This window comes from Paramagnetospirillum caucaseum (assembly GCF_000342045.1).
GTDB classification, from domain to species: Bacteria; Pseudomonadota; Alphaproteobacteria; order Rhodospirillales; family Magnetospirillaceae; genus Phaeospirillum; species Phaeospirillum caucaseum.
In genome coordinates this window covers 1-49443 of sequence record NZ_AONQ01000033.1, presented here as the reverse complement: position 1 = coordinate 49443, position 49443 = coordinate 1, and the positions used below count along the sequence as shown (strand labels likewise).

Sequence of the window (49443 nt, the reverse complement as noted above, 5' to 3'; positions counted from 1 at the left end):
GAGCGCGGGCGTCCCGCCCGTAACTCACGCCACCACGCCGATCTCGGCCAGCAGCAGACCGAGCAGTTCGATCTCGGCATTGCGGGTCGACACCCACCGCTCGCCGCTCCAGCCGAAATGATGGGCGCCGCTTTTCGGCGACGACAGCCAGATTTCGCGGTTGGGGGAATGCTTGTTGATCACGTACTGGCCGATGCCCGGCAGGGTGAGCGTCAGGATGCCCGCGTGCAGGTCGGCCTCGGAATCGTCGATGGCATCCTCGACCGCATCGGCGATGCGCTCCAGCAACGGGTCGGCAAGGCTGGCGAAACGGCTTTCATCGAGACTCATCGGGCATCTCCAGGGGTTGGGGCGGCGATGCTAACCCGAATTCCTCTCCGGGGTGAAGGACCGCTTGCGCACCGCCCCGGTATTGGCTATATACGCGCCTTCGATTTGCGGAGCTTCAGGCTATGAAGGACAACATTCATCCCGACTACCACGAGATCAACGTGGTGATGACGGACGGCACCGAGTACAAGACCCGGTCCACCATGGGTAAGGCTGGCGACACTCTGCGCCTGGATATCGACCCCAAGTCGCACCCGGCCTGGACCGGCGTGCACCGTATGGTCGATACGGCCGGCCAGTTGGCCAAGTTCAAGAAGCGCTTCGACGGCTTCGGCATCAAGTCGACCAATTCCTAAGAGGGATTGGCGATGCCGGATTGGCCTCGGCCGTCCGGCATCCGCCTGCGCCAAATTATCGGACTGCACGATCGGCCGGCTTTAACGCCGGCCGAAAGTGTTTGCTGTGGACTTCTTGACGTCCAGCGGGTAGAGCAAATTTTTAACAAGGGAGCTGTCATACTCCCTGGCCGATTTGTAATTGAAGCCAGACGGTGATTGGGCGGACATGATCATCGTTCATTTTGAAGTTTACGTCATGGAAGGCCGGGGGTGGATGCTGCACGCACGCTTCCCGCGGCTGGAGCGTGACGAGGCTGTCCGCGAGGCCAAGGAGCTGGAAAGCACCCTTGGCGTGCGCACCAAGGTGCTGCGCGAGACCTACAACACCGACACCAACGTGTTCGACGAGGCCGAGGTCTACCTGTCCGGCCGCAACGTCCAGACCAAGAAGAGCCCCGCCGGAGCCGGCGGCGGCGGGGGTGGCGGCGGCAAAGGCGGCGGCAAGGACGGGGACGCCGGCAAGGGCGGCTCCGCCAGGGTGGCCGCCGCCAAGAAGGCGGCCAAGGCCGCCCGGGCACGCTCCGGCGGCCCCAGCATCGGCGCCGGCGCCACCATCCTGCGCCTGACCGTCATTCTGCTGGTGGCGTCGGGAATGGGGCTGGGAGCCCTTCGTCTGGTGCCCTCGGGTATCGTCTTCCTCTACGATTACGGCTACCGCATCACCCCCGACGCCTATGGCCAGATGCTGGTCGCCGTGTTCGGCCTGGTGTTCCTGGGCACCGCCGTGCCGCTGGGCCTGCGCTTCATGCCACGCAACGCCAATTTCCAGTTCAACCGCGGGGCCGCCGCCGCCCCGCCGCCGCCGCCCCGCCCCCAGCCGTCCGAGGCGGTGAAGAAGTCGCTGAACAAGCTGGCCAAGAAGGCCGAGGCCGAGATGATCCCCGAGACCTGGGGCGACGACCCCGAACCGGAACCCGCCGAGGCCACCCCGCCGCCCGAGGCCGAGCCGCCGCCCCTGGCCGGCCCGGCCGGGGAGCCTTCGGCCACCGCTGCCGCCGTGGACGCCATCCCCTCCACCCCGGTACTGGAAGCCACCAGGAAGGTCACCGACCGCTTCGTAGACAAGTCCATGGAGATCGTCCGCCAGACGGCGCCCAGCACCGACAAATACACCACCTTCGGCCTCAACCTGTTCATGGCCGGCGCCGTCCAGTCCATCGCCCGTGCCCAGAAGCTGGATTCGGCCGGCCAGCGCAAGCTGCTGAAATCCATCATCGAGAAGCTGGGCACTCCCGGCGACCTGGCCGCCGTCTTCTACGACAAGGTGCCGGAATACATGGGCGAGCAGCGCTATGCCCGCATGTTCGAAGCCGGCAAGTCCTCCATGGAATCCTGGGCGGAGGGTGATGAAGGCACGCCGATGATCAAGCTCCAGACCTCGCTCAAGGACTGGAACAAGCCGGCCACCGAAAAGAAGCAATCGGCCCTCATGACGGTGATGTTCACCGACATGGTGGGCTCCACCGACCTGACCCAGGCGCGCGGCGACCAGGCGGCCCAGGAGATCGTGCGCAAGCACAACGCCATCGTCCGCACCGCGCTGACCCAGTTCGCCGGGCGCGAGGTCAAGCACACCGGCGACGGCATCATGGCCTCGTTCGCCTCGGCCGCCAACGCGGTGGAGGCCACCGTCCAGATCCAGCGCCAGGTCACCACCCACAACGAGAAACAGCCCAACCTGCCGCTGCATCTGCGCATCGGGCTGAATGCCGGCGAGCCCATCCAGGAAGAGGACGACCTGTTCGGCTCCACCGTCCAGCTGGCGGCCCGTGTCTGCGCCGCCACGGATTCGGATCAGACCCTGTGCACCCAGGTGGTCAAGGACCTCGCCGCCGGCAAGGGCGCGTTCCAGGACGGCGGCATGCACGCCCTGAAGGGGTTCCGCGACAAGTTCCAGCTGTGGGAAGTGGTCTGGCGCTGAAGCTGCCTAATGCAGCACCCGCTGTATCAGCATCTCCTCCAGCCGCGCCACCCGGACGTACAGGCGGTACGAACGGTCCATCAGGCTGCGCAGGTGATTGGGCAGGGTCTCGTCGCCGCTGAAGCTCTCGTCCAGGCAGACGTCGGCCCCCGACAGGCGGCATTCGTCGCGCAGCGCCTCCTCGGCCTCCACCTCGCCCTCCTGGACGGCGCGCTGGAGCATCAGCCAGGCCATCACCTGGGTCAGGCGGGAGGTGACCCGCATGGCCTCGCAGCTCATGCGCAGGCCGACCATGCCGCCGACCCGCTCGCGCTCGCGGCGCTCGGCGAATGTCAGGTAGTTGCGGGCCTCGACCATCAAGGTCATGGTCTCGTCATAGGTCCTGCGAAAAAAAGCGGGCTGGGGCATGCGCTTTTCTCCATACCGTCGCCCGTTCGTCGCCGCGGAAACAGCGACCCGCGAACTCGGCCCATACCCCCTAAGGTGACACTTCCGCCGCCCGACTTCAACCGTTGCCGTGCCGAAATCACTTTCCGTTACAGAGGATTCCCGGCAAACGGATAGGGTTATTGTCACCGAAAATTGATTCGACACAGTGTAAATTTACATAAAATTTTATATGTGAAGCCCATCACTGAAATATGAATAATATTATAATAGGATAAAGCCAGTTGTTCACTTTACATACGGCTGGTCATCATGCGCTACGTCATCAACGAATCATTCGACAAGAGTGAAATCAACCGTTGCTTCGAGGCGGACATCTGCCCGACCATCGGCAAGGCTCTCAGGACCCGAAGCGGCAAATGGTATCGAATCCAAGATGTCGCCTGGTACCGCGACCCGTTCGACCACCACCCCAACATCCGCGTCCTGCTGCAGCGGATCCAGTAAGACACGGGAATCCAAAGGGCGGCATCCCCGGCCAGCCGCGGGGATGCCGCCCTTTTCGTTCGAGGGGGCTCACAATCCCGGCGGCCGCACCTTGGCTCCGGCGTTGGCGAAGAACAGCGGCGCCCCGTATTCCGCCCGTCCGAACCGGGCGATCAGGGCCTGCGCCTCGTCGCCCACCAGCCAGTCGGCGAAGCGCTGGGCCCCGGCGGCGTTGGCCTTGGGGAAACGTTCGGGATTGGTGCGGATCACGGCGATGAAGTTGAACAGATCGGGATGGCCCTCCACCAGCAGGGCCAGGGACAGCCTGGCCTTGAGCACCAGCCAGGTGGCGCGGTCCATCAGCACGTAGGCGCCGCGCTCGTCGGCGTGCTTCAGGGTCGGGCCGTTACCGCCGGCCCCCTTCTCGAACACCTCGTACCAGGCCCCCTGGGGCTGGAGGCCGGCCTTGTCCCACAGGGCCTTTTCCGCCACGTGGGTGCCGGAATTGTCGCCCCGCGTCACGAAGCGGGCCCCGGCCTCGGCAATGCGCCGCAGCGCCGCCTTGGGGTCGGCCATGCCCTTGATGCCGGCGGGATCGGAGGCCGGCCCCAGCAGGACGAAGTCATTGTACATGACGTCGCGGCGGTCGACGCCGAAGCCGTCGGCCATGAACTTCTTTTCCAGGGACAAGGCGTGGACCATCACCAGATCAAATTCGCCCCGCTTGGACATTTCCAGGGTGGCGCCGGTCCCCGCGCCGACGAAGCGCACCACCATGCCGGTGCGGGCGTGGAAGGCCTGGGCCAAAGCGGGCACGATGCCGGCGTCGATGGGACCGATGGTGCTGGCCAGCAGCACCACCTCGGACGGCTCCGCCGCCGCCGCCATCGCCGCGACACCCGCGCTGCCGAGCGCGCCGCCGAGAAAAGCTCTGCGATTCATGGTCCGGCCCTCCCTATCTGGCATCGCCGAAAAACAACTGCTCGCCGCCGATCTTGAAGGCGGCGATGGCCGCCTGGCCCTTGGGGCCGCTCAGCCATAGGTGCCAGGCCTTGGAATCGGCGGCCTTCACCGCCTTGTGCTTCTCGGGATTGACCAGGATCGAGCCGTAGGGATTGAACAGGGCGCGGTCGCCCTCCACCACGATGGCCAGGGACTGGCGGTTCTTGAAGCTGGCCCAGGTGCCGCGATCGGCCAGGGCGTAGGCGTTCATGCCGGCCGCCGTATTGAGCGTCGGCCCCATGCCCGAGCCCAGTTCGCGATACCACTCGCCGCCGGCCTTGACGTCCACCCCGGCCTTCTTCCACAGGCGCAGTTCACTGCGGTGGGTGCCGGAATCGTCGCCGCGGGACGCGAAGGGCGCCTTGGCGGCGGCGATCTTCTTGAACGCCTCGGCGGCGTCCTTGCCGCCCTTGACGCCGGCCGGATCGGCCGACGGCCCCACCACCACGAAGTCGTTGTACATCACGTCGCGGCGGTCCAGTCCAAAGCCCTCGGCCACGAACTTGTCCTCGCCGGCCCGGTCGTGGACCAGCAGGGCGTCGGCGTCGCCGCGCTCGCCCAGCTTCAGCGCTTGGCCGGTGCCCACCGCCACCACGCGGACCTCGATGCCGGTCTCCGCCTTGAACAGCGGCAGCAGATGGCCGAACAGCCCCGACTGCTCGGTCGAGGTGGTCGACGCCAGGGTGATGAAGCGGTCCTCGGCCCCGGCGGGGGCGGCGGCCAGCGAAAATACCGCCAGGACGGCAAGCAGCAGACGTTTCATGGGATGGTTCCTCCTCAGCAAACCAGTTCGCCGGCCAGAAAGGCGCGGGCTTGGGGCGATGCCGGCCCCTTGAAGAATTCCACCGCCGGGGCAAGCTCCACCAGGCGGCCGCGGGACAGGAACACCACCTCGTCGGCCAGACGGCGGGCCTGCCCCAGATCATGGGTGGTCATGACGATCTTGGTGCCCGAGGCGTGGAACTCCTGCACCGCCATCTCCACCGACAGGGCGGCGGCGGGGTCGAGCGCCGAGGTCGGCTCGTCCAGGAACAGCACGTCCGGCCCGGCGGCCCAGGCCCGGGCCAGGGCGAGGCGTTGCTGCTCGCCGCCCGACAGCACGCGGGCCGGGCGCTGGGCCAGGGCGGCGAGGCCGAAACGCTCCAGCGCCTCCATGGCCAGTGCGCCGCGGCGGCGCCACGGCACGCCGCCCAGGGCCAGGACATAGCGGACATTGGCGACGGCCGAGCGGCGCAGCAGTACCGGACGCTGGAACACCATGGCCTGACGGCGGCGCACCGGCTCGCCCGCCATGGCGCCATGCCAGCGGACGCTGCCGTCGCTGGGCGCCAGCAGGCCGTGGCACAGGCGCAGCAGCAGGCTTTTGCCCGCCCCGTTGGGGCCGAGAATGATGGTCCGCACCCCCGCCTCGAGGCGCAAGGTGATGTCGTCCAGCAGGGGGCGCCCGCCGACGGCGAAGCCGACCCGCTCCAGTTCCAGCGGCAGGATGGTGTCGGGCGCCCTCATCCCATCCTCCGCCGCGCCCATTGCCCGACCAGGAAGACCGCCGCGTTCACCCCCGTCACCAGGGCGATGAGGATCAGCCCCAGCCCCAGGGCCAGGGCCAGATCGCCCTTGCTGGTTTCCAGGGCGATGGTGGTGGTCATGGTCCGCGTCACCCCCTTGATGTTGCCGCCGACGATCATCACCGCCCCCACCTCGGCGGCGGCACGGCCGAACCCGGCCAGCACGGCGGTCAGCAGGCTGAAACGCCCGTCCCACAGCAAGGTGGCCATCCGCCCCAATCCCGACACGCCCAGCGAGCGCAGCTGTTCACCGTATTCCTCCCACAGATCGGCCACCACCTGGCGGGACAGGGCGGCGACGATGGGCAGGACCAGCAGGGTCTGAGCCACAACCATGGCGGCGGGAGTGAACAGCAGCCCGGCCTCGCCCAGCGGCCCGGCGCGGGACAGCAGCAGATAGACGCCAAGGCCCACCACCACCGGCGGCAGGCCCATGAAGGCGTTGAGCATCACCACCAGCGCGCCGCGCCCGGGAAAGGCCGACAGCGCCAGCACCGCCCCCAGCGGCAGGCCGATCAGTGCGGCCAGCAGCACCGCCGATCCCGACACCAGCACCGACAGCCGCACGATGCCCAGCATCTGCGGATCAAGGGTGACGACAAGCTCGAGGGCCAGAGACAGGGCCTGGGACAGATCGGACATTTCGCGCCTTTCCTGTCCCATTGTGCATTCTTTCCGCAATCTTGTTAAGAAACGAATGTCATTGCAGGAATTAGGGAAATCGCGGCGCAAGGCTTGCTTTTCGGTGCCGATTCCCGCTAAGTCACGGCGAATTTCACAGACAAGCGCGGCTCCTTCCATGTCTCAGGCGAATCCCAAGGTCGGCATCGTCAGCCTCGGCTGCTCCAAGGCCCTGGTGGATTCCGAGCGCATCCTGACCAAGCTCAGGGCCGAGGGCTACGACATCTCGGGCAGCTATGACGGCGCCGACGTGGTGATCGTCAACACCTGCGGCTTCCTGGATTCCGCCCGCGCCGAATCCCTGGAGGCCATCGGCGAGGCCCTGGCCGAGAACGGCAAGGTCATCGTCACCGGCTGCATGGGCGGCGACGAGAAGGCCATCCGGGCCGCCCATCCGTCGGTGCTGGCGGTCAGCGGACCGCACCAGTACCAGGCGGTGGTCGAGGCGGTGCACGCCGCCGTGCCGCCGCTGCACGATCCCAAGCTGTCGCTGGTGCCGCCCGAAGGCCTGCACCTGACGCCGCACCACTACGCCTACCTGAAGATTTCCGAGGGCTGCAACAACAGCTGCTCGTTCTGCATCATCCCCGACATCCGCGGCCCGCTGATGAGCCGCCCGGCCGCCGACGTGCTGGGCGAAGCCGAGCGTCTGGCCGAGGCCGGGGTGCGGGAATTGCTGGTCATCTCCCAGGACACCAGCGCCTACGGCCTGGACCTGCGCCACGCCGAAAGCTCCTGGCGCGGCCGGCCGGTGCGCGCCCACCTCACCGACCTGGCCGGTGCCCTGGGCGAACTGGGCATCTGGATCCGCCTGCACTACGTCTATCCCTACCCCCATGTGGACGAGATCATTCCGCTGATGGCCGAGGGCAAGATCCTTCCCTACCTGGACATCCCCTTCCAGCACGCCAGCCCCAACGTGCTGAAAGCCATGCGCCGCCCCGCCAACCAGGAGAAGGTGCTGGGCCGCATCCGCTCGTGGCGCGAGACCTGCCCCGAGCTGACATTGCGCTCCACCTTCATCGTCGGCTTCCCCGGCGAGACGGAGGAGGATTTCGATTCCCTGCTGGGCTGGCTGGAAGAGGCCCAGCTGGATCGGGTGGGCTGCTTCAAGTACGAGGATATCAAGGGCGCACCCGCCAACGCCCTGGACGACCAGGTCGACGAGGACGTCAAGGAGGAGCGCCACCAGCGCTTCATGGAGGCGGCCCGCCAGATCGCCGACGAGCGCGGCGCGCGCAAGGAAGGCACCCGCATCGAGGTGATCGTCGACGAAGTGGACGAGGAAGGCGCCATCGGCCGCTCCAAGGCCGACAGCCCCGAGGTGGACGGCGCGGTGTTCATGAACGGCGAAACCGACCTGGAACCCGGCGATCTGGTGATCGTCGAGGTGGAGGCGGCCGAGGATTACGACCTGTGGGGCGACGTGGTCGAGCGCCTGCCGCCGCCCCGCCCGCGCCGCTGAGTCCGGCGGGGCTAAATTATACCTTATTCACGTTCGTGAATTTATCGCGCCATGCGATAATTGGTGATCGCGCTATGGGGATCGCCGATTTTGACGCACGCCGCGCATTACACCTTCGCCAATTCGCCACGCGCCCTGGCGGTCCTGGGACCGGACGGCAATCTGGCCCATGTGGGTGATACGCTGTGCCGGGCGCTGGGCATGGCGGAGGCCCGGCTGGCCGGCACCCGCCCCGGCTGGGTGGACGGTCCCGATTGCACCCAGACCCCCCTGCCCGGCGGACAGGTCCTGGTGGAACTGGCCCCCGAGGCGGAAGCCCGGCTGCGCGACAGCCTGCGCGTCAATGTCGAGATGCGGGCCATCATCGAGAACACCTTCGAGTTCATCGGCCTGCTGTCGCCCGACGGACGGCTTCTGGACGCCAACCGCACCGCGCTGGCCTTCATCGGCCTGGACTCCATCGCCCCGGTCCTCGGCGCCCACTTCGCCGAAACCCCCTGGTGGGAGCATTCCCCCGACGAACGCGCCATGCTGCGCGACGCCATCGGGCGGGCGGCGGCGGGCGAGTTCGTGCGGTTCGAAACCACCCATGTGGATTCCAGCGGCGGCATCGCCTATGTGGATTTCTCCCTGAAGCCGGTCCCCGACCACGACGGCAACATCCTGTTCCTGGTGCCGGAAGGGCGCGACATCACCCAGCGCAAGCGGTCCGAGGCCGCCCTGGTCTCCGCCAAGCAGGAGGCCGAGGCCGCCAACCGCGCCAAGTCGCAGTTCCTCGCCACGGTGAGCCATGAACTGCGCACCCCGCTCAACGCGGTGATCGGCTTTTCCGAGGCGGCCCTGTCCGGGGCGGTCGGCGTCATGGATCTCGACCGCTACCTGGAATACCTGGACCTCATCCATTCCGCCGGCCTACACCTGCGCGCCCTGATCGAGGACATCCTCGACGTGTCGCGCATCGAGGCGGGGCGCACCGAACTGGACGAGGAGGAGGTCGATCTGGCCGACCTGATCCGCACCGTCATCCGGTTGCTGGAGCACAAGGCCGCCGTCAACGCCATCGAACTGCCGGTGGAGATCGATCCCGCCCTGCCGCGCATGCGCCTCGACGCCCGGCGCATGCGACAGATCCTGCTCAATCTGGCGGGCAACGCCCTGAAATTCACCCCCGCCCTGGGCCGGGTGACCATTTCCGCCCACCTGCGGCCCGAGGGCGTCGAGATGGCGGTGACCGATACCGGCATCGGCATCGCCCCGGAGCACCACGCCAAGGTCTGGCAGGCCTTCTATCAGGCGGATTCCTCCCTGTCGCGCCGCCATCAGGGCTCCGGCCTCGGGCTGGCCATCGTGCGGCATTTCGTCGAGGCCCACGGCGGAACCGTCTCCCTCGACAGCATTCCGGGCCAGGGAACCCGCGTCGCGGTGCTGCTGCCCGGCAGCTGCATCGTCGCCTAACCAAAGTCAAATACCAAACTCTGCGGCTTGGTTATTCTCCCTGAGCAACAGCCGTTCAGAGGAGACGCACATGCGCAATTCCGACAATTCCACTAAGGTTTTCTCCGTCCGCCTGTGGCGCGGCGCGGCCCAGGCCGCCTACCTGCTGGCGGTGGGGGTGAGCTTCACCCTGGCCCTGGCCGCCGGCATCACGCTGCTGGAAGGATAAGCATCCCGGCCGTTGGGAATGCGGGCGAGACGCCCCCCCCACCGGTCAGAGCGGCATGTACATCCAGCGGCCGAAGGCGTAGCCGACGCAGCCGCCCAGCAGGATCAGCATGATGGCGACGCCGATCTTCCAGCGCAGGTCGGAGACTTCGGGCATGACGTCCACCGTCTCGGCCAGCTGATCGTCCCAGTTGGGACCGGGGGCCGGCCCCGGCTCCAGGGGCGGAGACTGGCGGACGGGGGGCAGTTCCTCGTCTTCTCCCTCCGACGGCCCGCCGGCCGCCGGCGCCTTGGCCGGCGGGGCGCCGCGCGGCTCCAGCATGTGGGCATCGACGAAATCGGCCAGATGGACATAGGCCTTGGCCGCCGGGCTGTCCGGGTCGAGGATGACCAGCGGCAGGTCGCGGGCCGCCGCTTCCACCACCTTGAGGTCGCGGGGCACCCGCACCGGCAGCACCCGCCCGCCGAACGAGGCGGTGACGGCGTCGCTGATGCGGTGCATGACGTCGCTGTCCTCGGTCATGGTGAACAGGATGCCCATGGTCTCGAGGTTGCGGTTGAAATGGGTGCGCACCCGCTGGATGTTCCACCACGCCTTGTGCAGGCCGTCCAGGGCCAGCGGGGCCGGCACCACCGGCAGGATCACCACGTCGGCGGCCACCGCCGCGTTGACCGACAGGATGCCGAAGGCCGGCGGGCAATCGACCACCACCACGTCCACGTCGGCCGGCGTGCTTTCCAGGGCGCGTTCCAGCACGTATTGCGGCTCGGGCTTGACGGCGATCTCCACATCGGCCCACGACAGATCGTCGGAGCCGGCGACCAGGCGCAGATTGGGATAGGGCGTGGCGCGCGAGGCGTGGGCCACGTCCACCTCGCCGCGCAGCAGCTGGTAGGCGCCGGTGGCCGCCGGCGCGGTCAACCCGACGCTGGTCGAGGCATTGCTCTGGGCGTCCAGGTCGACCAGGACGACCTTGCGCCCCAGTTCGGCCAGGCAGACCGCCAGATTGACGCTGGTGGTGGTCTTGCCGATGCCGCCCTTCTGGTTGAACACCACCACGATCCTGGGCTTGGCGCTCACCGTCACTCCTCCCGCAAAATCCGCAAGGGACAATAGCCGCCTCCCGGGGCGGGCCGCAACCATAGCTCGGGAATAGCCTGTTGTCGCGGCAAGGGAATGCCCCTATACTCCGCCCCCGTGAGCCAGCCATACTTCGACATAATTCGCTTGATCGAGCGCCTGCACAGACATTTCCTGGATGTCTTGCGTACGGAGTTGCGTCGATTGAGCATCGAAGACATCAATGCCGTCCAGGCCTTGCTGCTCTACAACATCGGTGAGAACGAAGTGGTGATCCGCGACCTCAAGGATCGCGGTTACTATCAGGGCTCCAATGTTTCCTACAACATCAAGGCGCTGACCGAGTGCGGCTACTTGATGCAGGAACGTTCCACCCATGACCGCCGTTCGGTTCGCCTCAAGCTGACCGACAAGGGCCTGTCCCTGTGCAATTCCATCCGCAAGCTGCAGGACGACCTGTCCGGAGTGCTGGGCGGTGACGATAAGACGGCGGCCCAGCTGGACACCACCCTGGAGACCATGCAGCGCCTGGAACGCACCTGGACAGACTTCGTCCATTACGGACGCATCCGCGGCCTTTAATCCCGGCCCTCTTCGTGGTATCTCCCCCTCCTCGATTGCTTGAGGAGGCCTCGCGCCATGATCCCCCGCTATTCCCGCGCCGAAATGACCAAGATCTGGGAGCCGGAAAACCGCTTCCGCATCTGGTTCGAGATCGAGGCCCATGCCTGCGACGCCCTGGCCGAGATCGGGGTGATCCCCAAGGAATCGGCCCGCACCATCTGGGAGAAGGGCGACAAGCCCTATACCCCGGCGCGGTCGGCGCGCATCGACGAGATCGAGGCGGAGACCAAGCACGACGTCATCGCCTTCCTCACCGAGCTGGCCGAGCATATCGGCCCCGAATCCCGTTTCGTGCACCAGGGCATGACCTCGTCGGACGTGCTGGACACCTGCCTCAACGTGCAGCTGACCCAGGCCGCCGACATCCTGATCGCCGATCTGGACCGGGTGCTGGCGGCGCTGGAGAAGCGGGCCTTCGAGCTGAAGGACGTGGTGTGCATGGGCCGCTCCCACGGCATCCACGCCGAGCCGGTGACCATGGGCCTGAAATTCGCCACCTTCCATGCCGAGTTCCAGCGCAACCGCCGCCGCCTGAAATCGGCGCGGGAAGACATCGCCACCTGCGCCATCTCGGGCGCGGTGGGCACCTTCGCCAACATCGACCCCCGGGTCGAGGAGCATGTGGCGGCCAAGCTGGGCCTGAAGCCCGAGCCGGTCTCCACCCAGGTGATCCCGCGCGACCGCCACGCCCAGTTCTTCGCCACGCTCGGCGTCGTCGCCAGCTCGGTGGAGCATCTGGCCATCGAGATCCGCCACCTGCAGCGCACCGAAGTGCGGGAAGCCGAGGAATACTTCTCGCCCGGCCAGAAGGGCAGCTCGGCCATGCCGCACAAGCGCAATCCGGTGCTGACCGAGAACCTCACCGGACTGGCCCGCATCGTGCGCGGCATGGTGATCCCCGCCATGGAGAACGTCGCCCTGTGGCACGAGCGCGACATCTCCCATTCCTCGGTGGAGCGGATGATCGGCCCCGACGCCACCGTAACCCTGGACTTCGCCCTCAACCGCCTGGCCGGCGTGGTCGAGAAGCTGGTGGTCTATCCCGACGCCGTCGAGAAGAACCTCAACCAGCTGGGCGGGCTGGTGTTCTCGCAGCGCGTCCTGCTGGCGCTGACCCAGGCCGGCATGAGCCGCGAGGACTCTTACAAGGCGGTGCAGCGCAACGCCATGAAGGTCTGGCTGGAATCCGCCAACTTCCTCGACCTGCTCAAGGCCGATGCCGAGGTGGCCGCCAGGATTCCGGCCAAGACCCTGGAAGAGCTGTTCGACCTGGGCTACCACACCAAGCATGTGGACACCATTTTCAAGCGCGTGTTCGGCCGCGCCTGACGCCGGCCCGGCCATGCCGTCCCCGACCCCGGGAACGGCATGGCCGCAGCGCAATGCAAGCCTGAGCTTTTCGCCTCCGTCACCCCCATGGACAGAGTGCGGCCTCTGGGCTAATAATCCAGATAGTATTCAAGGGATTCAAACGGCACCCGCCGCCACCGCTCCACCTCGCCCGCTCCCTACCGACGCTCCCGCGTGGGCGATGGGGCGCGCCGTGAGGAACGGCAGGCCCCCACGGACAGCCGCCCCTGCAACTCGATACGGGTACCCTGCGCATCATGCGTCTTTCCGGCTTCGTGGTTCTGCTCCTGATCGTTCTGGGCAATCTCGGCTTCTGGGCGATGATGAATCGTCCCCAGAGCGGCCTGCCCTGGTCCGGCACCCTCAACAGCGTCTCGTTCAGCCCCGGACGCGCCGACGACGACCCGACCATCGTGCGCAAGCTGCCCTACATGGACGAGTGGCTGCTGCCGACACGGGCCGAAATGGACGAGGACCTGGCCCTGCTGGCCGGCAAGGTTCATCAAGTCCGCACCTACTCCACCCTGGAAGGCCTTGATCAGGTCCCCGAACTGGCCGCCAAGTATGGCCTGAAGGCCCTGCCCGGCGCCTGGCTGGACGAGCGCCTGGGCCGCAACGAGGTGGAAATCGCCAATATCGTCCGTATGGTGCGGGACAATCCCAACATCGACCGGGTGATCATCGGCAACGAGAACCTGACGCTGCACCGCCTGAGCCCGGAGCAGATGATCCGCTACCTGCGCAAGGTGCGCGCCCTGCTGCCCGAGCGGGTCAAGATCAGCACCGCCGAGGCCTGGGCCATCTGGCTCGACTATCCCGAGCTGGCCCGCGAAGTGGACTTCCTCACCATCCACACCCTGCCCTTCTGGGAGCCCGGCGGCGTTCCCATCGATAACGCCCTGGACTTCTCCAAGCGCATGGTGAGGGACGTCAAGGCCCAGTACCCCGACAAGCCCATCTTCATCGGCGAGGTCGGCTGGCCGTCGGCCGGGCGCAATTACGGCCTGTCGGAGCCGTCGCTGGTCAATCAGGCGCTGTTCCTCAGAAACTTCGTCAACTGGGCCCACGAGGAGAACCTCGACTACAACATCGTCGAAGCCTTCGACCAGCCGTGGAAGGTCAACCTGGACAATACGGCGAGTGAAAAGCACTGGGGCATCTACACCGTCGACCGCAAGCCCAAGTTCAGCTGGATCAATCCGGTGCTGGAATTCGAGGAATGGCCGGTCCAGGCCATCACCGCCACCCTGATCGCCCTGCTGCCCGTGGTGTGGTTCCTGGGCAAGTGGAAGACGCTGCGCCTGCCGGGCAAGATCTTCTTTGCGCTGCTGGTCCAGTTCGCGTCGACCCTGCTGATCTGGACCATGTCGACGCCCGTCATCCGCGACGTGTCGCCCGGAACGGGTCTGATGCTAGGACTGATGCTGCCCGCCCAGCTCTTGCTGCTGATCGTCGTGCTGATCGCCGGCATCGAGGTGACCGAGCTGACCTGGGCCAGCAAGTTCAAGCGCCGCTTCACGGCGCTGCCGCCCGACCACATCAAGCGCTTCCCCAAGGTCTCCATCCACCTGCCGTGCTACAACGAGCCGCCGGCCATGGTGAAGCTGACCATCGACAGCCTGATGGCGCTGGACTACCCCGATTTCGAGATCATCGTCCTCGACAACAACACCAAGGACCCCAAGGTCTGGGAGCCGGTGAAGGAATATTGCGAGTCCTTGGGGGAAAAGGTGAAGTTCTATCACCTCGCCCCCTGGCCGGGCGCCAAGGCGGGCGCCCTGAACTTCGGGCTGACCGTCACCCACCCCGACGCCGAGATCATCGGCGTGGTGGATTCCGACTACATCGTCGACAAGAACTGGCTGCGGGGCCTGGTGCCCTATTTCGAGGACCCAAAGGTCGGCCACGTCCAGGCTCCCCAGGACCACCGCGAATGGGAACACGACCTGTTCAAGGAAATGATCAACTGGGAATACGCCGGGTTCTTCGACATCGGCATGGTGTTCCGCAACGAGGCCGACGCCATCATCCAGCACGGCACCATGACCATGGTGCGCAAGAAGACGCTGGAGGATGCCGGCCGCTGGGGCGAGTGGTGCATCGTCGAGGACGCCGAGCTGGGCCTGCGCATGATGAAGGCCGGCTACCAGTCGGTCTACGTCCAGGACCGCCTGGGCCACGGGCTGGTGCCCGATTCCTTCATGGCCTACAAGAAGCAGCGCTTCCGCTGGGCCTATGGCGCGGTGCAGATTCTCAAGGCCCACTGGCGCTCGCTGATTCCGTTCAAGCAGACCGGCCTGACCACCGGACAGAAATACCACTTCGTCGCCGGCTGGCTGCCGTGGTTCGCCGACGCCTTCTACCTGCTGTTCGCCGTGGCCTCGCTGGCTTGGTCGCTGGGCATGATCGTGGCGCCGCGCTACTTCAGCACGCCGCTGCCCTTCTTCACCCTGCCCACCGTCGGCGTGTTCGTGGCGAAGATCTTCCACCACTTCTTCCTCTACACCACGCGGGTCGATTGCGGCCTGAAACGCCGTTCCCTGGCGGCCATCGCCGGCATGGGGCTGACCTATTCCATCGCCTGGGCCATGTGGCAGGGCATCTTCACCAAATCCACGCCTTTCATGCGCACGCCCAAGATGGCCAACAAGGCGGCCTTCACCCAGGGCTTCCTGATGGCGTCGGAAGAGGCCACCCTGGCCCTGCTGCACTACGTCGCCGCCATCGCCGTGCTGATCCCGCGCAACAACTTCACCGACCCGGACGTCCGCATCTGGTCGCTGACCCTGGTGGTGCAGGCCATGCCGTTCCTGGCGGCACTGGTGGCCTCGCTGATCAGCGTCATGCCGTCCGGTGGACCGCCCCAGCCGGTCCACAGCCACAGCAACGCCAAGCCGGAAGCGGCGCAATAGCGCTTCCACCGTCCGGCCAACGGTCAAGGAGCCCGCGCATGACGCGGGCTCCTTTCTTTGTCAACGCTACATTTTGCGATGCACCCTGACATTTCGCGGGATGGTGCCGCACCGCAGCATCATGCTATGCGTAGGTATTGGTGCGTATGAACATTAGGTGTATCCCACATGATTGTATCCTTCCGCCGCCGTATCGCCACCATGGGCATCGTTCCCCGGATCATGGCCCTGGCCGTGTCCGGCGTTCTGCTGCTGGGGCTGAGCGTCACCCTGCTCAGCCGGTCGCTGCTGCACGCCAGCGCCGCCGACGCGGCGCGCGAGCGGGTGGACACCAACATGAAGGTGGCCTGGGACGCCCTGAAGGCCAAGGGAACCGCCTTCGCCGTCGCCGACGGCAAGATGATGGCCGGCGACCACGTGCTCAACGGCAATTTCGAGGTGGTGGACAAGGTCAAGGTACTGGTGGGCGGCACCGCCACCGTGTTCATGGGCGACACCCGCATCACCACCAACGTCATCAAGGCCGACGGCGGCCGGGCGGTGGGGACCCAGCTGGCCAGGACCGCCGCCTACGATGCGGTGTTCAACAAGAAGGCGCCGTTCCGCGGCGAGGTGGAAATCCTGGGCGAGCCCTACATGACCGCCTACGACCCGATTCTGGACGCGGGCGGCAACGTCATCGGCGTGCTGTACGTGGGCATCAAGAAGGCGGAGTTCCTGACCGCCGCCAACAGCACCCTGCGGATGATGGTGGGAGCCACGGTGCTGGTCGGCCTGCTGAGCATCCTGCTCAGCTGGACCATCGCCAGACGCAGCCTCGCCCTGCCGCTCAAGCGCAGCATTTCCGCCATGCGGGAACTGGCCGACGGCAATCTCGACGTGGAGATCCGCCAGACCACCCGCCAGGACGAGATCGGCGAGATGATCCGCGCCCTGGAGGTGTTCAAGGAGAACGGGCAGGCCCGCAAGCGCCTCGAGGCGGCCCAGGCCGCCGAACAGACCGCCCGCAACCGCCGGCAGGAAGCCGTCGAGCGCCTGACCGCCGATTTCAACACCAGCGTGTTCGCCGTGCTGCAGGGCGTCACCGCCTCGGCGCACCAGTTGCGCGATTCGGCCCAGTCCATGACCTCGGTGGCCGAGGACACCTCGCGCCAGTCCACCGTGGTGGCCGCCGCCGCCGAGCAGGCCTCGGTCAACGTCGAGACGGTGGCCGCCGCCGCCGAGCAGCTGGCCGCCTCCGAGCAGGAGATCGCCCGCCAGGTCGCCACCTCCAGCGAGATTTCACGCCGCGCCGCCGAGGAGGCCGGGCGGGTCAACGGCATCGTACTGTCCCTGTCGGAAGCCACCAGCCGCATCGGCGCGGTGGTGACGCTGATCAACGACATCGCGTCGCAGACCAATCTGCTGGCGCTCAACGCCACCATCGAGGCGGCACGGGCCGGCGACGCCGGAAAAGGCTTCGCCGTGGTCGCCAACGAGGTCAAGAACCTGGCTACCCAGACGGCGCGGGCCACCGAGGACATCGTCACCCAGATCAACTCGGTGCAGGCGGTGACCCGCGACGCGGTCAGCGCCATCGGCGGTATCGGCCACACCATCTCCAGCATCACCGAAAGCGCCTCGGCCATCGCCGCCGCTGTGGAAGAGCAGACCGCCGCCACCGGCGAGATCGCCCGCAACGTCCAGGAGGCGTCCAGCGGCACCCGCGAGGTCACCGCCTCCATCACCCTGGTCAACGAGGGTGCCGCCACCACCGGCGGCGCCGCCCATCAGCTGCTGGGCACCGCCGACGAACTGTCGCGGCAATCGGACCAGCTGGCCACCGAGGTGTCGGACTTCCTCTCCGCCATCAAGACGGCCGGCGACCGCCGCCACAGCCAGCGCCGCCAGTGCCGGACGCCCGTCCTGGTCCAGGCCGGCGCCGCGCCACGCGCCACCGTCACCATGGTGGACGTGTCCAGCGACGGCTGCCGCATCGAGGCCACGCTGCCGCAGCCGGTGGGAACCCAGGTGGAAATCACCATCGACGCCATCCCGGTGCGGGCCCGCATCATCGGTGCGGAAAACAACGTCACCCGCCTCCAGTTCGCCCTGGATGCCGCCACCCAGAGCCGTCTGGAGGGAACCCTGACCAAGCTGGCCGCCTGAACGCTCAGCGCAGCCGGAACGCCACCGTCACATCGAAGGCCAGCCGCAATTCACCGCCGCCCCCCCGGGGCGGCGGGTCGAACGGCGCGGCGCTTTCGATGGCCCGCCGGGCCGCCTGGGTCAACTGGGCCGAGGCCTCGGCCAGGCTGAGGATATCCACCAGGCTGCCGTCGCCGGCCAGCAGGATGCGCAGCCGCACGTCGCCCTCCTCGCGCCGGCGCATGGCCTGGGGCGGATAGACCCGGTGCCGGGCGATACGCTCGTGCAAAATTCCCACATAGGCTCCGTAATCCACCGGGACGGCCGCCGCCACGGGCGAAGCGGCTTGAACCGGCGGTGCCGCCGGAGCCGCCGTCGCCCCGGGCTCGGGGGGCGCGACGGCGGAAACCACGGACGGCATGGCAGGCATGGCGACCTGGACGGATCGGGGCTTGGACGGCAATGCCTCGCGCGCCGCCGGCTTGGCCGGAGCCGGTGGCGATACCGCCGGAGCCGGCGGGACATCGGCCGGCACGGACGGCGACGGCACCTCCAGGATGATCTCGACGGGCAGGGTCTCCGGCATCTCGTCGGGCCGGGGAACCGCCTGGACGGCGATCAGCAGGACCACCGCCACCCCATGCAGCAGGACGGACAACAGGGCGGCCCCGCAACCCGACCGGTCCCGGGGGAGTATGCCGCCGCCATCCGCCTGAGCCATGAGCAAGGCAGGAACCTCCCGTGATACCCGCCGAGGATGGCACGGCGCCCAAGGGCGGCGGAATTCGACTTAGGTCGCGAATGGGAGGAGACGCCACAGTGGACCTATTGCCAATAGGCGCTCCGGGGGCCGCTTTCCATAATCGCCCCACTGCCGATTCCCGGCGGAGGACGCAAGGAAGGTCATGCTGGTTCTGGTCGCCGACCGCCACCCCCTGTTCCGCGAGGTGCTGCGGGCCCTGATCGAGGAGGCCCTGCCCACCGCCCGCTGCCTGGAGGCCGCCGCCATCGCCGACGTCGTCGACCTGCTGGCGGCGGGCAACGGGGTGCGGCTGATGCTGATCGACCAGTCCCTGGCCGATTCCGACGGGCTGACCGGTCTGGTGCGGCTGTCCATCGCCGCCCCCGACGTGCCGATCATCCTGTTTTCCGGGGCGGACTCCCGGGTGGTGGCCTTCCACGCCCAGGTGTGCGGCGCGGCGGGCTTCATTCCCAAATCCCTGACCCGCGACGCCATGCTGGCCGCCATCGCCGTCGTCCTGGACGGCGGCATCTATCCGCCCCTGGTGGACGCCAGGGGTCGCCGCCGCCCCGAATCCGTCGAGCGGGTCGATGCGCTGACGGTGCGCGAGCGCATGGTGCTGGAAGCCCTGGTGCGCGGCTGCTCCAACAAGCAGATCGCCTACGAACTGCAGGTGTCGGACACCACGGTGAAGGTCCATGTCTCCTCGGTGCTGCGCAAGCTGCGAGTCCATTCGCGCACCCAGGCGGTAATCAAGACCAAGCGCACCGAGGAGGAAGAGGGCGCCGCCCACACGGCCATGGGGTGAATGCGGACGGAACGCCCGCGTCAATCACCGCGCCAGATGGGAGATCAAGGCGCGCAGGCGGGCCGGCTGAACCGGCTTGGGCAGCATGGCCAGGCCCTTTTCCTTCAATCCGGCCCTGAGGCCGGGGGTACGGTCGCTGGTCACCACGAAGGCGGCCAGATCGGCGCCGAAATGGGCGCGCAATTCCTCGATCAGCATGACGCCGTTGCTGCCGTCGCCCAGGTGATAGTCGGCCACCACGATGCGCGGCGCATCGGGCTTGGCCTCCAGCCAGTCCCGCAGTTCGGCGCGGGAGCGGATCGGCGTCACCCGGCACTTCCAGGCAGTCAGCAGGGCGGTGATGGCCTCCAGCCCGCTGGGATCGTCGTCGATGGCCAGCACCGGCAGGCCGTTCATGGCATCGCGGTCGGCGGCCGGTGCCGCCCCCGGCCCCGGCACCGCCCCGGCGGTGACCCGCTCGGCCAGGGGCACGGCGATGGCGAAGCTGGACCCCGCCCCCAGGCGCGAGCGCACCTCCAGCGGATGGTCGAGCAGGCGGGCGATGCGTTCGACGATGGCCAGCCCCAGGCCCATGCCCTTCTCGCGCCGCCGACCGGGCAGGGCGATCTGCTGGAACTCCTGGAAGATGTCGCCCATCTTCTCCTCGGGAATGCCGATGCCGCTGTCCCACACCCCGATCAGCAGTCTGTTGCCCCGCCGCCGGCAGCCCAGCAGGATGCGGCCCCGCTCGGTATAGCGCAGCGCGTTGGACAGGAAATTGCGCAGCACCCGGCCCAGCAGGCGGGGATCGCTCTGGATCACCGCCCGGCAGGGCATAACCCTGAGGTCGATGCCCGCCTCGCGCGCCTGGGGCAGGTATTCCTTGCGCAGCTGGTCGAGCAGCGGCCCAACCTCGAAGCCGGCCAGTTCGGCGGTCATCACCCCGGCATCCAGCTTGGAGATGTCGAACAGGGCGCGCAGCAGGCCGTCGATGGCTTCCAGCGCGTTGTCGATGCTGACCACCAAATCGCGGTTGCTCTTGTCCATGGCGTCCTGCTCGGCCAGGGCGGCGACGAACAGGCGGGCGGCGTTGAGCGGCTGGTGCAGGTCGTGGCTGGCGGCGGCCAGGAACTTGGTCTTGGAGGCGTTGGCGAGCTCGGCGGCGATCTTGGCCAGATGCAGCGCCTGGTTGGCGGCGGAGAGTTCGGCGGTGCGCTGGTCCACCCGGCGTTCCAGGGATTCGTTGGCCAGTTGCAGGTCGCGGGCGGCGGCCTTCAGGCGGCTTTCCGAATCGCGCAGGCGGGTATCAGCCAGCTTGCGCTCGGTGATGTCGCTGTAGGTGCTGACGAAGCCGCCGTCGGGCATGCGATTGCTGGCCACGTCGACGATGGTGCCGGCCGACAGGCGGCGCTCGAAGGCGCGTGGCAGGCGGGCGAGCGCGGTGGAGACCCGCTCGGCCACATGCCGGTCGGGATTGCCCGGCCCGTACTCGCCGCGCTCGGCGTTGAGGCGCAGCACCTCGGAATAATGGGTGCCCTCGCGGATCAGTCCCGACGGAAAATGGTGGAGATCCACATAGCGCTGGTTCCACGCCACCAGCCGCAGGTGGCTGTTGAACACCGCCACCCCCTGGGACAGGCTTTCCAGGGTGGCCTGCAGCAGTTCCGACTTTTCCGCCAGTTCCCGCTCGCGCCGCTTTTCCTCCATGTCCTTGATGTCGGTGATATCGGTGTAGAGCGAGACGGTGCCGCCATCGTCGGTGCGGCGCTCGTTGACCTGAACCCAGCGGCCGTCGCTGAGGCGATAGACGAAGGAGCGGCCGGGGTGATGGTGATAGGCGATGCGCTCGGCGGTCCACTCCTCCTCGCGCCCCTGGGCGTCGCGGATGGCGCCGTTGGCCACGGCGTTGCGGATCACCTCGACGAAGGGGGTACCGACCCGGACGCTCTGGCCGAGAACCTTGATCAGGCTGACGTAATTGCTGTTCCACAGCACCAGCCGGTCGTCGGCGTCGAACAGGGCGAAGCCCTCGGAAATGGTCTCGATGGCGTCATGCAGGCGGCGCTGGGCCTGTTCCGCCGCTTCCTTGGCCCGCGACAGGTCGCTGTTGACCGATTCCAGCTGGCGCAGCGCCGCTTCCAGCTGGATGGTGCGCTCCTCCACCCGCCCTTCCAGCACGATGGAGGCCTGGAACAGCGAGAAGGCGTTGCCCTGCCAGTCGGTGGCGCGTTCCACCCGGTCCATCAGGACCTTGTTGATCTTGCGCAGCTTTTCGTTCTCGGCCTTCAACCGTCCCAGTTCATCGGACCCGGCGCCGGTCTCCGTCATTGCCGCCGCGCCCCCAGGGCGACGCCGGTGAAGGTCTGGTTGACGTGCATGGCGTTGAACTGTTCGCCATAGGTGTTGAAGCCCACCACGTTGTTGGCGATCAGCAGATCGCTCATGCGCTGCTTCATCTGGGTGCGCTCCATCTCCAGCGAGCGCAACACGCATTCACAGCCGATGATCAACTGCGGCGGGCCGATCTCGGCGCGGATATCCTCGAACACCTGGGCGAGATTGGCGTAGGGGTCCACCGTGCTGGCCACCGACAGCACCAGCCCCTCGTCGATGGCGCAGAAGAACGACAGCGAGCCGTCGGGATTGACCTTCTGGATGGACCGCACGTAATCGGCCCCGCCCACCCGCACCACCACCGGGTGGGTGGCGAAGATCATCGGGGTGAGTTCGGCCACCTCCATGCCCAGCATGCGGGCGAATTCCCGCCCGGCCGGCTCGGCGTTGATCTCGGTGACGATGCGGCGCAGGGGATCGGCGCCGGTGATCACCATCTTGGTGTCCGAGCCGACGAAATGCTGGGTCTTGAACACCCGGAAGGGAAACGGCGTGTGCACCAGCACCAGCGCCGCCATGTCGGAATGGAAACGCCCGTCGCGGTAGACCCAGGTGCGGCGGAAATTGAGGTCGTCGCCGGCCGAGCCGCCGAACAGCGGGATTTCTCCCAACCCGGCATGCAGGGCCGACAGCACCGAATCCTCGGCGCTGGACATACCGTCGATCATCAGCATGGCGAAGGTGCCCTGGGTGAAGTCCGGCCCCTCGGTCTCGGCCATGCGGGCCAGTCCCTGGCGCACCGAATCGAGCCCGTGGCTGAAGGCGAATTCCGACAGCTGGTCGATATAGACCGCGTCGGCGTGGCAGATGTCGCCGCTCATGGACAGGCCGGTCAGCGAGCCGGTGCAATAGCCCATGGGGGTGATCTCCCCCGCCGTCGAGCAGCCCAGCGTCAGGGTGTCGGGGAAGGCGTCGCGCATGGCGCGGCCCAGTTCCTCCAGATCGAAGGCGGGCGAGCAGAAGAACAGCACGACCGCCATGTCGGACTGGTGGATCTGGTCGCGCAATTCGGCCACGGCGGCCCTGGCGTCGGCAGCCTGGCTGAACCCGCGCTTGATTCCATCGCCGGCGGAAGTCACCTCCGCGCGCACTCCCTCTATCCACCTGTTCGAATGCGGTGGTTGCGGCAAGTATACCTTGCCCTGACGCAGAATGGTATTTCCCCGGTTGCGCGGGGGACGGGCATCCATGGGCATGGCCGGCTCAGTCGATCAGCAGGCCATGGGCGCCCGCCACCATCAGGAACAGCAGCGGAATGGACAGCATGGTGTTGACCCGCGCCGACAGGAAGGTGACGCGCGAGCACCTTGCCCGCTCCGCCATGGGCGCCGGGACGAAGCCCAGGACCTTCTTCTGATGGGGCCACAGCACCAGCCACAGATTCAGCACCATCACCGTACCGATCCAGAAGCCCAGGCCGATGGGCGCCGCCGCCCCCTTGAGGGCCAGGGCGTCGGCCACCAGCCCGGCGCGGGCCAGCATGGCCAGCCCGGTGAGCCACACCAGGACGGAGGCCCAGCGGAAGGTGCCGTGCTCGCGCGACAGGCGGGCCTGGAAATCGTTGCCGGAGGGATCGGCCGGCGCCGCCTCGCCGGCGAAGGGGACGAAATGCGGGCGCGAGATGAAATTGGCGTAGTTGTGACCGATCCACACCAGGGCGCCGCCCACATGGGCCCAGCGCAGCAGGCCGTCGATCAGGCCGTCGGTCATCAGGGATGCCCCAGCGCCAGCAGGCGGGCCAGCAGGGCGACGGCCAGGGTCAGGACAAGGCCGCAGGCGAAGGTGCCGCCGACCGAGTCGAAAGGAGTGCGCCGGTATCCGGGCGGAAGCGCCATGGAAAGCTCTCTCGGGAAGGGTGCGGGAAGGGGGCCGCCAGCGGCCCCCTTCCCGCCGATGGTCAGCGCACGAAGACGTACGCGGTGACTTCGAAGCCCATACGCAGGTCGCAATAGGCCGGCTTTTCCCACTTCATGACAGGTTCCTCGCTGTTAGAGAGAGAGATACACGCAAGCAGCCTACGCCCCAGGCCGCCAGCGTCGAAATTGCCAATAGGTCTAAGATGCCCCGGCCTGGCGCATCACCAGGGGCCGGGAGTTGCGCAGCGGCCGGTGCGCCTCGACGATCGCCTGGCCGATCTTGTGATGGAAGGGCGATTTCGAGCAGGCGGGATCGGGGTTGGCGGCGTCGCCGGTCAGCAGATAGGCCTGGCAGCGGCAGCCGCCGAAATCCTTTTCCTTCTCGTCGCAGGAGCGGCAGGGCTCCTTCATCCAGTCGTCGCCGCGATAGGTCTTGAAGGCGGGGGAATCCTTCCAGATCCATTCCACCGAATGGTCGCGCACCGAGGGGAAGTCGAGGCCCTCGAGGAGGCGCGCCTCCTGGCAGGGCAGCGCCAGGCCGTCGGGGGCGATGGTCATGATGATCGAGCCCCAGCCGTTCATGCAGGCCTTGGGGCGACCGTTGAAATAGTCGGGGATGACGAAGTAGATGGTCATCCGCTTGCCGATCCGGGCGCGGAAGGCGTTGATGGCCGCCTCGGACTCCCGCAACTCCTCCAGGGTCGGCATCAGTTCGTCGCGGTTGACCAGGGCCCAGTTGTAGTACTGGACGTTGGCGAACTCGACGTAATCGACCCCCAGTTCCAGGGCCAATTCCAGATAGGCCGTGGTATGGGCGATGTTCTGGCGCACCACCGGGATGTTCAGCACCACCGGAAAGCCCTGGGCCTTGATCTCGCGGATCATGTCGATCTTGTGCTGGTGCACCGGCGCCCCCACCAGGGTGTTGGTGGTGTCGGCGTCGTGGGATTGCAGGCTGACCTGGATCTGCTTCAGGCCCGCCGCCTTGAGACGGCCCAGCCGCTCGGCATCCATGCCCACCGTCGAGGTGATCAGGTTGGTGTAGAAGCCCAGCCGGTCGGCCTCGGCCACCAGTTCCTCCAGGTCCTTGCGCACCAGCGGCTCGCCGCCGGTGAAGCCCAGTTGCAGGCTGCCGAGCGCGCGGGACTCGCGCAGCACCCGCTTCCACTCCTCGGTGGACAGTTCATCGCGGATGGAGCCGAATTCCAGCGGGTTGTTGCACCACGGGCATTTCAGCGGGCACTTGTAGGTCAGTTCGCAGACCAGCCAGAGCGGCTTGCCCTGTCCGTCAAGCCTGAGCGGCCTTGCGGGTCCATCCTTTGTCATTGGCTATCTCCAGGAAGGCCAGGATGTCGGCGGCGATGTCCTCGTCCGGGCACAGCGCCGACAATTCGGCGACCACCTCGGCCACCAGACGCCCGCCGACAAAACGCTTGAGTATTTCCCCTGCAGATGAGTTGAGCTTCACAATTCCTTCCGGGTACAGAAGGATATGCGCCTGCTCAGACTCCTCCCAGCGCAGCATGTACATGGGATGAATCTCAATAAAATCCGCATCATTGACTTCATCAACACCAGACATACCGCCCTCGCATTGGCATTGTACTTTATATTTATTGATGAACAGGCTCTGAGACCATATCATTCGCCGTTGCATCCGGCCACATTGTGTTGACCGGGGGCTCGGCGCGGCAATTGGCAATAGGTCTAATCCCAATGTTCCAGGCAGTGCTGTTGGCCGCCCTGGCCCATGCCGTGATCGAGGCGTGGCTGGCGGGACGCGCCCTGGCCTGGCTGCGCGCTCACGCCGAAGGCCGGACCCTGATCCAGGAGGCCGCGCGGGTCCGCCTGCTGGCGGCGCGCGGCCTGGGCCAGTCCGGGCTGGCGGTCCTGGCCGCGCTGGGCGGCGGCGCATTCCTGGTGAAGCTGTGCGGTCCGTGGGGCGCCCTGCCCGCCGCCCTGCTGATCCGCGCCCTGTTCGACCAGCCCTTCGCCGCCTGGGGCCGCCGCCTGGGCGGCGCGTGGAATGCCCGGAACGTCCTGGCCGAACAGGCGCGGCGCCTGGGCCGGGAGTTGCCCCCCGCGCTTCCCCTGGCCGTGGTGGCGGGGCATGGCTGGGCTGCCGCCTGGGTGGCCCTGGCCACCTTGCTGCTGTGGCGGGAGATCGCCCCGCCATCGGGCCGGCACCTCGCCCCGGCCCCCGCCGGCCTTCACGCCCCGGTGCCGGTCTGGGTCTCGGACGAGGGCAGCCGCAGCGGCCAACTCAACGCCCGCGCCGAAGGCATCGGCCCCTGGCGGCGCATCGTCCTCAACGACACCCTGGTCCAGGCCCTGTCCCCCGGCGAGGCGGCGGCGGTGCTGGCCCACGAGGCCGGGCACCTGGCCCACCGCCACCGGGAATGGTTCCTGGCCTGGCGCCTGCTGCTGGCCGCCCTGCTGCTGGCCCTGGCGTGGGGGGCGGGGGAGGACATGACCTCCACCCTGGCCCTGCTGGTGCTGGCCGCGCCGGTCCTGGCCCTGCCGGTACGGCCGCTGGAATCCCGCCTGATCCGCCGCTGGGAGGAGCAGGCCGACCGTCATGCCGCCGCCCGGGCCGGAGCCGAGCCCTTCGCCCGCGCCCTGGAGCGCCTGTACGGCACCAATGCCCAGGCCCCCGAGCCGGAAAAACTGTGGGCCGCCTTCCACCATCCCCACCCGCCGCCCCGCCAGCGGCTGGCGCGGCTGCGGGGCGAGGCTTGTCCCTAGGTCTAATGGCCGGGGCCGGGGGTGGGTGCTAGCCTCCCCGCCCATCGAGACCGTCGGGGGAGACCTGGACCCATGAAACGCCTGCCTGCCGCCCTGCTGGGCACCGCCCTGCTGACCGCCGCCCTGCCCGCCGGCGCCGCCACCGTCGAGGAGATCGCCGGCAGCCACGTCTTCGAGCGCTGCAAGGCCTGCCATTCCGCCGAGAGCGGCAAGCAGGGCTTCGGCCCCAACCTGCACGGCGTGGTGGGGCGCCCGGCGGCCTCGCTGCCCACCTTCATGTATTCCGAAGCGCTGAAGGCCGCCAACATCGTGTGGACCGAGGACAACCTGCGCGCCTGGATCGCCGGCAACGACAAGGTGGTGCCCGGCACCCGCATGCGCCATGTGGCGGTCACCGACCGCGCCGAGCAGGACTACCTGATCGCCTATCTCAAGACCTTCGGCGACAGCATGGGACCGGAACAGGCCCGCGTGCTGCTGGAGCGCGCCGTGGGCAAGCTCAGGAGCGACGGGCCGGACAAGGCCTTCCCCGCCTTCAACGACCCCAAGGGCGGCTTCATCGCCCGCGACCTCTACGTCTTCGTCTTCGACATGAACGGCAGGTACATGGCGTCGGGCGGCAATCCCAGGCTGACCGGCAGCGACGCCGCCAACCTGCACGACGCCGAGGGCAAGGCCATCGTCCGCGAGATGATCAACATCGCCAATGCCGCCGGCAAGGGCGAGGTGGACTACATGTGGCTGAACCGGGTCGACAACCGGGTGGAAAAGAAGCGCTCCATGATCCAGCGGGTCGGTGATCACATCGTCGGCGTCGGGTATTACTTTCACTGATACTGACCTGCGTTGAGTGAAACTCATCGCAGGTCGGATAGGCCCAAGGGGCCGCGCGGCTCCTTCACGGGCCGCGCGGGTCCACCCGCTCCAGCGGCAAGCCGGCGAAGGCCCAGCCGTCCGAGCCGTCCGGGTACCAGTAGACGCGGCGATGGCCCAGCGACAACGCCCGCCGGGCGGCGTTCCAGCTCATCCAGCAATCGATGATGCAGAAGAACAGCAGCGGACGGGCCGTGTCGCCGCCGCTCAGCCGATTCAACTGCCCGGCGAACCACGCCTCCATGGCGGGCGGCAGATCGCCGTAGCCGGCATTGGCCAGCCATACCGCGCCGGGCAGGCTGAGGCGCGGCTTGGGAACCAGCCAGGCACCGTCGGCGGCGCGGCGCGGCGCGGGCAGCACGTCGATGACCACCACCCCACCCCCGGCCAGCAGGTCGCGGGCCTCGTCGGTGTCGAGGGTGACGGCGCCCTCCAGTTCCAGCGGCACCGGGGCGCGATAATCGCCCGTGCGGTATCCGTCGTCGGCCCAGGCCGGGAGAGCAAGCAACAGCAGGGCGAGGACAAGGCGCTTCATGCCGCCATCATCCGGCTGCCGCTTCACCCGGCCCATTGGCAATAGGTCCAATACCCCAGCCCCCCGCGCCTTCCTAGACTGGCCGCAATGGAGGGAGCCGCCCATGCGCCTTGCGCCGTTGCTGATCGTGTTGCTGTCGGCCCTGCCGGCCGCCGCCGCCGAGCCCATCCGGCTCGGCCTGCTGGCCTTCGGCACCGCCCAATGGGAGATCGAGACCATGCGCTCGCACCGGCTGGATGATGTCCACGGCATCCAGGTGCGGCCCCAGGAACTGGCCGGCAAGGATTCGGCGGCGGTGGCGCTGCTGGGCGGCACGGTGGACGCGGTGGTCGGCGACTGGCTGTGGGTGTCGCGCCAGCGGGCCATGGGCCACGACCTGACCTTTGTTCCCTGGGTGGGCATGACCGGCGCCCTGCTGGTCCCCGAGGCCTCGCCCGTCAGGACCCTGGCCGATCTGGCCGGGCGCAAGCTGGGCGTGGCCGGCGGGCCGCTGGACAAGAGCTGGCTGCTGTTGCGCGCCCTGGCCGCCAGGCGTCACGGCATGGACCTCGACCGCGCCGTGAACAAGAGTTACGGTGCTCCGCCGCTGCTGGCCCAGCAGTTGGAGGCCGGGCGCCTGGACGCCCTGCTGACCTTCTGGCCCTCGGCGGTGCCGCTGGAGGCCAAGGGCTTCCGCCGCCTGTTGGACGTGGCGGCCATTCCCGCCGAACTGGGACTGGAGACGCCACCGCCGCTGATCGGCTGGATCTTCCACAGCGGATGGGCGGCATCCCACCGCGCCGAGATCGAAGCCTTCCGCCGGGCCGAGGCCGAGACCCGCACCCTGATGTGCGCCCCCGGCTTCGACTGGACGGGTCTCGACCGCCTGACGCGGGCCAACGATGCCCGCACCCGCGAAGGCTACCGCGCCGGGTTCTGCGCCGGCATGCCCGGCATGGCCGACCTGGATTCCGCCCGGCGGCTCTACGCCCTGTTGGCCGAACTGGGCGGCGAGGAACTGGTCGGACCGTCGCCCGTTCTCCAGCCGGGCACCTTCTGGTGACGGGACAGCGCATCGCCTGGCAGGCCCTGTCCCTGATCCTGCTGCTGGCGGCGTGGCAGGCGGGCTCCCTGATCGCCCCCGCCGCCACCCTGCCGCCGCCCGGACTGGTGCTGGCGGCCCTGGTCAAGGCGGCGGGCCAGGGCGACCTGCTCCACCATCTGGGCGTGACCCTGGCCCGCGTCGCGGCCTCCTTCGCCCTGGCCCTGACCGTGGGGTCGGTCCTCGGCGTCGCGCTGGGGCGGGTGGCGGCGCTCGACCGGCTGTTCGACGGCTGGGTGGTGTTCTTCCTCAACCTGCCCGCCCTGGTCACCGCCATCCTGTGCTTCGTGTGGTTCGGCCTGACCGAGGGCGCCGCCCTGGCCGCCGTGGCGCTCAACAAGATTCCCGGCGTGGTGGTCACCTTGCGCGAAGGCGCCCGCACCCTCGACCCCTTGTATGGCGATCTGGCGCGGGTCTACCGCCTGGGACGCTGGGCGGCGCTGCGCCATGTGGCGCTGCCGCAACTGATGCCTTACCTGATGGTGGCGGCGCGCTCGGGCCTGGCGCTGATCTGGAAGATCGTCCTGGTGGTGGAATTGCTCGGCCGCAGCGACGGCATCGGCTTCAAGCTACATCTGTTCTTCCAGGGCTTCGACGTGGCCGGCATCCTGGCCTATTCCCTGGCCTTCATCCTGGTGATCCAGGCCATCGAGCTGGCTCTCCTCGCCCCCATCGAGCGCCGGGCGGCGCACTGGCGTGATTAGGGCCCATGTGGCGGAAAAGCGCTTCGGCCAGCGGGTGGTGCTGGCCGGTTTCCGCCTCGACGTGGCGCCGGGCGAGGCGGTGGCGGTGACCGGTCCCTCGGGATGCGGCAAGTCCACCCTGCTGCGCATCCTGGCCGGTCTCGATCATGCCTTCACCGGCTGGGCCGAGCGACCGGAGCGCCTGGGCATGGTGTTCCAGGAGCCGCGCCTGCTGCCCTGGATGAGTGCTTCCGCCAACATCGCCCTGGTCGCCCCTTTCCTGTCGCCCGCCGGGATCGAGGCCGCCCTGGCGGCGGTGGGGCTGGCGGGGGAAGGCCACAAGCTGCCCGGCCGCCTGTCGCTCGGCATGGCGCGCCGGGTGGCGGTGGCCCGCGCCCTGGCGGTCCGCCCCGCCGCCCTGCTGCTGGACGAGCCCTTCGTGTCGCTGGACGAGGACAGCGCCCGGGCGACCCGCGCGGCGGTCATGGCCTATTGCGCCGAACACCGCCCGGCCCTGGTGATGGTCAGCCACAACCCCGCCGATCTGGACGGACTGGTCCAGAGGGTGGTCCCTATTCCATGACCCGGCGCGCCAGGAAGCCGCGCGACGGATCGTAGCCCCACACCGCCAGACCGAAGAACACCGCCAGACCACCCAGCACCCAGGCCAGGGACAGGGGCGCCACATCCAGGTACAGGGCGAAGCGGATGGCCTCCACCGCGTGGGTGAAGGGGTTGAACTGGGCGAGGCGGGCCAGCAGCGGGCTGGTCTCGGCCACCTTCCACAGGGGGTACAGCGCCGAAGACAGGAAAAAGGCCGGGAAGATCACGAAGTTCATCACCCCGGCGAAGTTCTCCAACTGGCGGATGGCCGAGGACAGGAACAGCCCGGCCGCGCCGAGCATCAGCCCGGTGAGCAGCAGCACCGGCAACGCCGCCAGCAGGCCCCACGGCGGCACCTCCACCCCGAAAGCCAGGGCGGCGGCCAGGAAGGCGTAGACCTGGACCAGCGACACCAGGGCGCCGGCCAGCAGCTTGCAGGCCAGCAGCCACCAGCGCGGCAGCGGCGCGGTCAGCAGCACCCGCATGGAGCCGGTCTCGCGGTCGTAGACCATGGACAGCGAGGTCTGCATGCCGTTGAACAACTGCACCATGCCCATCAGGCCGGGCAGGATGTAGACCTCGTAGGTGATGTAGGATTCGTAGGGGGGCGTGATGGCGACGCCCAGCGCCGCCCGGAAGCCGGCGGCGAAGATCACCAGCCACAGCATGGGGCGCAGCAGGGCCGAGATCATACGCTCGCGCTGCCCCAGGAAGCGCAGTCCCTCGCGCAGCAGAATGGCCCACAGGGCGACCAGGGCGGTTCTCATGGCCCCGCCTCCGCCAGCAGGGCCTGGAAGGCGCCTTCCAGCCCCGGCGCGCCGGTGCGCCGCACCAGCTCCCCGGCCAATCCCGCAGCCCGCACCCGTCCGGCCTCGAGCAGCACCACCGGGTCGGCCTCCTCCACCTCGTCCATCAGGTGGGTGGCCCACAGCACCGCCAGCCCCTCCTCCCGGCACAGGAGGCGGAGATGGGCGAGCAGCGCCCGGCGCGACGGCGTGTCGAGGCCAACCGTCGCCTCGTCGCAGACCAGGACGGCGGGCTTGTGGGCCAGGGCGCGGGCCAATTCCAGCTTGCGGCGGTTGCCGCCCGACAGGGCGCGGGCCGGCTGCCGGCGCGCCCCCTCCAGCCCGAAGCGGGCAAGGCCATCCTCGATCGACCGGTCAGCCCCTCCCCCCCCACAGCCCGTGCAGGGCGGCGCCGTAGCGCAGGTTGCGCTCCACCGACAGGTCGAGGTCCAGGGTGGATTGCTGGAACACCACCCCCAGGCGGGCCAGGGCCTTGCCCGGCGCGGCCGCCAGGTCGTGGCCGCCGATGAACACGCCGCCGGTTTCGGGGGAGTAAAGACGGGTCACCAGATTGACCAGGGTGCTCTTGCCCGCCCCGTTGGGGCCGAGCAGAACGGTGAAGGCCCCGGCTTCGGTGGTGAAGTCCACGCCATCCAGGGCGAAGCCGGAACGGTAGCGGTAGCCCAGGCCGGTGACCGTCAGCGCGCTGCTCATGGTTTGACGGCCACCCCCCAGGGATAGCGGCCCACCGCGATGGTCTTGACCACCGCCAGCGTCCTGGCGTCGATCACCGAGACATCGCCGGAAATCCCGTTGGTGGCCAGCAGCCTCGCCCCGTCCGGGGTCAGTTCCAGGTGCCAGACCCGGCGCCCCACCAGGATGTATTTCACCACCTTGAGGCTCTGGACATCGATCACCGCCACATGGTTGGCCGGCCCCAGCGCCACGAAGGCCAGCCGCCCGTCCGCCGAGAATTTCAGCCCCACCGGCTGGATCTTGTCCTTGGGCACGCCGGGGATGGCGAAGGAGAGAACATGACGCTCGGCCCGGCTCGCCGCATCGATGACGTGAACCGTTCCGCCGATCTCGGCGGTGACCCACAGGCGCCTGCCCGACGCTTCGAAAGCGGCGTGGCGCGGCCGCGCCCCCACCGGCGTGTTGTCGATCAGCGCCAGGCTGTCGGCATCCAGCCAATGGGCCATGTTGGTGGTTTCCGAGGTGTTGACCACCACGCGTCCGTCCGGGCTGGCCGCCATGCCTTCCGGCTCGATGCCCACGTCGGCCTGGCCGATCACCCGCCGCGTCCTGGTGTCGATCACCGTCACCACGTTGCCGTCCTCGTTGGCGACGTAGAGCCGCACCCCGTCGGGATGCAGGACGAACTGCTCGGGGTCCTCGCCCGAGGGCAGGTCGTGCAGCACTTTCAGCGTCGCGGTGTCCATCACCTGGATGGCGTCGCTGTCCGAGGCGCAGATGTAGAGATGCTTGAAATCGGGCGACAGCGTGATGCCGCGCGGCCGCCGCCCCACCTTGACCGTGTTGGCCACCGTCATGGCCTTCACGTCGATCACCGAGATGGAATCGTCCTTCTCGTTGGAGACGAAGGCGGTCTGGGCGGCGGCGGTGCCGCCCCAAAAAATCGCGGCGGCGACAGTCAGCGCGACACGCATGCGTTCTCTCCCTTGTCGGTGCCCAGGGTGTCCAGATCGGTGACCGGATGGAGGAATCCCTCCTGCGGCGCCGTCGTCACCACGTTGCGGGCCCAGCCCACCAGCATGGGCTGGCGCAGTTGGCCGTCCCAGGAGCGGAACCCGGCGGTGCGGCCCTTGTAGACCGGCAGGGCGAAATCCGGGCTGCGCAGCATGGCGGCGATGCGCGAGGGCTCGACCGATCTGGCCCGCATGGCCGCCTCGCCCACCGCGCGGCCCGCCACCCAGGCGGCGAAATCCTTCTCGGCCATGGCGCGGCCGGCCTGGGCGCGGAAGCGGCTCTGCGCCTGGGCGGCCCCCCACTGGTCATGGGCCGGATGCCAGGCCGTGGCGGCCAGCCCCTGGGTGCCGGCCACCGGACGCGGGTCAAAGGTGTTGAACGGCGCGGTGTCGCCGAACTCGTTGGTCTCGTCGGCAACCATCAGCACATCGTAGGACCAGTCGCGGGTGACGGCCGCCACCTCGCCCTCGGCCCCGCGTTGGGCGTCGCGAGTATAGGTCCAGGGCCTCTCGGCGACGATCCGCGCCCCGAACTTGCGGGCGGCGCGGCGGATGGCGGCGGCACGGGCCTGATCCTCGGGCGCCGGACCGACCAGCATGGCCCATTTCTTCCAGTTGCGCCGCACCAGCACCTGGGCCAGGGCATCGGCCTGCATGGCGCGGCTGGGCACGGTGTGCAGCAGGTTGGCGCGACACTCCGCCTCGCGCAGGATGTCATCCTCGGCCCCGGCGTTGATCAGCACCAGCCCCGAATCCCTGGCGGCATCGGCGAGGCGCAGCAGTTCCGCCGCCGGCAGGTCGGCCACAGCGAAGCGGATTCCCTCCTTGGCCAGCCGCTCCGCCACGCCGGCGCCGGGCTCCATCTCGGCCAGCCGGAATGACTGCCCGACGAAGCGCCCGCCGGCATTGTTGTCGGCCAGGGCGAGGCGCAGCCCGGCCAGCCCCAGATCGCGGGGCGGCGGCCCGTCCAGCACGCTGGGAGCGCGCCCGACAGCCGCGGGCATGGACAGCCAGGCGATGCGGATCTCCCCGGCCCGGACGGCGGACGGCGGGAGCAGCAGGACAAGCGCCATCAGGAAACTCAGTCTGGACAAGGGCATTCCTCGCCATGCCGTGGGCCGGAACGCCAAGTCTAGAAGGGGGGGGCGACCGGCAAAATTGGACCTTTGTCCAATGCCTCCGCCCCGGTCAAACGCCCGGAATCCCCCCGAAATTGTGCCAAGGTCCAATACAGCCCCGCTCCCCTCGCCGCTACCATCGCCGCCCAGCGTAGTTTTGCTGCGAAGGACGGAGCGATGCGTAGTTTGATCGGACGAATCGGGCTGGCGGCCCTGCTGGTGGTGAGCGGCGTCGGGGCCGCCCAGGCCCATGGCGACGTCACCCCCCAGGCGGTCAAGACCGACGGCCTGAAGAAGCTGGGCGACAAGTGGTTGCCGGAGAATCCCTATCGCGGCAACAAGCGCGCCATCGAGATCGGCGATTCCGCCTACAACCAGAACTGCGCCCGCTGCCACGGCCTGGGCGCCATCTCGGGCGGCATCGCGCCGGACCTGCGCTACCTGCCCGAGGGGCTGGAGGGCGACGAATGGTTCCTGGAGCGCATCCGCAACGGCGCGGTGCGCGACGGCCGCGTCTACATGCCCAAGTTCGAGGGCGTCATGAGCCAGGAGGCCATGTGGGCCATCCGCGCCTGGCTGGAAACCGTGCGGGAGAAATAGGCCGGTGAAGACGGTCCTCGCCCTCCTGCTGGCCATCCTCGCGGCGTCGCTCCCCTGGAACGGCGCCGCCCGGGCCGACGGCCTGGACGACATCAGGGCCCGGGGCAACCTGGTGGTGGCTCTCTACCGCGACTTTCCGCCCTTCTCGTCGAAAAAAGACGGCGAGGTCGTCGGAATCGACGTGGACATCGCCAAGGCCCTGGCCGGGCGCCTCGGCCTCAAGCCCTCGATCATGGAGCTGACGGCGGGCGAGACGGTGGATGACGACCTGCGCAACGGGGTGTGGAAGGGCCATTACCTGGAACGCCGGGTGGCCGACGTGATGCTGCATGTGCCCACCGACCGCATGTTCATGCTGCGCAACCCCAACGCGGTGATCTTCGCCCCCTATTTCCGGGAAAGGGTGGTGGTGGCCCGCCACCCCGAACGGGTGGTGAGGAACGACGACATCACCATCTTCGAGCGGGAAAAGGTCGGCGTCGAACTGGCCACCCTGGCCGACGCCTATCTCACCGCCCAGCTGGGACCGGCCCATGTGGCCAACGTGGTGCACTATTCCACCGTCGCCCTGGCGGTCGAGGCCCTGAGGACGGGCGGGGTGGCGGCGGTGATGGGCACCGAATCCGAGATCCTGGCGGCGCTGGGCTCCGACCTGAAGCGCTTCCCCACCGCCCCCATGCCCGCCGCCGGCCTGACCAAGACGTGGTGGGAACTGGGCCTGGCGGTCAAGGACGGCAACCGCCCGCTGTCGCACGTGCTGGACGACGCCATGGCCGCCCTGCTCAAGGACGGCACCATCGCGGCCATCTTCAAGCGCCACGGCGTGGCCCACCGCCCCCCGGAGGAATGACATGCGGCGCCTCGTCCTCGCCCTGCTGATCCTGCTGCCGGCCGCCGCCGGCCGGGCCGAGGACATGGCCGACCCGCTGGGCTCGCCCCTGTGGCCCGATATCCGCGCCCAGGTGCTGGGCAAGGACGCTTACGTCTTCGACGCCCGCGTCGAGGTTACCGCCCCGGCCTCGGCCGAGAATTCCGCCCAACTGCCGGTGGCGGTGCGGGTCCATGGACTATCGGTGCGCCAGATCGTGCTGTTCGCCGATTACAACCCGATCCCCAGAATCCTGGCGTTGCGGCCCCTGGACGCCGAGCCTTATGTCGCCACCCGCTTCAAGATCAACATGGCCAGCCCGGTGCGCGCCGCCGCCCTGGCCGAAGACGGTCTCTGGCATGTGGGCGGAGTGTGGGTGGACGCCGCCGGCGGCGGCTGCACCGTGGCCTCGGCGGCCTCGGCCGATGCCGCCTGGCAGAGCCGCCTGGGCGAGACGGCCTCCCGCGCCTGGGCCAAGGGCAAGGGTAGCCGGGTGCGGCTGCACATGATCCATCCCATGGATACCGGGCTGGCGGCGGGCATTCCCGCCTTCTACCTGGAAAAGTCGCGGATCAGCGCCGCCGACGGCAAGGTGCTGGCCGAACTGGAGACCTTCGAGCCGGTATCCGAGAACCCCATCCTCACCCTGGAGGTAAGGGGCCGGGCCGGACCCGGGGGCTTCCGCTTCGAGGGCCGCGACAACAACGGCAACCTTTTCCAGAGCCGTATCCAGGAGGGCGGGCCGGGATGAAGCGCCTCGTCCTCGCCGTCCTGCTGCTGCTGACCGCCGCCGCCCAGGCCGCCGAGCCCCGGCGCTACGGCCTGGAGCCGGAGAAGGTGGCGCCCGATACCTATGTCTTCGTCGGCAAGACCGAGAACTTCTCCCCCGCCAACGGCGGCAACATCGTCAATACCGGCTTCATCGTCACCAAGGCCGGGGTGGTGGTGATCGACACCGGTCCCTCGCTGCTCTACGGCCGCGAGATGAGGCAAGCCATCGCCAAGGTGACGCCGCTGCCGGTGGTGCGCGTCATCAACACCCATCTGCACCCCGACCACATCTTCGGCAACCAGGCCTTCGCCGACGTGGGCATCGAGGCCCTGCCCGCCACCATCCGCGGCGAGGAGGCCCACGGAAAGGCCTTCGCCGACAACATGTACCGCATGGTCGGCGCCTGGATGCAGGGCACCGAACTCCATCCCCCGTCCCGCCAGCTTCCCCGCGCCGTCCAGACGGTGGGCGGCCACCGGCTGGAGATGATCGCCGTCCAGGGCCACACCGACGCCGACCTGATGGTGCTGGACCATGCGACGGGCGTGCTGTTCGCCTCGGACATGGCCTTCCTCGACCGCGCCCCCACCACGCCCCACGCCGAACCGGCGGCCTGGGTGGCGGCGCTGGACGAAATGGCCAAGCTGCCCTTCACAGTGCTGATCCCCGGCCATGGCCGCCCCGACAAGGAGCGCCGCGCCATCCGCCAGACCCGCGACTGGCTGGCCTGGCTGGACGCGACGTTGCGCCGCGTCGCCGAGGACGGCCTGGAGATGACCGAGGCCATGGCCCAGCCCATTCCCGAACGCTTCGCCGGAATGGCCCTGGCGCGGGAAGAATTCGTCCGGTCCGTCTCCCACCTCTACCCCCGCCTGGAACAGGCCAGCCTGAGGAGAACCGGGCCATGATGCGCATTCTTGTCCTGGGGGCCGGCGCCGGCGGCGGCTTTCCCCAATGGAATTGCGGCTGCCGCCTGTGCCGGCGGGCCCTGGGCGGCGACGCGGCAACGCCGTCGCGCACCCAATCGTCGCTGGCGGTCAGCGCCGATGACGGAAGAAGCTGGGTGCTGCTCAACGCCTCGCCCGATCTGGCCGCCCAGATCAAGGCCAATCCCGCCCTGCATCCGCCCGAGGGCAGGCGCGGCTCGCCCATCGCGGCCGCCGTGCTGACCAATGCCGACGTGGACCATGTGGCCGGACTGCTGACGCTCCGCGAAGGCCACCGCTTCGCCATCCACGCCACCTCGCGCGTGGTCGGCGTGCTGAAGGCCAACGCCATCTTCAACGTGGTCAATCCCGCCCTGGCGCCGCGCGTCCCCCTGGCGCTCGACACCGAGACCGCCATCCAGGACGGCGATGGCCACCCCACCGGTCTTTACGTCACCGCCTTTTCCGTGCCGGGCAAGATCGCCCTGTGGCTGGAAGACCCCCGCCTGCCCGATTTCGGCAGCGTGCCCGAGGACACCGTGGGGCTGCATGTGCGCAACGGAACGGGCAAGGGCTTCTTCTACATCCCCGGCTGCGCCGCGCTGCCCCCCGAACTGACCCGGCGCCTGTCGGGCGCGGAACTGGTGGTGTTCGACGGCACCACCTGGACCGACGACGAGATGATCACGGCGGGCTTTTCCGACAAGACGGCGTCGCGCATGGGCCACATGGCCATGAGCGGTGCCCTCGGCACCATCGCCGCCTTCGCCCCCCTGGGGGTGAAGCGCCGGGTATTCGTCCACATCAACAACACCAACCCGGTCCTCGCCGCCGACACGCCCGAGCGGCGACAGGCCGAGGCGGAAGGTTGGGAAATCGGCTTCGACGGAATGGAGATCGACCTATGACCCCTATGAGCCCCGACGAGTTGGAGCGCCACCTGCGCGGCATGGGCGCCGAGCGCTACCATAACCTGCACCCCTTCCACCGGATGCTGCACGGCGGCACGGCGACGCCGGGTCAGGTGCGGGCCTGGGCGCTGAACCGCTACTACTACCAGGCCATCATCCCCATCAAGGATGCGGTGATCCTGTCACGCATCGCCGACCCGGAAATCCGCCGCATCTGGCGCCAGCGCATCGTTGACCACGACGGCGAAGCCCCGGGCGAGGGCGGCATCGCCCGCTGGCTGAATTTGTGCGAGCAGTTGGGCCTCAACCGCGATTACGTGGTGTCCACCGAGGGGCTGCTGCCCGCCACCCGCTACGCCTGCGACGCCTATGTGAACTACGTGCGCGACAATCCGGTGCTGGCGGCCATCGCCTCGTCGCTGACCGAGCTGTTCGCCCCCGACATCCACAAGGAACGCATCGCCGGCTTCCTGCAGCACTACGACTTCGCCAACGACGTCACCCTGGCCTATTTCAGGAAGCGCCTGGACGAGGCGCCGCGCGACGTGCGCTTCGGCCTAGCCTGGGTCAAGGAGAACGCCCGCACCGTCGAGCAGCAACGCCAGGTGATCCACGCCCTGTCCTTCAAGCTGGACATGCTGTGGGCCCAACTGGACGCCCTGCACCAGGCCTATGTGACTCCCGGCATGATTCCCCCCGGCGCCTATGTGCCGGAATGAGGCATTGGACCTTTAGGTAATTGCGCCACTGTCGCCGTCAAATAGTATTCACGTACCATACGGCAAGTCATAGGCCCCACAATAAAGGCGCCGGCTTGATTTCGTGGTCTCGACAAATATTCGTCCAGCCCATTACTTGGGCCGACCGGGGAGGACTCGACATTATGAGCTTCAAACGACATCTTGCCGGCGCCATCAGTGCCGTCGCGCTGCTGGCCACCGCCGGAGCCCAGGCCAGGCCGGTGACCGACGCCGACCTTGCCAACGATCCCAACAACACCTCCGAGGTGTTGAGCTACGGCATCGGCACCCAGGGCCAGCGCTTCAGCAAGCTGGACAAGCTTAATCCCGACACGGTGTCCAAGCTGGTGCCGGTCTGGGCCTATTCCTTCGGCGGCGAAAAGATGCGCGGCCAGGAAAGCCAGCCGCTGATTCAGGACGGCACCATCTACGTCACCGGCTCGTACTCGCGCCTGTTCGCCCTGGACGCCAAGACCGGCAAGCAGAAGTGGACCTACGAGGCCCGCCTGCCCGACGGCATCATGCCGTGCTGCGACGTGATCAATCGCGGCGCCGCCCTCTATGACGAACTGGTGATCTTCGGCACCCTGGACGCCAAGCTGGTGGCGCTGAACAAGGAGACCGGCAAGGTCGTCTGGAAGAAGGACCTGGAGGACTACAAGGCCGGCTACTCGTTCTCGGCCGCGCCGATGATCGTCAAGGGCAAGGTTATCACCGGCGTGTCGGGCGGCGAGTTCGGCGTCATCGGCAAGGTCGAGGCTCGCGACGCCAAGACCGGCGAGCTGATCTGGTCGCGGCCCACCGTCGAGGGCCACATGGGCACCCTCAACGGCAAGGACAACGGCATCACCGGCACCACCAACGCCAGTTGGCCGGGCGACATGTGGAAGTCGGGCGGCGCCGCCACCTGGCTGGGCGGCACCTACGACCCCGAAACCAACCTGATCTTCTACGGCACCGGCAACCCGGCGCCGTGGAACAGCCACACCCGGCCCGGCGACAACCTGTACAGCGCCTCGACCCTGGCCATCGACCCCGATACCGGCAAGATCGTCTGGCACTACCAGACCACGCCCCATGACGGCTGGGATTTCGACGGCGTCAACGAACTGGTATCGTTCGACCTGAAGAAGGACGGCAAGACCATCAAGGCCGGCGCCAAGGCCGACCGCAACGGCTATTTCTTCGTGCTGGACCGCACCAACGGCAAATTCATCAGCGCCACGCCGTTCGTGACCAAGACCAGCTGGGCCACCGGCTTCGATTCCGCCGGCAAACCCAAGCTCGTCCCGGAAAACCGCCCCGGCGCCCCGGTCGGCGAGGGCAAGGGCAAGGTGGTGTTCTCGGCCCCCTCCTTCCTGGGCGGCAAGAACTGGATGCCCATGGCCTACAACCCCGACACCGACCTGTTCTACGTCCCGGCCAACGAATGGGGCATGGACATCTGGAACGAGCCGGTGACCTACAAGAAGGGCGCCGCCTATCTGGGCGCCGGCTTCACCATCAAGCCGCTCTACGACGACTATATCGGCGCGCTGCGCGCCATCGACCCCAAGAGTGGCAAGATCGTCTGGGAATACAAGAACCCGGCGCCCTTGTGGGGCGGCGTGCTGACCACCAAGGGCAACCTGGTGTTCACCGGCACCCCCGAGGGTTTCCTCAAGGCCTTCGACGCCAAGACCGGCCAGGAAGTGTGGAAGTTCCAGACCGGCTCGGGCGTGGTGGGCGTGCCCGTCACCTGGGAGATGGACGGCGAGCAGTATGTGGCCGTCGCCTCGGGCTGGGGCGGCGCCGTGCCGCTGTGGGGCGGCGAGGTCGCCAAGAAGATCAAGGACATCCCCCAGGGCGGCATGCTCTGGGTGTTCAAGCTGCCCAAGTCCTGAAGATCCTCCCCCAAGGGGCGGCCCGTTCCGGCGGACCGCCCCGCGGGGGGAGATCGGGCATGTTCCGCGCTGATGGTGCCCCCGCATCCCGGAGGTTCAAATGGAATCGAAATATGACGATGCGAATTTCCGAAGCGGGAGCGCCAATGTTATGATCCTCCCGTCGACTGGGGTCGGGCCCGCGCCCGACCCCGCTTTCTCCGGAGGGCTTTCCGTGCGGGTCCTGATCGCCGACGACCATCCGCTGTTCCGCGACGCGCTTCGCCATGTGGTCGGCCAGTCGTTCGACGCCGCCGAATGCCTGGAAGCCTGCGACTTCAACCAGATCGGCGCAGCGCTCGCCGACGACGAGCCGCTAGACCTGATCCTGCTCGACCTCAACATGCCGGGCATGGACGGCTTCACCGGCCTGCTCCGCCTGCGCGAAGACCTGCCCGACACCCCGATCATCGTGGTTTCGGCCAGCGAGGACGTGGAGGTCATCGAGCAGGCCCTGGCCTGCGGCGCCGCCGGCTTCATCCCCAAATCCTCGCCCAAGGAACGCATGTGCGAGGCGGTGGGCCTAGTGATGAACGGTGAGATCTTCCGGCCCGAGGAAATCCTGGGCACCAAGACCCGCACCATCGATCCTCTGCTGGAGGAAAAGCTGGGCTCGCTGACCCACCGCCAGCGCATGGTGCTGCAATTGCTGGCCCGGGGAAAATCCAACAAGCAGATCGCCTACGAGCTGGACGTCACCAACACCACGGTGAAGGCGCACATGACCGCCATCCTGCGCAAGCTGAAGGTCACCAGCCGTACCCAGGCGGTCATCGTGGCGCGCCAGATCGGCCGCTTCTGACCTCTCCCCCATCTATCAGCCTCCAGGGCGCCCGGCCATTGCCGCGGCGCCATTCTTGATTCCACAATGCATAGATAAAATTAAATAGATACACCTTTAGCGTAATACAAAATAACATCACAATAAAAATTGTGCACAGCACAATACATTGTCTGTTTGTATTACGACCATTACCTATCTTATTCACCAACTTAACATGACATAGCATCGCCCCGATTTTGCCACTCGCCAGTGAGCGATATAGGGGGTTTGCCATGCGCAGAATTTCTTTGTTCTTAACGACGGCGCTGTGTTCGATTGGGGCGGTCTCTGCGCTTTCCCCGTCGGCACGGGCCGAAATCGTCCTGATGGGCAATGATCCCGCCGGCTGGGTGTTCTCGGTCGACGGCTTCCTGAACGTCTTCGTCACCAATTCCACCAGCGAGTCCGCGCCGTCCAAGACCAACCGGACCTACCGCAACGTCGCCTATTCCATCGGCTCGGGCTCGGCCAACGCCGGCAACGGCATGCACGTCATCTCGGGCTTCGTCCCCGAGACCTTCGGCTTCAACGTCAAGTCGCCCGACCTGGACGGCAACAAGCTGACGGCGCGCCTGTCGCTGCAGACCAGCGTCAACAACCCGGCCAGCCATAACTGGGACGGCGACGGCGCCTCGGGCGGCAATATCGGCCTGATCCGCGAGGCCTTCGCCACCTACGGCGGCAAGTGGGGCGAGGTCCAGGGCGGCAAGTCGCTGGGTATCTTCGGCGGCCAGGCCATCCTCAACGACATGTACATCTTCGGCGTCGGCGCCGGCCTCAATTCCAAGGGCCAGGGCTACAACGCGCTGAACACCACGGTGGGCGGCATCGGCTACGGCTACACCTATGCCGGCTGGAACGGCAACCTGCGCTACACCACGCCGGCCTTCGCCGGCGGCTTCAAGGCCACCGCCGGCATCTTCGAGCCCAACTCCATCGGCTCGGACGCCTCCAACGCCGTGTCGGGGGCCAAGACCACCGTGCCGCGCTTCGAAGGCGGCATGAACTGGGCCGGCAAGCTGGGCACCGCCCCCTCGGCGCTGTATGCCAACGCCACTTGGCAGCAGGCCGGCCTGACCGGCACGCCGACCCTGATCACCGGCCAGACCTATAACGGCAACGCCAAGAACGTCCATGTCTACGGCGGCGAAGTCGGCGGCAAGGTCTCCATCGGCAGCGTCGACCTGGTCGCCCACGGCTATTACGGCGAAGGCATGGGCCTGTCGGGCGCCCAGCTGTCCTTCGACAGCATCGACGCCAAGGGCGAGACCAAGACCGGCTACGGCTTCTATGCCCAGGCCGGCTACACTTTCGGCCAGGGCACCATACTGAGCGCCCGCTACGGCTCCTCCTACGTGGACCAGACCGCCTACGAGAAGGCCGAGAGCCAGGCCACCGCCAGCACCGTCACCTACACCATGACCAGCAAGGACATGGCCGGCGTCCAGCTGCGCCACGAGATCAACAAGTGGATCCGGGTGGTCGGCGAATACAACTACCTGACCAACAACTGGTCCGACGGCGCCAGCCAGAAGGAACAGATCGGCGCCGTCGGCCTCGTGGTCACCTACTAAGTCCTATCCCAAAGGAGGTCAGCATGTCCCGGAACCTACGTAGCCCAATCTATGCCCTGGTTCTGGGATGTGCGGTGCTCATCGGGTCCCCGCCGCCTTCCGCCTCGGCGGAAACGGCGGGGACCACCCTCTGGGAGGCCCGTTGGCAGCACGTCCGCCTGGTGCCGCGCGACGGCGGCGGCGCCAACGGCCACCCCGTCAATCTGGCCAAGGCGGACATCCGCAACGGCCTGGCCCAACTGCGCCTCGACAGCGGCAACGGCGAGCCGGTGGAAATGCTCACCGCCGACGAACGCGCCTTCGTGGCCGAACAATTATCCAAGGCCCTGGCCAAGGCCGGGCCGGACCAGGACGTCAGCATCGCCACCATCGGCATGCGCAAGACCATCCTGGGCCTCAACGAACCCCGGCTGACCACCCTGCGCGCCTTCATGGGAACCGACGGTCTCAACCTCATCGTCGGCGAGGCGCTGAGCGAGCCGCCCAACGACACCGGCACCTACCAGAAGGTCGATCCCCGGCTGGTCTCCTTCCAGGAAGGTCGCCGCTCCGCCCCCGCCAAGGCCGAGGCCCGCTGGAAGATCCTGGCGGCGGACAAATCCGCCGTGACGCTGCGCCGCTCCGACTGGGCCGCCATTCCCGCCACCGCCATGGCGGTGCCGGAACCGGGCTCGGAAGAGGCGCAGAAGCAGGCCCAGGGCCAGATGGAACAGATGCAGCAGCAGATGCGCCAGATGCAGCAGCAGATGCAGCAGCCCCAGAAGCCGGCCGCCGCGCCGGCTGCTCCCCCCGCCGCCCCGCCTCCGGCGGTGGAGGACCGGCTGCGCACCCTCGACCAGTTGAAGGCCAAGGGCCTGATCAGCCAGAAGGAATATGCCGCAAAGCGCAGGCAGATCATCGATTCCTTCTAATAAATCAGTCCCTTGGACCAAGGTCGAATTGCCCGCCCCCGGTCCCGTTGCCCAAGATCGCTCCATGTGAATGGAGGCAGCGATGAGCAGGAAGACGATCCTGGTGTGCGGTACGGCTCTTTGGGTTCTGGCCCAGGGGGCCGCCTGGGGCGAGGAGGCCGTCAAGGTTCCCCAGGTGGACGTCATCGGAATCACCCCGGTTCCCGGCCTGGGCATCGACCGCGACCGGATGCCGGCCAACGTGCAGAGCCTGGGCGGCGAGGTTCTCGACCGCGGCAAGGGCGCCACCGTCTCCGACCTGCTGGAGCGCCGCCTGGGCTCGGTGTCGCTGTCCGACACCGGCGGCAACGCCTTCCAGCCCAGCCTGTCGTTCCGCGGCTTCAACGCCTCGCACCTGATGGGCGAGCCCCAGGGCCTGGCGGTCTATCAGAACGGCATGCGGGTCAACGAAAGCTTCGGCGATCTGGTCAACTGGGAGATGGTGCCCTCCTTCGCCGTCAACCGCGCCGACATCCTGCCCGGCGCCAATCCGGTGTTCGGCCTCAACGCCCTGGGCGGCGCCATGGTCATGGACATGAAGACCGGCTTTTCCTATGCCGGCACCGAGGTCATGGCGGCCGGCGGCTCGTTCGGGCGGCGCAAGGCGATGGCCCAGCACGGCGCCAGGGTCGGCAATGTGGGCTTCTACGGCGGCGTCGGCCACAGCGGCGAGGACGGCTGGCGGCAGCGCTCGCCCTCCCTGGTCACCCAGGCGTTCGGTGACCTGGAATACCGGGGCGAGCGCGGCAGCGGCGGCTTGAGCGTCGGCTTCGGCGATTCCAAGCTGACCGGCAACGGCCCCAGCCCCGTGGAGCTGCTGCACAACAGCCGCAGCGCCGTCTTCACCTCGCCCGACCAGTCCCTCAACCGCCAGATCAGCGTCTCGGGGCGTGGCAACCTGGAGATCAGCGACAGCCTGTCGCTGCAGGGCTCCGCCTATTTCCGCCATGTCAGCCACCGCACGCTGAACGGCGATTCCGGCAGTTTCGGCCCCTGCCAGAACGTCGCCCCGGCCACCCAGCTGTGCTCGGACCCCGGCGAGGGCGACGAGGCGGCGCTGACCGATATCAACGGCAACGCCATACTGGCCAGCGCCGGCGGCACCGGCATGCTCAACCGCACCGAGACCGCCACCACCTCGCTGGGGGCCAGCCTGCAGGCCAGCCTGGACCGGCCGGTCTGGGGTCTGGGCAACACCCTGGTGCTCGGACTGTCCGAGGACGAGGGCCGTACCCGCTATCACAGCGAAAGCGAGGTAGGCTCCCTGCTCGCCGACCGCAGCGTCGGCGGCGGCGGGGCGATCCTCGGCACCTCCACCTACTGGACCGAGCTGCGCAGCCTCAACCGTACGGTCGGCGTCTATTTCAGCGATTCCCTGTCGCTGACCGACCGCCTGACCCTGACCCTGTCGGGACGCTACAACGCCGCCCAGGTGGTGCTGGCGGACCGCTTCGGCACCGAACTCAACGGCGACCACATGTTCGAGCGCGTCAACCCGGCGGCGGGCCTGGCCTATCAGGTGATGCCGGAACTGACCGCCTTCGCCGGCTATGGCGAGGCCAACCGGGCGCCCACCGCCGCCGAACTGTCCTGCGCCAATCCCGCCAAGCCCTGCCGCTTCCCCAACGCCTTCCTCTCCGACCCGCCGCTGAAGCAGGTGGTGTCGCGCTCGGTGGAGATGGGCCTGCGCGGACGCGCCCAGGCGGCGGACGGATCGTGGTCGCACAGCTGGTCGCTGGCCGGCTTCGGCACCCAGAACCAGGACGACATCATCTTCGTCGCCTCGGGCCAGGGCACCGGCACGGGATACTTCCGCAACGCCGGCCGCACCCTGCGGGTCGGCTTCGAGGCCGCCGACCAGGGCCGGATCGGGCCGGTGGGCTGGTTCGTCAATTACGCGCTGGTGCGCGCCACCTTCGACAACGACGTCACCCTGCACAGCCCGGAAAATCCCGGCGCCAACGCCGACGGCGACATCCTGGTGCGGAGCGGATCGCCCATGGCCGGCATTCCCATGCACAGCCTGAAGCTGGGCGGCAGCTACGAGATCTCCGACGAATGGCAGGTGGAGATGGACGCCGCCTTCTATTCCTCGCGCCGCCTGCGGGGCGACGATTCCGGGCTGGGCCGCCGGCTGGGCGGCTACGAGGTGGTCAACGCCGAGACCGAGTACAAGCTGGCCGGGTTCGCCTCGGCCTTCCTCAGGGTCGACAACCTCCTGGACCGCCGCTACGAGAGCTTCGGCCTCTACGGCGAAGCCGCCAGCGTGTTCCCCACCTTCTCCGACAACCAGTTCCGCACGCCGGGTGCGCCGCGTTCCTTCTGGGCGGGCCTGCGGGCCAAGTTCTGAGGGATGCGGGCGTCTCGCCCACATCCCTTCCCCGGTCAACCGAACGGCCCCACCGGCGGCGGCCCCAGGCGGTCCAGTGCGGCCATCTCGTCGTCGGTGAACACCCGCGAGCGGGTATGGAAGGCCTTGCCCTCCGGCCCTTCCAGCGAGAACGTGCCGCCATGGCCGTCGATGACGTCGATGATCAGCTGGGTGTGCCTCCAGTACTCGAACTGGGCCTTGCCCATGTAGAACCGGCAGCCGCCGATCTCGCCCAGCAGAACGTCGCCCGCCCCCAGGGTCAGTTCGCCGGGCAGGAAGCAATTGGCGGCGCTGTTGTCGCAGCAACCACCCGACTGGTGAAAGAACAACGCCCCGTGCCGGGCCTTGAGACGCTCGATCAGTTCCAGGGCGGCAGGGGTGGCGGTGACGCGGTCAACCATGGGAACCTCCAAGAAAAAAGCGCCCGGCCGAAGCCGGGCGCGTCAAGGCGTCAAAGGGGGGAAGCACGCCCGGCGATCAGAAGAAGCCGAGCTTGCTCTCCGAGTAGCTGACCAGCAGGTTCTTGGTCTGCTGGTAGTGATCGAGCATGACCTTGTGGGTCTCGCGGCCGATGCCCGATTCCTTGTAGCCGCCGAACGCCGCGTGGGCGGGATAGGCGTGGTAGCAATTGGTCCACACCCGGCCGGCCTTGATGGCGCGGCCCATGCGGTAGGCGACGTTGCCGTTGCGGCTCCACACGCCAGCGCCCAGGCCGTAGAGGGTATCGTTGGCGATGGCCAGGGCGTCCGCCTCGTCCTTGAAGGTGGTCACCGCCAGGACGGGGCCGAAGATCTCTTCCTGGAAGATGCGCATCTTGTTGTGGCCCTTGAACAGGGTCGGCTGGATGTAATAGCCGTCGCTCAGCTCGCCGCCCAGATAGGCGCGCTCGCCGCCGCACAGCAGCTGGGCGCCTTCCTGCTTGCCCAGGTCCAGGTAGGACATGATCTTGGTCACCTGCTCCTTGGAGGCCTGGGCGCCGATCATGGTGTCGGTGTCCAGCGGGCTGCCCTGCTTGATGGCGGCGATGCGCGGCAGGGCGCGTTCCATCACCTTGTCGTAGATGGATTCGTGGATCAGGGCGCGCGACGGGCAGGTGCAGACCTCGCCCTGATTGAAGGCGAACAGCACCAGCCCCTCGATGGCCTTGTCGAAGAAGCCGTCATCGGCGGCGGCCACGTCGGGGAAGAAGATGTTGGGCGACTTGCCGCCCAGTTCCAGGGTCGCCGGAATCAGGTTGTTGGCCGCCGCCTGGGCGATAACCCGGCCGGTGGTGGTGGAGCCGGTGAAGGCGATCTTGGCGATGCGCTTGCTGGTGGCCAGCGGCATCCCCGCCTCGCGGCCATAGCCGTTGACGATGTTCAGCACGCCGGGCGGCAGCAGGTCGGCGATCAGCTCGGCCAGAATCAGGATGCTGACCGGGGTGGATTCGGCGGGCTTCAGGATCACGCAATTGCCGGCGCCCAGGGCCGGGGCCAGCTTCCAGGCCGCCATCAGGATGGGGAAGTTCCAGGGAATGATCTGGCCGACCACGCCCAGCGGCTCATGGAAGTGATAGGCGACGGTATTCTCGTCGATGTCGCTCATGCCGCCTTCCTGGGCCCGCAGGCAGCCGGCGAAATAGCGGAAGTGATCGACGGACAGGGGAATGTCGGCGGCCAGGGTCTCGCGGATCGGCTTGCCGTTGTCCACCGTCTCGGCATAGGCCAGGAGTTCGAGGTTGGCCTCCAGCCGGTCGGCGATCCTGAGCAGGACGTTGGCCCGCTCGGCGGCGGGCACCTTGCCCCAGGCATCGGCGGCGGCATGGGCGGCGTCGAGCGCCAGCTCGATGTCCTCGGCCCCCGAGCGGGCGGCCTTGGTATAGGGCTTGCCGGTGATGGGGGTGATGACGTCGAAGTATTCGCCCTTCAAGGGGGCAACCCACTTGCCGCCGATGAAATTGTCATACCGGGCCTTGTATTGGATCTTGGCACCCGGAGTGTTGGGAGAGGCGTAAAGCATGGTGGCTCCTTCCTGGACCGTGCAATGGCAACACGCCAGGAATAGCGCGGGGGCCGCCGCCGTTCCATGCGACCTTGGTCGAATTTTCAGTTATCCAATTGAGAAATATCGCTTTTTATCGGGTCTTTTTCAACCTTCGCCGGGAAGCGGGGAAAAGTCGGACCGGGTCCGTCCGGCCAGGCGTCCGCCTGCGATGGTAATAGCCACCCTCTATGGTCGGATTATGAATTGGAGTATAATCCTCTCGGCATAAGCGGAGGCTGCCATGCGGGGACGTCGGATCGGGACTTGAACGGCATTCCTTATTTTCCTAATGCTCGCGCCGCCCCCGTCCCCGGCGGCGCCGATACGCGCCGATCAGGCCATGGAGCAAGCCATGGCGCTGATCGATGCCGAGCAGTACCAGACCGCCATCGCCGTCCTGCGCGCCATGGACCCGCAATCGGACGCCGAGGCGGCCGAGGTCGACCGGGCACTGGGCCGCATCTATCTCGGCCTGGGCAAGGCGGGCAAGGCAGCCGAGTTCTTCGAGCACGCCCTGACCACCTCGCTGGATTCCGAGGCCGAGGCCTATCTCGGCCTGGCCGAGGCCAAGATGGCCCTGGGGCAGTTGGCCCAGGCGCGGCGCCACGCCGAGACCGTGCTGAAGACCGATCCCGATCAACTCCACGCCCATCTGGTGCTGGCCCGCATCGACCAGCGCCTGGGCCGCGAGGCCGAGGCCACCCGCCGGTTGGAGACCCTGGCCCGCCAGCGCGCCGACAGCGAGGAGGTGGCGGTGATGCTGGCCCGCTACACGGCGCGCGTCAAATCGGCGGCCACGGCGGCCGAGCGCCTGGGGCTGTTCCTGCGCCAGCACCCTGATTCCGCCGAAGCCTCGGACATGCTGGGCCAGCTCTACTGGGAGATGGGCCGCAAGGCCGACGCGGTGAAGTACCGCATCAAGGCCGGCCGGCTGTTCCTGGAGCGCGGCCGCGACGGCCGCGCCGCCGCCATCGCCCAGTGGCTGCAGAACGTCGATCCCGAAGGCAGGCTCATCCCCCGGTCCGAGGCCGACGCGCCGCCGGCCTCCCTGCCGCCGCCCCC

General features: G+C 67.9%; 51 protein-coding genes and 1 pseudogene. 28 read left to right on the top strand and 24 right to left on the bottom strand.

Annotation, left to right across the window (positions count from 1 at the left end; translation table 11 throughout):
* Window positions 1-24: 24 nt before the first annotated feature.
* Window positions 25-330 carry an iron donor protein CyaY gene (gene cyaY / locus H261_RS13065; RefSeq protein ID WP_008618227.1) on the bottom strand — a complete coding sequence of 102 codons (306 nt, stop codon included), beginning with the start codon at window positions 328-330 and terminating at the stop codon, window positions 25-27.
* A 122-nt stretch (window positions 331-452) separates the two neighbouring features.
* On the opposite strand from cyaY, the gene rpmE reads away from it, so the two are divergent.
* Together rpmE and H261_RS13055 are read left to right on the top strand one after the other, a co-directional pair.
* Window positions 453-686 carry a 50S ribosomal protein L31 gene (rpmE, locus tag H261_RS13060; RefSeq protein WP_008618224.1) on the top strand — a complete coding sequence of 78 codons (234 nt, stop codon included), beginning with the start codon at window positions 453-455 and terminating at the stop codon, window positions 684-686.
* 208 nt (window positions 687-894) lie between these two features.
* A complete protein-coding gene (locus H261_RS13055) occupies window positions 895-2649 on the top strand; it encodes an adenylate/guanylate cyclase domain-containing protein (RefSeq protein ID WP_008618205.1) in 1755 nt (584 codons plus the stop codon).
* Window positions 2650-2655: 6 nt separating this feature from the next.
* Here H261_RS13055 and H261_RS13050 read toward each other — a convergent pair whose 3' ends face one another.
* A complete protein-coding gene (locus H261_RS13050; protein ID WP_008618203.1) occupies window positions 2656-3057 on the bottom strand; it encodes a DUF1465 family protein in 402 nt (133 codons plus the stop codon).
* Between the two features lie 291 nt (window positions 3058-3348).
* On the opposite strand from H261_RS13050, the gene H261_RS13045 reads away from it, so the two are divergent.
* Window positions 3349-3543 carry a hypothetical protein gene (locus H261_RS13045; RefSeq protein ID WP_008618201.1) on the top strand — a complete coding sequence of 65 codons (195 nt, stop codon included), beginning with the start codon at window positions 3349-3351 and terminating at the stop codon, window positions 3541-3543.
* Between the two features lie 69 nt (window positions 3544-3612).
* Here H261_RS13045 and H261_RS13040 read toward each other — a convergent pair whose 3' ends face one another.
* From H261_RS13040 to H261_RS13025, 4 genes are read right to left on the bottom strand one after another with little or no spacing between them, the layout of a single operon-like run.
* The gene (locus H261_RS13040) at window positions 3613-4464 is read right to left on the bottom strand and encodes a substrate-binding domain-containing protein (RefSeq protein WP_040476427.1); all 852 of its coding nucleotides are present in this window, start codon (window positions 4462-4464) and stop codon (window positions 3613-3615) included.
* Window positions 4465-4477: 13 nt separating this feature from the next.
* Window positions 4478-5287 (bottom strand): substrate-binding domain-containing protein, encoded by an 810-nt coding sequence (locus tag H261_RS13035; protein WP_008618196.1) that lies wholly within the window; start codon window positions 5285-5287, stop codon window positions 4478-4480.
* 14 nt (window positions 5288-5301) lie between these two features.
* Complete coding sequence (locus H261_RS13030; RefSeq protein ID WP_008618194.1) at window positions 5302-6030, bottom strand: ATP-binding cassette domain-containing protein; 729 nt, start codon at window positions 6028-6030, stop codon at window positions 5302-5304.
* A complete protein-coding gene (locus H261_RS13025; RefSeq protein WP_008618185.1) occupies window positions 6027-6731 on the bottom strand; it encodes an ABC transporter permease in 705 nt (234 codons plus the stop codon). The genes H261_RS13030 and H261_RS13025 overlap by 4 nt, the downstream gene beginning before the upstream one ends.
* Before the next feature lie 157 nt (window positions 6732-6888).
* Between H261_RS13025 and rimO the strand changes: the two genes are divergently transcribed.
* The 3 genes from rimO (at window position 6889) to H261_RS25790 (ending at window position 9898) form a co-directional block, all read left to right on the top strand.
* Window positions 6889-8235, top strand: coding sequence for a 30S ribosomal protein S12 methylthiotransferase RimO (gene rimO / locus H261_RS13020; RefSeq protein ID WP_008618184.1), 1347 nt, complete (start codon window positions 6889-6891; stop codon window positions 8233-8235).
* Window positions 8236-8325: 90 nt separating this feature from the next.
* On the top strand, window positions 8326-9690 hold the full coding sequence (locus tag H261_RS13015) for a sensor histidine kinase (protein ID WP_008618183.1): 1365 nt from the start codon (window positions 8326-8328) through the stop codon (window positions 9688-9690).
* Between the two features lie 70 nt (window positions 9691-9760).
* Window positions 9761-9898: a hypothetical protein gene (locus H261_RS25790; protein WP_008618182.1), complete on the top strand. Its 138-nt coding sequence runs from the start codon at window positions 9761-9763 to the stop codon at window positions 9896-9898.
* Window positions 9899-9943: 45 nt separating this feature from the next.
* Here the strand turns inward: H261_RS25790 and H261_RS13010 are convergent, their stop codons facing one another.
* The gene (locus H261_RS13010) at window positions 9944-10978 is read right to left on the bottom strand and encodes a ParA family protein (protein WP_008618181.1); all 1035 of its coding nucleotides are present in this window, start codon (window positions 10976-10978) and stop codon (window positions 9944-9946) included.
* A 96-nt stretch (window positions 10979-11074) separates the two neighbouring features.
* Here H261_RS13010 and H261_RS13005 point away from each other — a divergent pair, with 96 nt between their 5' ends.
* From H261_RS13005 to H261_RS12990, 4 genes are all read left to right on the top strand, one after another.
* A complete protein-coding gene (locus tag H261_RS13005; protein ID WP_040476426.1) occupies window positions 11075-11560 on the top strand; it encodes a winged helix DNA-binding protein in 486 nt (161 codons plus the stop codon).
* A 57-nt stretch (window positions 11561-11617) separates the two neighbouring features.
* Window positions 11618-12931 carry an adenylosuccinate lyase gene (gene purB, locus H261_RS13000; RefSeq protein ID WP_008618179.1) on the top strand — a complete coding sequence of 438 codons (1314 nt, stop codon included), beginning with the start codon at window positions 11618-11620 and terminating at the stop codon, window positions 12929-12931.
* Between the two features lie 278 nt (window positions 12932-13209).
* Window positions 13210-15864, top strand: coding sequence for a glycosyltransferase (locus tag H261_RS12995; protein WP_008618177.1), 2655 nt, complete (start codon window positions 13210-13212; stop codon window positions 15862-15864).
* 168 nt (window positions 15865-16032) lie between these two features.
* The gene (locus H261_RS12990; protein WP_008618175.1) at window positions 16033-18012 is read left to right on the top strand and encodes a methyl-accepting chemotaxis protein; all 1980 of its coding nucleotides are present in this window, start codon (window positions 16033-16035) and stop codon (window positions 18010-18012) included.
* A gap of 4 nt (window positions 18013-18016) precedes the next feature.
* On the opposite strand, the gene H261_RS12985 is transcribed toward H261_RS12990, so the two are convergent.
* Window positions 18017-18649: an energy transducer TonB family protein gene (locus tag H261_RS12985; RefSeq protein ID WP_008618173.1), complete on the bottom strand. Its 633-nt coding sequence runs from the start codon at window positions 18647-18649 to the stop codon at window positions 18017-18019.
* A 247-nt stretch (window positions 18650-18896) separates the two neighbouring features.
* Between H261_RS12985 and H261_RS12980 the strand changes: the two genes are divergently transcribed.
* Window positions 18897-19541, top strand: coding sequence for a LuxR C-terminal-related transcriptional regulator (locus H261_RS12980; protein WP_008618170.1), 645 nt, complete (start codon window positions 18897-18899; stop codon window positions 19539-19541).
* A 24-nt stretch (window positions 19542-19565) separates the two neighbouring features.
* Here the strand turns inward: H261_RS12980 and H261_RS12975 are convergent, their stop codons facing one another.
* From H261_RS12975 to pqqD, 7 genes are all read right to left on the bottom strand, one after another.
* The gene (locus tag H261_RS12975; RefSeq protein ID WP_008618168.1) at window positions 19566-21848 is read right to left on the bottom strand and encodes a NahK/ErcS family hybrid sensor histidine kinase/response regulator; all 2283 of its coding nucleotides are present in this window, start codon (window positions 21846-21848) and stop codon (window positions 19566-19568) included.
* Complete coding sequence (gene nosP, locus H261_RS12970) at window positions 21845-22993, bottom strand: nitric oxide-sensing protein NosP (RefSeq protein WP_235062925.1); 1149 nt, start codon at window positions 22991-22993, stop codon at window positions 21845-21847. Before nosP ends, H261_RS12975 begins: the two co-directional genes overlap by 4 nt.
* Window positions 22994-23117: 124 nt before the next feature.
* Complete coding sequence (locus H261_RS12965) at window positions 23118-23624, bottom strand: urate hydroxylase PuuD (RefSeq protein ID WP_008618163.1); 507 nt, start codon at window positions 23622-23624, stop codon at window positions 23118-23120.
* A complete protein-coding gene (locus H261_RS26535) occupies window positions 23624-23749 on the bottom strand; it encodes a hypothetical protein (protein WP_268743961.1) in 126 nt (41 codons plus the stop codon). The genes H261_RS12965 and H261_RS26535 overlap by 1 nt, the downstream gene beginning before the upstream one ends.
* A gap of 62 nt (window positions 23750-23811) precedes the next feature.
* A complete protein-coding gene (pqqA, locus tag H261_RS26735; RefSeq protein WP_008618162.1) occupies window positions 23812-23886 on the bottom strand; it encodes a pyrroloquinoline quinone precursor peptide PqqA in 75 nt (24 codons plus the stop codon).
* A gap of 82 nt (window positions 23887-23968) precedes the next feature.
* Window positions 23969-25096 (bottom strand): pyrroloquinoline quinone biosynthesis protein PqqE, encoded by a 1128-nt coding sequence (pqqE, locus tag H261_RS12960; protein ID WP_008618161.1) that lies wholly within the window; start codon window positions 25094-25096, stop codon window positions 23969-23971.
* Complete coding sequence (pqqD, locus tag H261_RS12955) at window positions 25059-25352, bottom strand: pyrroloquinoline quinone biosynthesis peptide chaperone PqqD (protein WP_040476424.1); 294 nt, start codon at window positions 25350-25352, stop codon at window positions 25059-25061. The genes pqqE and pqqD overlap by 38 nt, the downstream gene beginning before the upstream one ends.
* A 134-nt stretch (window positions 25353-25486) precedes the next feature.
* Here pqqD and H261_RS23385 point away from each other — a divergent pair, with 134 nt between their 5' ends.
* Both H261_RS23385 and H261_RS12945 read left to right on the top strand, forming a co-directional pair.
* On the top strand, window positions 25487-26515 hold the full coding sequence (locus tag H261_RS23385) for a M48 family metalloprotease (protein ID WP_008618159.1): 1029 nt from the start codon (window positions 25487-25489) through the stop codon (window positions 26513-26515).
* Between the two features lie 72 nt (window positions 26516-26587).
* Window positions 26588-27349 carry a cache domain-containing protein gene (locus H261_RS12945; RefSeq protein WP_008618158.1) on the top strand — a complete coding sequence of 254 codons (762 nt, stop codon included), beginning with the start codon at window positions 26588-26590 and terminating at the stop codon, window positions 27347-27349.
* 64 nt (window positions 27350-27413) lie between these two features.
* Here H261_RS12945 and H261_RS12940 read toward each other — a convergent pair whose 3' ends face one another.
* On the bottom strand, window positions 27414-27923 hold the full coding sequence (locus H261_RS12940; protein WP_040476430.1) for a PQQ-dependent catabolism-associated CXXCW motif protein: 510 nt from the start codon (window positions 27921-27923) through the stop codon (window positions 27414-27416).
* A 103-nt stretch (window positions 27924-28026) separates the two neighbouring features.
* On the opposite strand from H261_RS12940, the gene H261_RS26065 reads away from it, so the two are divergent.
* The 3 genes from H261_RS26065 to H261_RS12925 are packed head-to-tail and all read left to right on the top strand — an operon-like array spanning window position 28027 to window position 30270.
* The gene (locus tag H261_RS26065) at window positions 28027-28965 is read left to right on the top strand and encodes an ABC transporter substrate-binding protein (protein WP_008618156.1); all 939 of its coding nucleotides are present in this window, start codon (window positions 28027-28029) and stop codon (window positions 28963-28965) included.
* Complete coding sequence (locus H261_RS12930) at window positions 28962-29708, top strand: ABC transporter permease (protein WP_008618155.1); 747 nt, start codon at window positions 28962-28964, stop codon at window positions 29706-29708. The genes H261_RS26065 and H261_RS12930 overlap by 4 nt, the downstream gene beginning before the upstream one ends.
* Window positions 29701-30270 carry an ATP-binding cassette domain-containing protein gene (locus H261_RS12925; RefSeq protein ID WP_040476422.1) on the top strand — a complete coding sequence of 190 codons (570 nt, stop codon included), beginning with the start codon at window positions 29701-29703 and terminating at the stop codon, window positions 30268-30270. Before H261_RS12930 ends, H261_RS12925 begins: the two co-directional genes overlap by 8 nt.
* Here the strand turns inward: H261_RS12925 and H261_RS12920 are convergent.
* The 6 genes and pseudogenes from H261_RS12920 to H261_RS12905 all read right to left on the bottom strand — a co-directional run bounded on the left by H261_RS12920 (window position 30260) and on the right by H261_RS12905 (window position 33884).
* Entirely contained in the window at window positions 30260-31057 is a 798-nt protein-coding gene (locus H261_RS12920; protein WP_008618153.1) for an ABC transporter permease, read from the bottom strand. The two genes, H261_RS12925 and H261_RS12920, sit on opposite strands and share 11 nt — an antisense overlap.
* On the bottom strand, window positions 31054-31353 hold the full coding sequence (locus H261_RS26060) for a putative ABC transporter ATP-binding protein (RefSeq protein WP_008618152.1): 300 nt from the start codon (window positions 31351-31353) through the stop codon (window positions 31054-31056). The genes H261_RS12920 and H261_RS26060 overlap by 4 nt, the downstream gene beginning before the upstream one ends.
* Before the next feature lie 6 nt (window positions 31354-31359).
* Window positions 31360-31416, bottom strand: a pseudogene (locus H261_RS26530) (hypothetical protein); the annotation flags it as partial.
* Window positions 31417-31450: 34 nt separating this feature from the next.
* The gene (locus H261_RS26055; RefSeq protein ID WP_008618151.1) at window positions 31451-31789 is read right to left on the bottom strand and encodes an ATP-binding cassette domain-containing protein; all 339 of its coding nucleotides are present in this window, start codon (window positions 31787-31789) and stop codon (window positions 31451-31453) included.
* The gene (locus H261_RS12910; RefSeq protein ID WP_008618149.1) at window positions 31786-32745 is read right to left on the bottom strand and encodes a PQQ-dependent catabolism-associated beta-propeller protein; all 960 of its coding nucleotides are present in this window, start codon (window positions 32743-32745) and stop codon (window positions 31786-31788) included. The genes H261_RS26055 and H261_RS12910 overlap by 4 nt, the downstream gene beginning before the upstream one ends.
* A complete protein-coding gene (locus H261_RS12905) occupies window positions 32730-33884 on the bottom strand; it encodes a type 1 periplasmic-binding domain-containing protein (protein WP_040476421.1) in 1155 nt (384 codons plus the stop codon). The genes H261_RS12910 and H261_RS12905 overlap by 16 nt, the downstream gene beginning before the upstream one ends.
* A 195-nt stretch (window positions 33885-34079) precedes the next feature.
* Between H261_RS12905 and pedF the strand changes: the two genes are divergently transcribed.
* The 11 genes from pedF to H261_RS12850 all read left to right on the top strand — a co-directional run bounded on the left by pedF (window position 34080) and on the right by H261_RS12850 (window position 46338).
* Window positions 34080-34502 carry a cytochrome c-550 PedF gene (gene pedF / locus H261_RS12900; RefSeq protein ID WP_040476420.1) on the top strand — a complete coding sequence of 141 codons (423 nt, stop codon included), beginning with the start codon at window positions 34080-34082 and terminating at the stop codon, window positions 34500-34502.
* Between the two features lie 4 nt (window positions 34503-34506).
* Window positions 34507-35352: a substrate-binding periplasmic protein gene (locus H261_RS12895; RefSeq protein ID WP_008618142.1), complete on the top strand. Its 846-nt coding sequence runs from the start codon at window positions 34507-34509 to the stop codon at window positions 35350-35352.
* Between the two features lies 1 nt (window position 35353).
* On the top strand, window positions 35354-36121 hold the full coding sequence (locus H261_RS12890) for a quinoprotein dehydrogenase-associated SoxYZ-like carrier (protein WP_008618141.1): 768 nt from the start codon (window positions 35354-35356) through the stop codon (window positions 36119-36121).
* Window positions 36118-37050: a quinoprotein relay system zinc metallohydrolase 1 gene (locus H261_RS12885; RefSeq protein ID WP_008618139.1), complete on the top strand. Its 933-nt coding sequence runs from the start codon at window positions 36118-36120 to the stop codon at window positions 37048-37050. Before H261_RS12890 ends, H261_RS12885 begins: the two co-directional genes overlap by 4 nt.
* On the top strand, window positions 37047-37976 hold the full coding sequence (pqqB, locus tag H261_RS12880) for a pyrroloquinoline quinone biosynthesis protein PqqB (RefSeq protein ID WP_008618137.1): 930 nt from the start codon (window positions 37047-37049) through the stop codon (window positions 37974-37976). The genes H261_RS12885 and pqqB overlap by 4 nt, the downstream gene beginning before the upstream one ends.
* Entirely contained in the window at window positions 37973-38698 is a 726-nt protein-coding gene (pqqC, locus tag H261_RS12875; RefSeq protein ID WP_040476419.1) for a pyrroloquinoline-quinone synthase PqqC, read from the top strand. The genes pqqB and pqqC overlap by 4 nt, the downstream gene beginning before the upstream one ends.
* Before the next feature lie 164 nt (window positions 38699-38862).
* Window positions 38863-40602, top strand: coding sequence for a PQQ-dependent methanol/ethanol family dehydrogenase (locus H261_RS12870; RefSeq protein WP_008618127.1), 1740 nt, complete (start codon window positions 38863-38865; stop codon window positions 40600-40602).
* Window positions 40603-40816: 214 nt separating this feature from the next.
* Window positions 40817-41443, top strand: coding sequence for a response regulator (locus H261_RS12865; RefSeq protein ID WP_008618125.1), 627 nt, complete (start codon window positions 40817-40819; stop codon window positions 41441-41443).
* Window positions 41444-41790: 347 nt separating this feature from the next.
* The gene (locus H261_RS12860) at window positions 41791-43038 is read left to right on the top strand and encodes an outer membrane channel (protein ID WP_008618124.1); all 1248 of its coding nucleotides are present in this window, start codon (window positions 41791-41793) and stop codon (window positions 43036-43038) included.
* A gap of 74 nt (window positions 43039-43112) precedes the next feature.
* Window positions 43113-43949 (top strand): SHOCT domain-containing protein, encoded by an 837-nt coding sequence (locus H261_RS12855; protein WP_008618123.1) that lies wholly within the window; start codon window positions 43113-43115, stop codon window positions 43947-43949.
* An 82-nt stretch (window positions 43950-44031) separates the two neighbouring features.
* On the top strand, window positions 44032-46338 hold the full coding sequence (locus tag H261_RS12850; protein ID WP_008618122.1) for a TonB-dependent receptor: 2307 nt from the start codon (window positions 44032-44034) through the stop codon (window positions 46336-46338).
* A gap of 35 nt (window positions 46339-46373) precedes the next feature.
* Here H261_RS12850 and H261_RS12845 read toward each other — a convergent pair whose 3' ends face one another.
* Window positions 46374-46760 (bottom strand): DUF779 domain-containing protein, encoded by a 387-nt coding sequence (locus H261_RS12845; RefSeq protein ID WP_008618121.1) that lies wholly within the window; start codon window positions 46758-46760, stop codon window positions 46374-46376.
* 76 nt (window positions 46761-46836) lie between these two features.
* The gene (gene adh, locus H261_RS12840) at window positions 46837-48357 is read right to left on the bottom strand and encodes an aldehyde dehydrogenase (RefSeq protein WP_008618120.1); all 1521 of its coding nucleotides are present in this window, start codon (window positions 48355-48357) and stop codon (window positions 46837-46839) included.
* 376 nt (window positions 48358-48733) lie between these two features.
* Here adh and H261_RS12835 point away from each other — a divergent pair.
* The coding region (locus tag H261_RS12835) for a tetratricopeptide repeat protein (protein ID WP_008618119.1) at window positions 48734-49443 on the top strand (710 nt) is incomplete at its 3' end.

Coding starts and splice junctions, on each gene's coding strand:
- adh (WP_008618120.1), bottom strand. CDS start 48,357: ATGCTTTACGCCTCTCCCAACACTCCGGGTGCCAAGATCCAATACAAG.
- H261_RS13050 (WP_008618203.1), bottom strand. CDS start 3,057: ATGCCCCAGCCCGCTTTTTTTCGCAGGACCTATGACGAGACCATGACC.
- pqqD (WP_040476424.1), bottom strand. CDS start 25,352: ATGTCTGGTGTTGATGAAGTCAATGATGCGGATTTTATTGAGATTCAT.
- H261_RS12920 (WP_008618153.1), bottom strand. CDS start 31,057: ATGAGAACCGCCCTGGTCGCCCTGTGGGCCATTCTGCTGCGCGAGGGA.
- H261_RS12990 (WP_008618175.1), top strand. CDS start 16,033: ATGATTGTATCCTTCCGCCGCCGTATCGCCACCATGGGCATCGTTCCC.
- purB (WP_008618179.1), top strand. CDS start 11,618: ATGATCCCCCGCTATTCCCGCGCCGAAATGACCAAGATCTGGGAGCCG.
- cyaY (WP_008618227.1), bottom strand. CDS start 330: ATGAGTCTCGATGAAAGCCGTTTCGCCAGCCTTGCCGACCCGTTGCTG.
- H261_RS13030 (WP_008618194.1), bottom strand. CDS start 6,030: ATGAGGGCGCCCGACACCATCCTGCCGCTGGAACTGGAGCGGGTCGGC.
- pqqC (WP_040476419.1), top strand. CDS start 37,973: ATGACCCCTATGAGCCCCGACGAGTTGGAGCGCCACCTGCGCGGCATG.
- H261_RS12870 (WP_008618127.1), top strand. CDS start 38,863: ATGAGCTTCAAACGACATCTTGCCGGCGCCATCAGTGCCGTCGCGCTG.
- pqqB (WP_008618137.1), top strand. CDS start 37,047: ATGATGCGCATTCTTGTCCTGGGGGCCGGCGCCGGCGGCGGCTTTCCC.
- H261_RS25790 (WP_008618182.1), top strand. CDS start 9,761: ATGCGCAATTCCGACAATTCCACTAAGGTTTTCTCCGTCCGCCTGTGG.
- H261_RS12995 (WP_008618177.1), top strand. CDS start 13,210: ATGCGTCTTTCCGGCTTCGTGGTTCTGCTCCTGATCGTTCTGGGCAAT.
- H261_RS13025 (WP_008618185.1), bottom strand. CDS start 6,731: ATGTCCGATCTGTCCCAGGCCCTGTCTCTGGCCCTCGAGCTTGTCGTC.
- H261_RS12945 (WP_008618158.1), top strand. CDS start 26,588: ATGAAACGCCTGCCTGCCGCCCTGCTGGGCACCGCCCTGCTGACCGCC.
- H261_RS12910 (WP_008618149.1), bottom strand. CDS start 32,745: ATGCGTGTCGCGCTGACTGTCGCCGCCGCGATTTTTTGGGGCGGCACC.
- H261_RS12965 (WP_008618163.1), bottom strand. CDS start 23,624: ATGACCGACGGCCTGATCGACGGCCTGCTGCGCTGGGCCCATGTGGGC.
- H261_RS13005 (WP_040476426.1), top strand. CDS start 11,075: ATGCCCCTATACTCCGCCCCCGTGAGCCAGCCATACTTCGACATAATT.
- H261_RS13055 (WP_008618205.1), top strand. CDS start 895: ATGATCATCGTTCATTTTGAAGTTTACGTCATGGAAGGCCGGGGGTGG.
- pedF (WP_040476420.1), top strand. CDS start 34,080: ATGCGTAGTTTGATCGGACGAATCGGGCTGGCGGCCCTGCTGGTGGTG.
- H261_RS12860 (WP_008618124.1), top strand. CDS start 41,791: ATGGGCAATGATCCCGCCGGCTGGGTGTTCTCGGTCGACGGCTTCCTG.
- H261_RS12980 (WP_008618170.1), top strand. CDS start 18,897: ATGCTGGTTCTGGTCGCCGACCGCCACCCCCTGTTCCGCGAGGTGCTG.
- pqqE (WP_008618161.1), bottom strand. CDS start 25,096: ATGACAAAGGATGGACCCGCAAGGCCGCTCAGGCTTGACGGACAGGGC.
- H261_RS12850 (WP_008618122.1), top strand. CDS start 44,032: ATGAGCAGGAAGACGATCCTGGTGTGCGGTACGGCTCTTTGGGTTCTG.
- H261_RS23385 (WP_008618159.1), top strand. CDS start 25,487: ATGTTCCAGGCAGTGCTGTTGGCCGCCCTGGCCCATGCCGTGATCGAG.
- rimO (WP_008618184.1), top strand. CDS start 6,889: ATGTCTCAGGCGAATCCCAAGGTCGGCATCGTCAGCCTCGGCTGCTCC.
- H261_RS12975 (WP_008618168.1), bottom strand. CDS start 21,848: ATGACGGAGACCGGCGCCGGGTCCGATGAACTGGGACGGTTGAAGGCC.
- H261_RS26065 (WP_008618156.1), top strand. CDS start 28,027: ATGCGCCTTGCGCCGTTGCTGATCGTGTTGCTGTCGGCCCTGCCGGCC.
- H261_RS26535 (WP_268743961.1), bottom strand. CDS start 23,749: ATGGCGCTTCCGCCCGGATACCGGCGCACTCCTTTCGACTCGGTCGGC.
- H261_RS12845 (WP_008618121.1), bottom strand. CDS start 46,760: ATGGTTGACCGCGTCACCGCCACCCCTGCCGCCCTGGAACTGATCGAG.
- H261_RS13040 (WP_040476427.1), bottom strand. CDS start 4,464: ATGAATCGCAGAGCTTTTCTCGGCGGCGCGCTCGGCAGCGCGGGTGTC.
- H261_RS12940 (WP_040476430.1), bottom strand. CDS start 27,923: ATGAAGCGCCTTGTCCTCGCCCTGCTGTTGCTTGCTCTCCCGGCCTGG.
- H261_RS13045 (WP_008618201.1), top strand. CDS start 3,349: ATGCGCTACGTCATCAACGAATCATTCGACAAGAGTGAAATCAACCGT.
- H261_RS12885 (WP_008618139.1), top strand. CDS start 36,118: ATGAAGCGCCTCGTCCTCGCCGTCCTGCTGCTGCTGACCGCCGCCGCC.
- H261_RS26055 (WP_008618151.1), bottom strand. CDS start 31,789: ATGAGCAGCGCGCTGACGGTCACCGGCCTGGGCTACCGCTACCGTTCC.
- H261_RS12890 (WP_008618141.1), top strand. CDS start 35,354: ATGCGGCGCCTCGTCCTCGCCCTGCTGATCCTGCTGCCGGCCGCCGCC.
- rpmE (WP_008618224.1), top strand. CDS start 453: ATGAAGGACAACATTCATCCCGACTACCACGAGATCAACGTGGTGATG.
- H261_RS12905 (WP_040476421.1), bottom strand. CDS start 33,884: ATGCCCTTGTCCAGACTGAGTTTCCTGATGGCGCTTGTCCTGCTGCTC.
- H261_RS13035 (WP_008618196.1), bottom strand. CDS start 5,287: ATGAAACGTCTGCTGCTTGCCGTCCTGGCGGTATTTTCGCTGGCCGCC.